The organism is Ruegeria sp. P10 (assembly GCF_056534925.1).
Genome location: NZ_JBQERJ010000006.1, coordinates 56,276 through 113,946, shown reverse-complemented (window position 1 = coordinate 113,946; position 57,671 = coordinate 56,276). Strand labels below are relative to the sequence as shown.

The following is a 57,671-nucleotide window of genomic DNA, read 5'->3' as shown; positions in this document are numbered from 1 at the left end:
TCGAAGGCAGCCGCCAGATCGGCGTTTTCCCGCGATGCGGCAATGTCATCCTTGTCGTGACCTTCCCTGTCATCCAACTGGGCATCTTTCAAAAACGCATCGTAATGCGCCTGCGCCGTTGCAAGCTCTTGCGCTTCAAGCGACATCAACCGGTCGATAATGGCCTTCTTGCGGGCTGCACGGTCTTGTTCAGTGGTCATGCAATGCGGTCCTTCAAATTCAGCAATGGTTACAAGTTGTGTCTGCAAAAAGCGGATTGCAACCGAATTTCGACGCTCAGATCAAAAGACCTGCCGCCCGCTCATGCCGCAACAGGGCAACTTTCGTCTCAACACCACCGTCGCCCGAAAAACCGCCCAGGCCATTTGCGGCCAGTACCCGGTGACAGGGAATGATCACGGGAATGGGGTTTGCTCCGCAGGCTTGGCCAACCGGCTGGGCGGGTTGCCCCAGTTCTTTGGCGATATCGCCATAGGTGCGCGTTTCTCCAAGCGGGATGGCATACATCAGGTCACAGACCCGCTTTTGAAACTCTGAACCGTCAATGTGATACGGCAGATCGAAACGGTCAAGCCGCCCTTGATCATAGGCCCTCAACTGGGCGGCGGCTTCGCGCAGCAGCGCAGTCGGCTCACCCTCGTCCCTGCCGTTCCAGACAAGCCGTGCAAGGGCCCCGTCCGTTTCTTCAACACCAAGTCGTCCGAACTGAGTTTCAACGGAAATCATCGCCATAAACCGACGGTTTCAGATCAAAGCGCCAAGCACAAGCGCGGGAATGTGCAAGACCACGCAAAACGTCATTTTTGGGCATTGGCGCCATTCGTGATACGCTCCTGCCGTTACTTAAAGAGATTTTGGAGAACGCAATGGGTCGACATTTGATCCTCACAGTACATGGAATCGGTGAACAAAAACCCGGCGAAACCGTCGATCAGGTCGTTGGCGCAGCAACAACTTGGCTGGATGGAAACCCCAGACCACCGATCGAAGTCGAACGCGGCATGATCGAACTGGCCGAATCCACCTTCGACGGAAATCCACGAAATGCAGAGCTGTTCGAAGTCAATCTGCGCACGGTGACTGACCCGGCTGTTCCTCAGGACAAGGCCCTGTTTGCCGAAGTTTATTGGGCTGATCGCTCTCCGGCCCCGAAAGGAGCGATCAAAACCGTGCTGGACCTGATTTGGGTCGTTCTGGCGTTGGGATATCTGGCGATGGACAATGTCGAGCAAACCCACATCCGAAAAGGCGTTGCTTCGGACCAACCCAATGGCAGGAATACACTGGCGGCACAGCTGGTACATCTTTTTACATGGGTCTTCTTCGGTGCAGTTGCGACGCTGAACGTCTTTTTGTTGATCGGTGCCGCAGCGGTCATGACCGACCGGATACCTGTCTCAGTTTTCCAGAACCCTACCCTGTTGTTCTGGCTTCTGTTCGTGCTGTACGCCGGCGGAGCCATTGTCGGGCTGGGGCAAAGCCGATCCGCACCGACCTATCTCAGGCGGGTCTTCTGGCGAGGAATGCTCGCAATGGGAGCAGCACTGACCCTGTGCCTGGTCATTGGGCCGCTGGGCCTGAAATTGTGGGCATGCGCCCCTTCCGAAACCGGAAATTGCCCGCCGGCCCTGGAGCAATTCGTGGCGTTTCAGGTTTTTCTGCTCTCCATCTTCTGGGCCACTCTTATCTTCCTGACAATCATTCTTTACGCGTTGTCCGCCTGGACGTTGCGGATCAATGACACACTTTCAGAGCACAGGCGGCTGTACCCCAGCATCTGTGCAGGCATGCTGGTTTTCTGGATGTTCTTCATTTCCGGCCTCTGGTTGACCATAGAGCAATTACTGGAAACTGTTTCGGGCCTGTCCGGCGGTCAGCTGCAACGTCTTTTTGAAAGCAATTTGAACGAGTCCATCGAAACTCTCAGCGTGGCCTTTGTGGCCATCGTTCTGTTGGGGTTCGTTGGCGTCGGGCTTTTTGCAGGTCGCAAAACGTACAAGGCCAACCTTCACACCCGCAGCGGTCTGATTAGCCGGGCGATTGTAAACCGGCTGGCGCAGTGGGTCTTTCTGTTTGGTACAATCGTGCTGGTTCTGGTCACGATCCGAGAGATCGCAGCCAACCAGAGTTTTGAGGCCGCATGCAACGTGGGCATAGGTGAAACCAACCCGATCTCTTGGGCTTTGGACAGGTTGGCCTGTTCGCAGGGCGAGATCGGCCTGATCGTTCTTGGCGCAACTGCGTTGATGTACCGGTTTTCTGATTTTGTTTCCGCCGGGCTGGGCGTTGCACGGGATATCGTTACCTACGCCATTCGCGACAAATGCTATCTGGAAAAAGATCTGGAAACGCGGCAACGCAACTATCCGGATCGTAAGGCGATAGACGAGCGTTTCTATCGCACGTTGTACTATGTTCTCGATATCTTTCCAGCGGATCATATCACGGTGATATCCCATTCGCAGGGCACCGTGATCGCCACACAGATGCTTGCTGACCCACGTGTCCAAAGACGCATCGGCGGGCGGGCTCTGACACTCATCACGATGGGCTCTCCGGTCACCCATATCTATCAGCGCTATTTTCCCGAGATGTTCACCATCACCGCCAGTCAGTTGAACGCCGCGTGGTTCAACATCTTCCGGCAGGACGATTTTGTCGGAACCGAGATCGAGGGTGGGCTCATTTTTGCAAATCGAAACATCCCGGTCGATCCCGGCGGGCACACCGGTTACTTTACGGACTATCAGGTTTGGAAAGCCCTGTCAGATCCTGCCATTGGCTTTGATCTGTTCAATCCAACACGGCAATCTGTGCAGACATAGCCCAAAATGCCCCCCGACTGAATTCGGGGGGCGCGTTGATTTATCCCAGCGCCTCATTGCAGCGCCCGCAGACGCCCGCGTGGGTGTGGCGGCCCACATCAGGCAGGATTTTCCAGCAACGCTGACATTTCTCGCCTTCTGCTTTTTCGAACACGACGGCAACGCCTTCGATTTCCGGCACACGGAACGCCTCGGCCGGGGCGGGATCGCCGGTCACGGTCAGGCCCGAGGTGATGCACATGTCGTCCACGTCGAACGTGGCCAGCAGATCGCGGGTATCACCATCCTCGACATGCACGATCGGTGCCGCCTCGAGGCTGGAGCCGATCACCTTGTCCTGACGCTGAACCTCGAGCGCGGCAGTCACGGCCCGGCGCACACGGCGCACCTTGGCCATATTGGCCTCAAGCTCGGCATCGCGCCAATCGGCGGGTGTGTCCGGGAAATCCACCAGATGGACCGAACTGTCATCGCCCGGGAACCGCTCCAGCCAGACCTCTTCCATGGTGAAGACCAGAACCGGGGCCAGCCAGGTGGTCAGGCGGTGGAACAGAATATCCAGAACAGTGCGCGCGGCGCGGCGACGTGTGCTGTCCCCGTCGCAGTACAGAACATCCTTGCGAACGTCGAAATAGAAGGACGACAGATCAACCGTCGCAAAGTTGAACACGGCGCTGAAAACACCCTGGAAATCAAACGCGGCATAACCCTTGCGCACCTGCTCATCCAATTCCGCCAGACGGCTGAGAACCCAGCGTTCCAGACGCGGCATATCCTCGGGCACGACGCGGTCGGCCTCGGTGAAGTCGGCCAATGAGCCCAGCATGAACCGCATGGTGTTGCGCAGACGGCGATAGCTGTCGGCAGTGCCCTTCAGAATCTCCGGCCCGATCCGCTGGTCGGCGGTATAGTCGGTCTGAGCCACCCATAGGCGCAGAATATCGGCGCCGTATTGCTTGACGACCTCTTCCGGCACGATGGTGTTGCCCAGCGACTTGGACATCTTGTTGCCCTTGGCGTCCAGCGTGAAACCGTGGGTCACTACGTTGCGATAGGGCGCGCGGCCCTTTGTGCCGCAGGCTTGCAGCATGGACGAATGGAACCAGCCGCGGTGCTGGTCGGTGCCTTCCATGTAGACATCGGCAATGCCATCCTCGGTCCCGTCCTCGCGATCGCGCAGAACAAACGCGTGGGTGGACCCAGAATCGAACCAAACGTCCAGCACGTCAAAGACCTGTTTGTAGTCGTCCGGGTTGGCGATTCCGTCGAGGATCTTTTCCTTGAAACCGTCGGTGTACCAGACGTCGGCGCCGTCCTTCTCGAACGCTGCCTTGATGCGGGCGTTGAGTTCGGCGTTGCGCAACAGGTAATCCGCGTCGGTGGGCAGAGCGCCCTTCTTGGTGAAGCAGGTCAGCGGCACACCCCATGCACGCTGGCGCGACAGAACCCAGTCCGGGCGCGCCTCGATCATCGAATACAGGCGGTTACGACCCGTCTGCGGGGTCCATTTCACCAGCTCGTCGATGGAGCGCAGAGCACGTTCGCGGATGGTGTCGCCCATCTCGCCCATACCGTCATCCAGCTTGCGGTCGACGGATGCAAACCACTGCGGCGTGTTGCGGTAGATGATTGGAGCTTTCGAGCGCCACGAATGCGGATAGCTGTGCTTGATCTTGCCGCGCGCCAGCAGCCCGCCGACTTCGGCCAGCTTGTCGATGACGGCCTTGTTTGCGTCACCCTCGCCGCCCTTGCGGGACAGGATGTATTTGCCGCCAAAGAACGGCAGATCAGCGCGGAACGAGCCATCGTCCATCACGTTATAGGTGATGACCTGCTCCAGCATGCCCAGATCACGGTACAGCTCGAATTCCTCCATCCCGTGGGACGGCGCGCAGTGGACGAATCCAGTACCTTCGGTATCGGTCACGAAGTCAGCGGCGCGGAAATCGCGGATGTCGTCCCATTCGCCATTGCCGCCATCGGCGCCGGCCAGCGGGTGAAGCAGCTGAACGCTCTCCAACTCGTCGGCAGTAACGTCACGCACACGGGTCCACTGATCGTCGTTCAGACGGGCACGGCCCAATACATCGGCGGCCAAGTTGTCGGCCAACAGGAACTTGTCGCCTACCTTGGCCCAGCATTCTTCCGGCGCGCCGGTGACTTCGTAGAGTCCATAGGAGATGTCTTTACCGTATACGACGGCCTTGTTCGACGGCATGGTCCACGGCGTGGTCGTCCAGATCACCACACAGGCGTCATCCAGATCACCCGCGTTGACGATCTTGAACTTCACCCAGATGGTGAAGCTTTCCTTGTCGTGATACTCGACCTCGGCCTCGGCCAGGGCCGTCTTTTCGATGGGCGACCACATGACTGGCTTTGAACCCTGATAGAGCGTGCCGTTCATCAGGAACTTCATGAATTCGTCCGCAATCACCGCCTCGGCGTGATAATCCATGGTGATGTAGGGATCGGGCCAGTTGCCAGTGATGCCCAGACGCTTGAACTCTTCGCGCTGCACGTCGATCCAGCCTTCGGCGAACTTGCGGCATTCCTGACGGAAATCGACGATGTTCACCTCGTCCTTGTTCTTGCCCTTCTTGCGGTACTGTTCCTCGATCTTCCATTCGATCGGCAGGCCGTGGCAGTCCCAGCCGGGGACGTATCGCGCATCAAAGCCCATCATCTGATGGGATCGCACGATCATGTCCTTGATGGTCTTGTTCAGGGCGTGGCCGATATGCAGGTGACCATTCGCGTAAGGGGGGCCATCGTGCAGGGTAAAGGGCGTGCGGCCCTTTTTCTCGCGCAGGCGGTCATAGACACCGATGGTCTCCCACCGTTCCAGCCATGCGGGTTCGCGCTTGGGCAGGCCGGCGCGCATGGGGAAATCGGTATTGGGCAGGTTCAGCGTGTCTTTGTAATCAGGTGTCTGGATCGTGTCGGCGCACATTTGGGGCGTCCTTTGGATGATCTGGTCGTCTATTGGATCGAAGCGGTCGGTGCGAAGTCTCAAACACCTTTGCCCGGCGTCTCAGGAGGTCAGAGCGCCGGGGATATAATTCGAATAATGATGGCCATCCGGTCATACATGGCGCGCTTATATGACGCCGGCACCTAATGGTCCAGAGGTTCTGCCCGCTGCGGCGAATGGCGCAGTTTCGCCCACCGGTTCAGCCACGCAAGACCGGCCAGCGCAAGGCCCAGCGCCAACAGCGAAAACACCCGGATCAGGCCGCCCAGACCGGCGATGTCGATCAGGAAGACCTTGGCCACCGCCAGCCCGATCACCGCCAGCCCGGCCTTGCGCATCAGGTCGGATCGGCGGGCAAGAGATTGATAGAACAAAGCGGCCCCGATCAGCAGCAGCACCAATGTGTAGGTATACAGTTCCGGCTGGGTGACGCCGTTGCCTTCATACATACCCGCCGCGCCCTGCCAGACGTGACGGATGGTCAAACCCAACCAAACTGCCGCCAACGTCCCTGCAACGGCAAAGCTTGCTTGCATGATAGGTTTCGGCATTTCCCGGATCCTCCAGACCGATCCGCCGATGGCCAATGCGGGCAACAGATAAGCAACGGCCAGCGTATTCAAAACCGGCGGCCCAAGCACCGGATCCGCATTCAGATCAAACAAGGGGTTCTGGTCCGCCAATGCCTGCAACAGATAGAAAAGGCCATGCCCCGCAAAGAACAGAGCAAGCAGGTATCGCAGATAGTTCAGTTTGCCACCCAGCCCGAACCTCTGCACCTGCGCGAACGCAAGCAAAAGCCAGATGACGGCCAGCAGACCCAGGCCCCAATGGCTGTTGTCAGCGCCGCCCTCGCCGAAGCCTTCAAGCCAACGCAGCAGCAGCAATGAAAGCAGGATACCCGCTGTCGCCCAGGCCGCGCTTTCCAGCAGCAGCGCCGCCAGTGGGCGCTTCAACGGACGCAAAAGCCTCCAGCCCACGACAAATCCCAATGTGGCCGCGCCATAGACCATCGACATCTCAAGCACCGGAGCGGAATTGGCCCAGTCCAGCCCGGGATCAAGCACCAAACGCACCGTGACGGAAAAGACACCGGCCCAGATGAACCAGCTCATCGGCTGCAGGATGAACCTGCGGTCCAACGCGGCCGCAACCACAACGCTGGCGACCAGTGCAACCGTCAGCGCCGCCGAGCTGAGCACGATGACGCAGGCAAAGACCAGACACGACAGCATGGACAGGGTGGCCAGCGCCGCTCGCATCCGGTCATCGCCGTCAACGCGGGCAAAGCGTTCAGCCAGAACCACCATCAACACAGCCAGCGCAATCGCGTGGAGCGCCCAGGGGTAAGCCCCGATCACCGAAGCCGGATGCCAGCCTATTTCCAGCGCGATGGCCAGAACGGGTGCAAAAAGCGCGGCTCCTCCGGCCCAAACGGCGCGATACTGGCTTGCCTTAAATGACCGCCACGCCATCAGGGCCGACATCAAACCTCCCAAAGCGACGAGAACAGTCACCACCATCGGATAGTCGGCCTCGGGCGTTTCCGCGTAAGTGGCCGCGAACCTGCCCAGAACCGCGCCATTCTCAAGCCCGTGAGAGGCGACAAAGACCACCAAACCGGCCGCAGGCAGGACAGTCAGGTCACGAAGGGCCGGTGCATCCTTGGCCCAGAGGAGCAGCGCCAGAACAAGGGCAGTCAACAGGCTGACGCCCAACCAGAATTCGGGTTCCGTGTCCGCCCAATGCCAGGACAGGATCACCGTACTTGCCGCGATGGCCCCGGCGGCCAGTCGAGTTGGGAATTCTGGCCAGGGGCGGGCCTTTGGGCGGCGGATCATCTCAGTCAGCATGGGGCCCGCGTGATTTGGCCAAATGCGCCGCACCGGAACGGCGGTTGCCAAAAGCGCCAGCACCGTTGCCGCGATCAGGTATCCCGATTCCCTACTCGGCGCGCCCATCACCAGAAGCAGATTCGCCGCATAGGCCCCGAACAGAGTCAGGACCGAGATCCACGCCCAGCGCCGTACCGTGTCGATACCCAGACCCAAGACGGCGACCAGCAGGAAATACGCGTAAAGCCACGACGGATCATCGGACGTGCCCCCGACCAGGAAAGGCGCCGCGAAGGCACCGATCAAACCGACCGCAGCCAGCAGCGGACCATGGAACCACCCCAGAACGAGCCCCACCAGCGCGACAACGACCATCCCTGCCAGTGCCGTTTCGGCACCGATCAGGTTGTACAGCTGGCGCGCGGACAGGATGGCCCCGAACAAAGTGACAAGCCCGGCACCGGAAAAGACCGAGGGCAGATAGGCGGTTGCCACCGCTTCGTCATCACCGAACTTGCGGCGCAGGACTTCTCCTCCGATGATCAGAACCGTGCCGAAACCCAGGGCTGCGACGACACGGGCCGCCGGCGGCAGCAAACCGTTTTCGACGCCGTATTGCACAAGGAAAATACCGGCCAGCGCCAGAGACAGGGCCGAAACCACATAAAACCAGTTCTCGCGCAGCCACGCTCCCAATGCCGCAAACCTGTCATGGCGAAACACGACAGCCGGAGAAGAAACCTCTGCATCCTGAGCGTCGCCACTGTTGTCTTCCTGCCGCTTTGGAGCCGACCAGGGTGCCGGCCTGCGCGGCTTTTCTTCAGCAGCAGGATGCGGTGCAGGCGTTTCCTGTTCCGGTTGCGGCAGGACCGTCGCATCGCCTGAGGCCAAGGCGTCGATTTGCGCTTCCAGCTGCTCTACCCGGCGACGCAAACGGGAATGCCGGACCAAAAGAGCGATCAATGTCACAGGGATGGCCAGAACAATCAGGCCAACAAGAACAAGCAGCGATTCCAACCGAGTCTCCGATCCTTTTGGAGGTCAGGCTATCTTGAGCCGTCCGAAAGTGACAGTCAGGAAAGCTGTGAACCGATCTAAAGCACCGAAATCGCCGGGCGCGCGATCGTCGGCCTGAAAAGGTCCGGGGTCTGCGGTAAGGCCCACTGCAACAACCGTCATCCAAGCGCCGCAATTTTCATGGGTGGAACAGGGACCCGACGAGATACGCGATCAGCGCGGCCAGCCCGCCGATCAAAAGCGTCTCGATCCCCGACCGCCACCAGGGGGCCAGTGACCACCGGCTTTTGAGCGCGCCAATCGCAAAGAAGACAGCCATGGTCATCCAGGCCGAGATCGCAAACGCGTTCGGCACGGACACCAGAAACGGCAGCAATGGGATCATCCCCGCCACCAGAAACGCAAAGAAGGTGGCCAATGCGGCTTTCATCGGATGCGGGTCGACACTGCCCAGACCATATTCACCTTCGATCATCAGGTTGATCCAGTTTTCGGTGCTCGAGGTGATCTCTGCCGTGGCCTCGATCAGAATGTCGCCAGACAGCCCTTTTTGCGCAAGGATCTCTCGCACTTCTTCGCGCTCACCATCCGGGTACAACGCAATGTGGCGTTCCTCGACCGCGCGGATGCGGCGAATGTTGTCCAGCTCGGCCTTGGTGCCTGAATAATTGCCCGCAGCCATCGAAAACCCGTCAGCCAGAACATTCGCCAGGCCAAGCGCCACGATAACGAAAGGGGAAAGACCTGCCCCTGCAACGCCTGCCACAATGGCAAATGTGGTGACGGACCCGTCGATGCCGCCATAGACGACATCGCGCAACACGCCGCGTCCGGGCGGTGCGTTGATCCGTTCGGCGATTTCCTGCGGGCTGTGACCGTGATCCGTCATGGCTGGCTCCTTTGACACATTCAGTGTGCCGAAGCGCAGGCCGGGGCGCCTTGCTTTGGATCAACCCTTGGAAAACAGGCCCTGCAAGGCGCGTTTGATGATGCCCCGCGTCGAAGGTTTGTGCCTGTCCGAGAAGGGCAGCGGGCGGCACACCTCCATCGCGGCCACACCCACACGAGCGCTGAGTGCCCCGTTGACCAGACCCTCGCCGAACCGGCGTGACAGTTTGCTCAGAACGGAACCGCCCAGGACAGGCTCCAGCAGATCATCGCCGACTGCAACCGCCCCTGTCGCCACCAGATGCACAAATACACTGCGGGTCAGACGCCAGCCGCCCAGCGTACCCGCGCGCCCGCCATAGATTTCGGCAACCCGGCGGATCATCCGCAATGACGCGGCCAGCGCGGTTATCACATCCGCAAGCGCCAGCGGCACCAATGCGGTCACGGTTGCAACTTGCCGGGCCGCGGCCTCGACCTCGCGGCTGGCGGCTTGGTCCAGAGGCGCCAACAGCTCAACTTCGGCAAGTTCCAGCAGAGCTGACGCATCGAACTGATCCGCCATCCGCTCGGCCAATCGTTCGCGGCCCCAGCGTGTGTCTTCCCGGCCCTTGTAGAATGCGATGATACGATTGGTGACTGCGCGGGCCTGAGCCAGATCTTCCTCTGCCAACGCGGTATCTGCGGCCCGACGCAGGCCATCCACACGGGACAATCGCCCCAATGCGGCCAGTTCACGGATTGCGATCATAAGCGCCACAAGAACCAGCGCGGCGATCAACCCGGTTACGATCCACCCCAAAACAGGCGTTCGCGCCACCAGCGAAGTTGCAAAATCCCACGCGGCCACCGATACGGCCGCCCCGACCACTGCCAGGGCCAGCCCCCAGAACCAGCGCGCCAGAGCCGATGGCTTGCGCGCCGCCAGCCGTGCCGCGCCTTGCATCGCCTGCCCTTGTGGTTGCGCGATGTCCGGCACCGGCGGGGCCTTGGCGACATCGGCAGGGGGCTCATCCGCTTCAAGATCGATCAAAACCGGGCCTTTAGCCATTGATCACATCCTCGCTGCGCCAGACAAACCGTATGTCCGGCAGGTTTTCGTCGTTGTCCGCCCCATCGCTGCGGGCCACCTCGGCAAAGCCGTTACGTTCATAAAACCGGCAGGCTCGGGCATTGTTCTGAAACGCGTACAAGCTCAGCTCTGAGCGGGCCGATTTGGCGTGATCCAGCAATTGCCGACCAATCCCGCGGCCCCGAACCGAAGCATCCAGATAAAGCGAATGGATTTCACGACCGTCGAGCGCCAAAAAACCAACAACGCCGGCCTCGGTTTCGGCCACGGTCACCCATTCCAGATCAATCATTCGACCACAGAAAGCAATTGTCTCGACGCAGCTGTGCAATTCAGGCATCCAGTCGTTTTCCAAGGCGAAACCGTGCAGGATCGACCCGATGGTGCCCGCATCCGTCGGGCGCGCGCGGCGCAGAATTGTCGTCACAACCGATCTCCGATCAAGAACTGTGCCGCCCTGTCCAGCCGGATATGCGGCGGGCCATCACCAGGTTTTAGCGACAGCTTTGCCGGGGCAAAGGCCATGAAGCCGTAATCTTCGCCCAACCACGCATCAGCCCCGTTTCGGGCCGGACCCAACAGATGCGCTGGATCCTCGGGCAATTCTCCCGGGTAGAAGGCGGCCTGTTTGCCGTTCTCCAACAGGGTACCCCGAACGCATGGCAAGTCTGTCCCGTCGTGGTGGCGCAGTTCTTCGGTCGTAGCACGCAGCGAAGCCAGGGACAGGGCCTCGGTCCGGGCCCCTGCGAAACTCGCCCGATCGCGCGCCTCGCGCGTCAATGCTTCGATGATCGCGGTCAGGCGGGGATGCTGGGTGTGGTGCAAATGGTCGGCTTTTGTCGCCGCAAACAAAATGCGTTCGACCCGCTTGCCCAACAGCAATTGGCTGAGCCATGCATTTCGGCCGGGGCGAAAGGCCGACAGGATATCGGCCATGGCGCGGCGCATATCCTCGACCGCCTGTGGACCTTTGTGAATAGCGCCCAGCGCATCGACGAGAACCACCTGCCGGTCGATGCGCGAGAAATGATCGCGAAAAAACGGTTTCACGACCTGGGCTTTATAGGCTTCGTATCGCCGTTCCATCTCGCGTTGAAGCGTTCTGCGCCGCGACGGGCCAGACACCACCAACGGCGCAAAGGTCAGAACCGGAGATCCGGCCAGATCCCCCGGCAGCAGGAACCGCCCGGGGGTACAGTCGTAATACCCCGCTTCACGCGCCTGATTGAGATAGGTTGTGAACGACGATGCCAGCGCCTGCGCGGTCGGCTCGTCATGTGCGCCGGACGGGTCTGCGGCATTGACCTGCCCCAGATACTCGACCGCCTCCGAGCGGGCCTCGATACGTTCCAGTGTTTCCCGAGACCAGTCTGCATAAGACTTGTCCAGCAGGGCCAGATCCAGAAGCCATTCGCCGGGGTAATCGACGATATCCAGATGGACGGTGCGCGGCCCCTGCAAGCCAGCAAGCAAGCCGGCTGGGCGGGCTTTGAAGGACAGGCGCAGCTCTGACACCGCGCGTGTGCTGTCCGGCCAGTGCGGTGACGGACCCGTCAGGGCGGACAGGTGCGCTTCATAATCGAACCGGGGCACGGTGTCATCCGGTTGGGGTTGCAGATAGGCGGCATTGATCCGACCTTCCTGCTGCGCAACCAACCCGGTCATGCGCCCCCGATCCAGCAGGTTCGCCACCAACGAGGTGATGAAAACCGTCTTGCCCGATCGCGCCAACCCGGTGACACCCAGGCGGATGACAGGCTCAAAAAACGTCTCGGATACGCTGTCGCCGATGGTTTCGACGCCGCGCACAAGACTGTCTGCCAGAGATGAGATGACCAATCTGTCGCCCCGCAATTATCGTTTCACCCAAGATAGGTAGAGGGTACCGCACATACCAGCGCTTTCGCCCCCTTGCCCGTTCCCGCGCCGCGCTGTACCAGCGGCACATGCCCAGATACGCGTTGAAAGTCGAATACCAGGGGGAACCGTTTGCCGGATGGCAGCGGCAGAAGGATCAGCCGTCCGTGCAGGGCGCAATCGAACAGGCCCTGTCCCGTATCCAGCCGGGTGCGCATACGATTGCTGCCGCAGGGCGTACCGACGCCGGGGTTCATGCGTTGGGTCAGGTCGCCCATTGCGACATGGCCAAGGAGTGGGACCCGTTCCGCCTGTCCGAGGCGCTAAACTATCACCTCAAACCGCAGCCGGTGGCGATCGTGGACGCCGCACGCGTGACCGACGATTGGCACGCGCGGTTTTCGGCGGTCGAACGGCAATACCTGTTCCGCGTCCTGATGCGACGCGCGCCTGCAACCCATGATAAAGGGCAGGTTTGGCAGATCAATCATCCGCTGGATGTCGAGGCCATGCAGGAAGCGGCGAACATGCTGCTGGGTCGCCATGATTTCACGACCTTCAGGTCGTCGATTTGCCAGGCGGCCAGCCCGGTCAAAACTCTGGATGAGTTGCGGGTTGAACAGGTTCAGGGCTTTTCCGGCCCCGAAGTTCATTTTCACGTAAGGGCTCGGTCATTCCTGCACAATCAGGTGCGCAGTTTCGTCGGAACGCTGGAACGTGTGGGCGCCGGAGCGTGGACCCCGGAGGAGGTGCGTGAGGCGCTGGAAGCTGCCGACCGTGCAGCCTGCGGGCCGGTGTGCCCGCCGCAGGGGCTGTATCTGGCGCGGGTCGGATATCCGGAACCGGTGTTCGACTGACCTAAATCGCACGCAGCAGCAAACCACTTGCGATCACGGCAATGATCAGCCCGGCGACCAGTTCGATGGTTGGGGCCAACACCGATGCGAACCGTGTGGCTGAGGCTGAGGCCAGCAGACCTCCGCGAAGGCCAAAGGACGTCCATCCCACCAAGGTCGTCACCAACGCCGTGCCCAATGCCATGGCAAAGGCCCCGGCGATACCGATCATCGCGATGCCCATCTGCCACGTCAGGATCAGCACGAACAAAGCCCCTGTGCACGGTCGCGCCGCGATGCCCGCAATCAGGATCAGGGCCTCGCGCAGTGAACCCACATTTGCAATTTCCTGCGCGGTGGGGCCATGGCGGTGACCGCAATCTGAACAGACCTCTCCCTCGTGGTGGTGATGATGCGTGTGATCGTTTTCACGATGATGGTGATCATGGGATGACGCGGTTTTCCGTCTCCTTGCGAAACTGCGCAAGGACCGGACCACCAGCCAAAGACCGATAAGGGCAATTGCACCGTAGCTGATCGGAGCCATGACCTGTTCCGTCGTTCCAACAAGGCTTTCGCGGGACATCTGGAACACCAGCACCCCGGCATAGACCAGTACAACGGCCGTCACCGCCTGCCCGAGGCTGGACAATACGCTGATCGCCGATAGCCTCCAGAAAGCAACACGCCGACCCAAACCGTAGCCCCCGATCAGGACCTTTCCGTGGCCGGGGCCGATGGCGTGAAAGAACCCGTAGGCGAAACAGACCGTCAACAGCGTTGCCACCGCCTCGGGTTGCTCGGCACGCGCGGCACGCAAGGACCGGGCGATCTGGTTCTGGAATTCTCGTTGCTCCCCCGCAGCCCAAGCCGCAAGGCTGTCAAAGCCTCCGCTGCCCCAAAACCAGAGCAGCAGTACAATCGCCAGGCCGACAGGCAGGATCAGGTAGCGGGACATGATACGCGGATCTCGGTGGCAAAACGTTCACCGACCAGAGGGATGTCATTTTCCTCGAGGTCATAGTCGGCGTCCAGGGTCAGCAGAAAGGCCTGCATCTGGGCCAGTTCGCCGTCGATATCCGGGTCAAACCGGTCAATCTGGCACGCGGCGGGGCCCGTCACGGTCACGGGTCGCGTCACCTCGTAGGCGGTATAAAACGTCTCATCAAACGCTTTCGCAGACAGCGCCTTGGCCGCGACGGAACCGGCCTCCACCGCCCTGAGATGCGTGGTGACAACGCGCCCGTCTTCAACTGTCGCCTGCGCCTCCATCGGGCCCGACAGCGCGACGGGGGTTCCGTCTGTGGTAACGACAAGATCGCCGTTATATCCTTCCACCCACTGCGTATCGAACCCGGTCAGGAACCGTTCTTCGCTTTCCGTCAGAACGCCGTCAGCATCCTGATCCAGCTTCATGTCTTCCAGAACCAACAACGAGTAGAATTCGTCATACGCCCAGGTCACGCGAACATGGGTCAGTTGACCAGCGTCATCCACGATGAACTCCAGCCCGGTATCAATGAAGACATGTGGGTGGGCGTTGGCCTGCATCGGCAAACAAAGGATCATAGTGGTTATAAGATAACGCATAGGCGCAAGATAGGTCTCCGTCCGCGTGGCGGCAACGACATTTTCACTCCCGATGCGAAATCCGGCCCACCATCAGGTCGGCGGGAACAGAACCAGTGTTTGCAGCGCTGTGCCCACCGGACCTCGCGTATCAAAGAGGACGGACTGAGACATGCCGATGCCGGAAGGCTGCCAATGCGAAATCGATTTTGAGGCCAGCCAATCCGAAACCGGTTCACGGTGGATATGCACGGTCAGGTCCGTATTCATGAACCCCATTTCAGTGGTCGGCGCATTCCATGAGATACCGTTTCCACAATCCGCCAACGGGCACAGGGCCTGTATGGGCGATTGATCCTCGCCCTGCAAAAGCTGCGGAGTACGCATCCAAATCGTTTTGGGCCCGGCACCCTGTTTTCCCCCTGCGGGATAGCGAATATCGCTGTAATGGGCAAAGCCTGGCAGGTCGTGGCGAATTTCACCTATCGGAAAAGGGCCCTCGACAACGTCCTCTATCCTCGGCGCATCTATCTCGACATTCGGCACCTGCCCTAGATCGCGCCGCAACAGGTGCATGGTTGTGGCCGTGGCGCACAACGTATCGTCGAGATCGTGCACCGTGACCCGCGTGGTCCCAAGCGTCTTTGTGTGGCGCGTGGTTTCTGCCGCAACGCGAAGCCCGGCCAGCGGGAGCGGCCTCAGCAAATCGACAGTCAGTCGGGTCAGCATCTTCTCGGGGCCGATTTCGGTTTCTGCGGCCCGTACGATCAAGCCGCTGACCGGCCCCGCGTGGCAATGTGCGGCAGACCAAGGCCCGCGCGCGGCATCGTTACCAACAAACGCCCCGTCCTCGCGCTGATGAAAATAAGTCGTGTTGGTAAAGTCGAGCGCTTCCGCCATGTGATCCTCAGGTTTGTTCTTGCGCAAATCGTTTCCGTTTGTCTGAACCCAGGCGTTCAAACACTTTCCCCATTCCGACTTTGGCGGCGAAAATGTAGGACACGCCGGCCTTGCGATCAGTTTCGCCATTACCGCCAGGGACACATGCGTCATCCATCCGAGTGACCTCGACCCCAGTCATATCAGCAACGTCTTGCAGATGATCATGAATTTGCACGGCCAGGCTGATTGTCATGTTTTCGGAAATGTCCCTCTGAAGCACCGGGTCCGGGCTATACTTTTGCCTCAAGGATGGCTTAACTGCCCGGGCCCTGTCCACCGCAGTGACGGGACGTCACCACATCAAACACATGCAGGAGCCGCACATGGCGTTGTTGATCGAAACCGGGCTGTCCAACTGGATAAGTGATGACGAAATTGCCCGCAGTTTACAGGCCGTGTTACCGGATGCGGATATCCGCACCGCCGAAACGTTGGGCAATCCTGATGACATAACCATGCTGGCCGTGGTTGACATGCAACGTGACCACCCGACGCGATTGCCGAACCTGAAACTGGTACAAAAGCTGGGCGCAGGGGTCGAGACCATTGTCAGCCATCCCGGTCTGCCCGGTCACGTTCGCATCACCCGCCTGAAGCCTGACGCACCGGCACAGGGCATTGCCGAGTGGTTTCTGGCCTATATCCTGCGCGCTCAGCGACACATGGCGTTTCACGAAGCGGCTCAAACCCGCGCCGAGTGGTCCCCGCGAGCACCGGTTTTTACCCCGGACACCGTGGTCGGTGTTCTGGGTCTTGGCCACATCGGCGCCCGCACCGCGCGGATGCTGCACGCCGTGGGTTTTCAGGTGATGGGCTGGAGCCGTACGCCCAAAGCCATTGAAGGCGTAACTTGCATGCATGGGCAGGACGCGTTGCCCGCGCTTCTTGGCCAATGTGACCACGTTTGCGCAATTCTGCCCTCGACCCCTCAGACCGCTGGCCTGTTTGATGCCCGGATGCTGGCGGCGATGAAACCCGGCAGTCAGCTGCTGAACGCCGGGCGCGGAAATCTGATTGATGAGGACGCCCTCATCGCGGCACTGGACGCAGGGGTTCCGGGGCATGCCGTTTTGGACGTCACCTCGCAGGAACCTTTGCCACAAGACAGCCCGCTATGGCGCCACCCCGGTGTGACGATCACACCACATGTTTCAGGCTGGCATCTGGGCGACGCCTTGTCGGATGTGGCTGAAAACTTCCGGCGCCTCAGCTCCGGCGCGGCCTTGCTGCATGAAGTCAATCGTGATCAGGGTTACTGAAATCTGAGCTGATGATCAGGGCGTAAGGATCCAATTGCCCTTGCCGTCGTTGCACCGGCGGGTTCGGATTTCCCTGCTCTGATCACCGCCGTCCGGCTGAATCACATGCTGAAGACCAACGCAGTTTCCCTGTACCGATCGCACCCGGATTGTCCCTTTGGAACCCGTGTCGTCATTCTTCCATGACCGTTCCTGGCCCACGGAAGGCGTACCGCTGGTCAAAAGCGCGTTCGAGGCTGCGTTGACCACTTCGAAATCTGCCGGAGACAACCCCATCTCGGCTATGATTCGGGACAGCGGCTTGGCCTCGACCACGGTGTTCATCAATAGAATGCCGCATGCGGCGATGGCGGTAAAACTTGGGGCATTCATGGCGGCCTCGCAGAGCTGAAATCATTTGTGGTCAAGGTTATACCCCTAACCCGGCAGGGCCAAGCCCCCGACACGTACCTTCGAAGCATACCAAAAAATCTGTCTGCGTGCCCCCTGTTCGCAAGCCCGCAACACAGGCGATCCGGGGTGGGTCAGGCATTGGCGGCACAGGTGCTGCAACCGGCATTTGCCATTGCCCACAGATCGTCGGTAACACCTGCCCGACGGGGTGGCGTCGCAAATTTCTGACCTTGGGGCTTCACAGGCGGGCCGGAATTTGCTGAAATCCAAGTAAATTCTGATTTTGAGCACTGGAGATTGTTCCATGAAACTACGCCCTGCCCTGCTGGCCGTCGCAGCACTCGCTTCATCCGCGGCCCTTTTTGCATCCCCCATCTCGGCCAACGAAGAAACCAAATCCGTGTTCGTCATGAGCCGCACCTGGGCGGTGACACAGGTTTCCGATGCGCCGGTTGTCTATCGCGCCACGCGTGACAACAACAACCTCAACCCATTCGGTCCGCCACCGCGCCTGCGCACCGTTCAGGCCATTGCCGCGATTCAGCAGGCAACCGGGTGCAAGCCGATCGTGGCCAGCATGTATCAGAACATCTCGGGCCAGTTTTTCTCGCAGGTCAGCTGCAACTGACACAGCGTCAGATCAGGCATTGAGGTCGCCGGACCGGCCTGCCATAGCTTGCGCATGAAACTCGCAATAAACGGATTCGGCCGTATTGGCCGTACGATCCTGCGGCAGGTTCTGGCCCTGCCGGCAGGGTCAGATATAGAGCTGGTGCTGATCAATGACATCGCGCCGCTGGACACCTGTGCATACCTGTTCAAATACGACAGCACGTTTGGCCCCTATTCCGGCGATGTGTCCACAGGGAACGCCGCGCTGATCGTGGATGGTCACTCAATTCCCATGACACACAGCGCTGATCTGACCCGCGTTGATCTGTCGGGCGTTGACGTCATGCTGGATTGTACGGGTATCGCCCGCAGTTCGGACGTTGCGCGTCGCGGTTTGTCTGCGGGCGCAGGCAAAGTGCTGATCTCAGGCCCCTCCCCTGCTGCTGATGTCACCGTCGTTCTTGGTGCGAACGAAGACCAGTTGGGCAGCGCCCGGATTGTGTCAAACGCATCCTGCACCACAAATGGGCTGGTGCCACTGGTCAAGGTCATCGACGATATCGGCGGTATCGTGTCGGGGCACATGACCACCATCCACTGCTATACCAACAGCCAACCGATGGTGGATGCGCCGCGCGGCGACCTTGCCCGTTCCCGGGCGGGGGCGCTGTCGATGGTTCCGACCACATCGAGCGCGATGCACCTGATCGATGTCGTCCTTCCGCATCTGGCCGGGCGTATCTCGGGCGCGGCTGTCCGCGTTCCGACGGCAAGTGTGTCAGCCGTGGACCTCGTGGTCACATTGCAGCGCGGCATGAGCGCCGAAACCTTCGATCAAGCCCTGAAACAATCCGTTGCTGCATCCCCGGTGCTTGGCTGGACTGATTTGCCGCTGGTCTCGTCCGACTTGCGGTCCCGCCCTGAATCGCTGGTTGTTGCCGGGCCCGAGACCCGTATGGTGGGTGAAAATCAGGTCAGGGTCTTTGGCTGGTACGACAACGAATGGGGCTTCTCGGCGCGAATGCTGGACGTGGCCCGCCTGATGGCAGCCGAATAGCCGGGCGGCAACCTCAACACAATTTGGCCGAAAAAATTCTCGTCTCATGTATAATTCCTTTCCCCATCCGCTTTCAGATGCTCTAACCTGAATTCAAAGGACCGTGCACGACACGGACAAGAGAACTGGAATTGGGACAGTTGGGGCAATTCATGCAAAGGAGCAAGCGGCAATGCCGCCTGGGGCGCTGGCTGATGGCCACAGTTGTGACTTTGGCCCCAACCACGCTGGCGGCGCTGGAAACGTCTCTCACCGCCCCTGGTGCATCGAAAGAACTGGTTGAACGTCTCAAGCAGACATCCTCAGTAACCACGGCTGAAGAACGCGGCCTCGACACCCCGCTTGAAATCCTCTCGGCGGCCTTGTCGGATTACCGTACGATCGTGCAAATCCTTTACGACGAGGGCTATTTCAGCCCGGTCGTCAGCATCAAGCTTGATGGACAGGAAGCGGCCGAGCTGAGCTCTCTCACGGTGCCTGCACAAATAAACCGTGCTGCGATTGCCGTTGAAACCGGGCCAAGCTTCAAATTCGGCACCGCCACTGTTCAGCCCCTGGCCCCTGAAACCAAACTCCCCGAGGATTTTGCCCCCGGGAAACTGGCGACGACCGGTGCCATTCAACAGGCCTCCTCGGCCGGTGTTCAGGGATGGAGGGACGCGGGTCACGCAAAAGCCGGAATTGCGGGTCAGACAATCATCGCGCGCCACGCCCAAGCTCGTCTGGATGCCCAGATCGACCTTGATCCCGGGCGCAGGCTGACATTTGGCAAGATGTTCATCAAGGGCAATTCAGATGTACGCCACAGATCCATCGAAAAGATCGCCGGGTTCCCAAGTGGAGAGGTCTATTCCCCTGAGAAAATCCAGAAGGTGGGAACACGGTTGCGCCGGACCGGCACGTTCAACGTGGTCTCGTTGCAGGAACGAGAGACTCCAAACCCCGATGGCACACTGGATTTCGACGCCACGTTCGAAGACCTGCCCAAACGTCGGTTGACCTTTGGTGTCGAACTGGCCTCTCGCGATGGTGTGGATGTGACGGCGACGTGGACCCATCGCAATATGTTCAGGCGCGCAGAACGTCTGCGCTTCGAAGCGGCGGTTCGAAATATTGGCGGTGCAGAGGATATTGATGGCCGGATCGGACTGCGTCTGGATCAACCTGACCGGCTTGGACCTGATGACAACACCTTCTGGAGCGCCCTGCTGGAACGCCGCAACACGGAAAACTACAATGTGACGGTGGCTTCGCTGGCCTATGGTGCGCGCCGGACGTTCTCGGACAATCTTTACGCCGAGGCATCGGCCGGGTTCCAGTGGTCGGACGCGGATGACGCATATGGCAGCGGGCGCAAGTTCAGGTATTTCATCGTTCCGTTCCGATCCGAATGGGATGAGCGTGACAGCAAAGTCAGTGCAACGCGCGGTTTCTATCTGGATTCCCAGATCATGCCCTTTGTCGGCTTTTCCGGCAGCGACACGGGAATTCGTCTGTTTTTCGACGGTCGTGCCTACACCAGCCTTGGTACCGGAGGACGGGTTGTACTGGCGGGGCGGGCGCAACTGGGATCGGTAATCGGTCCTCCCGCAAATGGCGTCACGCCCGACTTTCTGTTCTTCTCGGGCGGTGCGGGAACCGTTCGCGGGCAGCCGTATGAAAGCCTCGGCATTCCGGTCGGAAGCGGCGTCGCGGGCGGCAAGTCATTTATTGGCTTGTCCGGCGAGATCCGAGGCAAGGTGACCGACAGCCTGTCGCTTGTCGGGTTTTACGACTACGGTGTCGTCGATACATCTTCGTTTGTCGGCAGCGGCGCGGAAGACCACTCGGGCGCCGGTATCGGCGTAAGATACGATCTGGGCGGGTTTGGCCCCTTGCGTCTTGATCTGGCCTATCCTGTCAGCGGTCCCACCGGGGACGGGCTACAGTTCTATATCGGGATCGGACAGGCATTTTGAGACGGCACCTTTCATATCCTCTGCTGATCGCCGCGCTGGCAATCGTGCCTGTGGCCGGACATCCGCAGGAGGACGAAGGCGGCAGCATGATTGAGCGGTTCCTGCAGGATACCCTGTCGGGCGACGATCAGAACGTCACCGTCAAGGGCCTGCAAGGTGCACTGAGTTCACGTGCCACGATTGCCGAGATCACGGTTGCCGATGACGAAGGGGTCTGGCTGACTATAAAGGACGCCGAACTTGACTGGAACCGGCTGGCTTTGATCCGTGGGCGGTTCTCGGTCAATGCCTTGACTGCACAAGAAATCGACGTTGCCCGTGCGCCGGGCACCACCACCAAAGACACGCCGCCGCCAACCGCAGAAACAAAAGGCTTCCAACTGCCTGAACTGCCCGTAGCCATTGAAATCGGTGAAATTCGCATCGACGAGCTGGCTTTGGGCCAGCCCCTGATCGGAGTGGCCGCAGAACTGGCGGTTAGTGGCAACCTGTCACTGGCCGACGGAACGCTGGACACCAACCTTGATATCACGCGGCTGGACCGAGCGGGCGATGAGATCAAGTTGGCCGCGGGCTTTCAGAATTCAAACAGCCAGATCAATCTTGATCTTCAGGTGACAGAGGCAGCGGGCGGCCTGATCTCGACCGCTCTTGAAATGCCGGATACCCCGCCTATCGCGCTGACAGCGAAAGGGTCCGGACCCGTGACCGATTTTACGGCCGATATCGGTCTCAGCAGCGATGGTCAGCCTCGGGTGACAGGGCAGGTTCGGTTACGCTCGGCCCCGACTGCCGCGGCTAGCGCGGAAGAGGGCATTGCGTTTACTGCCGATCTCGGCGGTGATTTGACACCTTTTGTCGCCGAAGAAATGGATACGTTTTTCGGTGCCAAAACACAGCTCTATGTGGATGGGCGAACCCAACCTGAAGGTGCGCTGGAAATTGACGAACTTGAGATCTCGTCACAAGCACTGAACCTGAAAGGCCAGTTACAGTTGGCGGCAGGTGGGCGATTGCAACTCGCGGCCCTGCAAGGACGCATAACGCCACCGGAGGGTGAAAGGGTAACTCTTCCAGCCTCGGGCGGTGACACGTCCGTTGGAGCGGCACAGATTTCGGCGCTGTACGACGAAAAAAACGGCAATCATTGGGACCTGAGCCTGACTGCGAACGCCGTGCAGGCCGAGCAAGTTAATTTGGAGCGCGCGCAAATTACTGCTCACGGGACCTTGGAACAGGGCGCAGCGCTAAAAATCAATGGCAATCTGCAGGCCGCGTTGGACGGAATTGATCTGGCGGACGAGGCCCTGAATGCAGCAATAGGCGACCTCATCACTCTGGATGGCACCTTTGACTATGGCAGTGACCAATCCCTGAACCTGACCGGTCTCGAACTGGTTGGTTCGGATTACGAATTGGGTGTCGACGCATTGGTCAGCGGCCTGTCCACCGGTTTGGCCATCGACGGCACCGCCACTTTGGAAGCCACGGATTTGTCCCGGTTTTCGGAACTGGCCCAACTGGAGCTGGGAGGCCAGGTCTCGGCCCGTCTAAACGGTAAAGGCTCACCACTGGAAGGCAGTTTCGACGGCAAACTGGAGGTCGAAGGAACCGACCTCTCGACCGGGCGTGATGACATCGATCCGGTGATCAAGGGCAACACAGCAATAACGCTCGACGCCAAGCGTGGCGCAGATGGCATAACCATCCAAGATTTCACCCTGATCGGTGATACCTTGCGCGCCCAGGCCGACGGCACCGTAACGACCCCTGATGGCAACGTGACGATCGATGGTCAGGCGACGGTCAATTCCCGGGACCTGTCCGTGTTTTCGGGCCTTGCCAAACGCGAGCTTGGGGGAGCAGTGCAAGCGAAACTGAACGGAAAAGGAACTGTTCAGACGCTGGAGTTTGACGGCACGGCCAGCGTATCGGGCCGGGATATCAAAACCGGTCTGGCCGAGATCGACCCGCTGTTGGTCGGTCGAAACGAGATCACGTTCGACGGTGCGCTGAGCCAGGAACAGATTGTGATCCGCGACGCATCGGTGAACGGTTCAGCGCTGACCGTCAAGGCCTCTGCCACCATAGACGACCCAAGGAAAGCCCTTGCCATTGACGGGCAGGTCAATCTGAACATCCCGGACCTGTCACCGTTTTCAAGCCTTGCAAAACGCGATCTGGCAGGGGCAATCCGTGCGGATATTGTCGGCAAGGGCGCAGTCGGCAGCAAAGCGTTCGACGTAAAAGGCAATCTGGCGGCGGACGACATAAAAACCGGGATCGACGCTGTTGACGACCTGATCCAGGGGCGAACGAACCTGACCGTGGACGCGATGAACGACGATGAAGGCCTGGATATCCGTACGTTCCAACTGATTGGAACGGCCCTTTCGGCGAATGCATCGGGCAAGCTGAACCGAGACGCCGGCGGTTTGGACTTTTCCGCCAAACTGGATGACCTTGCCCGTCTGTCGCAAACCTTGTCCGGCCCGCTGAACCTGAGCGGGAACGTCGCTCCGACCGGCTCTGGGTTGGAAGGCACTGCCCGCCTGGACGGGCCTGACAGCTCTTACGCCAGCCTTCAAGGAACGGTCGGCCAGAATGGCTCGGCTGATGTGGATTTTGACGCCAAACTGAACCGGATCGAGCGGTTCGTTCCCGAATTTCCTGGCACTGTGGCAGCAAAGGGAACGGCCAAACGCGATAACGGTGTCTGGACGATTGACGCCAAGGCGCAAGGGCCTGCCGACATAGACACCACGTTGGCTGGCACCTTTGATGAAACCAGCGGTCAGGCGGATCTGAAGGCACAGGGCGGCATCAACCTTGGGATCGCGAATGTCTTCATCACACCCAACAAGATCGACGGGTCGGCGCGCTTCGATCTGGCACTCAAGGGTGCTCCGGCGCTGGCGTCGCTGAGCGGTTCAGTCACCACTTCGGGCACATCCCTTGCCATTCCGGGTGCTGGTCAGACCATTACCGGGATCAGTGGTCAGGTGGATCTGGCGCAAAGTCGCGCAAACATTACACTGAATGGCGGAGTTCGGGCGGGAGGCAACTTTACCGTCAACGGGCCTGTTGACCTGACCCCTCCGTTCAACGCCCAGATTACCACCACCCTGAACAACCTGGTGCTGACAGACCGGTTGCTGTATGAAACCACCCTGAACGGTCAGATTGCCATGACCGGGGCGTTGGCCGGAAACAGTTCGCTTGCCGGTCAGATCACGTTTGACGAAACCAACATCAACCTTGCCGCCGCGTCCGGCGCGGTAGGCGCGGCACCTATCCCGGACATCCAGCACATCAACGAAAGTCGCGCCGGTTTCATCACGCGAGAGCGGGCCGGATTGGTCGTGACCGAAGGATCGGAGAAAAGCGCATCCCGTATTGCGCTGGATATCAGCCTGCTTGCACCCAAGGCGGTTTTCGTCAGAGGACGCGGGGTGAACGCAGAACTGGGGGGTCGAATTTTCATCGGCGGCACTACCGCCTCTGTTGTTCCGTCCGGTCAGATCGAACTGATCCGAGGGAATTTCGACATTCTGGGCCGCAGATTGGCACTGACCAAGGGGATCGTCACGTTGCAGGGCGACCTGACCCCGTATATCGAGTTCGAGTCTTCAGCCAGCACGTCTGACGGCACCGCGACGATCGAAATTGCCGGCCCGCTGGATTCACCTGAGGTCAATGTGTTTTCCGACCCTGAACGTCCGGCTGAAGAAGCGCTGGCAATGTTGCTGTTCGGGAACCGGTTTTCAGAAATCTCGCCTTTCCTGATCGCGCAAATGGCAGCATCACTGGCGCAGCTTAGCGGTGCGGGTGGTGATGCAACCAAAGGTCTCCGCGACTCCACCGGAGTCGACACGGTCGACATAGGAGCTTCGGAAAGCGGCGCGGGCCGTTTAGGCGCGGGCGCGTACCTGGGTGAAAACCTCTATACGGATTTCACCGTGAACACCGAAGGTGACACCGAAGTGAACCTAAACCTCGATGTCACGGACAATTTCACGGTGCGCGGTACGGTCGATGGCCGAGGGGAAACCGGCCTGGGTCTGTTCTTCGAGCGTGACTATTGACCAGCTGCCAATAAAAGCCGCGTTGAGCCATCCGTTTGTTTCGCACCAGCAGGTGACGGGTGTTCACATTGCCTTATGGACGCCTGGTTCCGATTTCGTTGGTGGTCGCGATGCCATCGCCAGTGCGGAAATTTGCGTGGTGCCGCGACCAAATGAAAACGCGACGAATTGCCGGGGCAAGTCAGATGAGGCAATCGTTTGAACGACGGCGCGGCAAAGAAAAAAGCGGCCCCTTCCAGAGGCCGCCCTTGTTCAGTCTGGCCGCGATCTTACTCCGCTGCCATCGCATCCTCGATCTTTTCGACACGAATGGCCGAGAACTTGAACTCGGGGATCTTGCCGTAGGGGTCGATGGCCGAGTTCGTCAGGATGTTCGCCGCCGCTTCGACATAGGCAAACGGGATGAACACCATGTCTTCGGCAATGGCCCGGTCGGCGCGCACCATGATTTCAATCGAACCGCGACGCGTGGTCAGGCGGATCATTTCGCCCGGTTCAATCCCCATCAGCTTCAGCGTGCGCGGGTTCATCGAGCAGTTGGCTTCTGGCTCGACCGCGTCAAGAACCTTTGCCCGGCGGGTCATTGAACCGGTATGCCAATGTTCCAGCTGACGGCCGGTGGTGGCAATCATCGGGTATTCATCATCGGGCGCTTCATCAGGCGGGATGACATTGGCCGGAGTGAACCTTGCTTTGCCCCCCGCGCGGGGGAAGCCATCGCCGAACACAATAGGCTGGCCGGGATCGGTTTCGCTGAGCGACGGATAGGTGATCGTCTCGTTTTCCAGCCGTTCCCACGTGATATTGTCAAGCGACTGCATGGTCAGTTTCATCTCGGCAAAGACCTCGGACACATCTGTGTAATCCCAGTTCAGCCCGATACGCTGCGCCAGTTCGACCGTGATCTTCCAATCCTCGCGCGCCTCACCCGGAGGCGCCACGGCCGGACGGACACGTTGCACCTGACGGTTGGTGTTCGAAACCGTGCCGTTCTTTTCATACAGCGCCGAGGCCGGCAGGATGATGTCGGCATAGTTCGCGGTTTCGGTCAGGAAGATGTCCTGCACGATCATCAGGTCCAGCTTGGCCAGGGCCTCACGTGCGTGGCCAACATCCGGATCGGACATGGCCGGGTTTTCACCCTGAATATACATGCCCTTGATGTTGCCTGCATAGGCTTGGTCAATGATCTCGGTGACGGTCAAACCCTTCTCGTTTGAGAAATCGTCCGATTTCCAGACCTCGGTGAACTGCGCGCGAATGCCGTCATCCGTCACCGTCTTGTAGTCCGGCAGGAACATCGGGATCAGCCCGGCGTCTGATGCGCCCTGCACGTTGTTCTGGCCCCGCAGAGGGTGCAGACCCGCGCCGGGTTTGCCGACATTCCCGGTCATCAGGGCCAGCGAGATCAGGCAGCGCGAATTGTCGGTGCCGTGGATATGCTGGCTGACGCCCATGCCCCAAAAGATCAGACCCGCCTTGGCATTGGCAAAGGTGCGCGCAACGCGACGCAGCTGATCCGGATCGATGCCGCAGATCGGTGCCATCGCCTCGGGCGTGAACTGGCGCAGGTGCTCTTTCTCGGCCTCCCAGTTCTCGGTCCAGCGGTGGATGTACTGGCTGTCATAAAGCTCTTCTTCGACGATCACGTTCATGATCGCGTTCAGCATCGAGACATCGGCACCGGGCCGGAACTGCAGCATTTCGTCCGCGAATTTGCGCATGCCGACGCCGCGCGGGTCCATCACGATCAGCTTGCCGCCGCGCTTGGCGAACTGCTTGAAATAGGTGGCCGCGACAGGGTGGTTTTCAATCGGGTTCGACCCGATGATGATGGCCACATCGGCATTCTCGATCTCGTTGAAGGTCGCCGTCACCGCGCCCGAGCCCACGTTCTCGATCAGAGCGGCAACGGACGACGCATGGCACAGACGGGTGCAGTGGTCGACATTGTTGTGTTTGAAACCCTGACGGATGAACTTCTGGAACAGATAGGCTTCCTCGTTGGTGCATTTGGCCGATCCAAAGCCCGCAACGCTGCGCGGGTCTTGGTCGCGCAGGGCGATCAGTCTGGTGGCCGCCAGATCCATCGCCTCTTCCCAGGTCGCTTCGCGGAAATGGGTCGACAGGTTGCCGGGATCAACGTTCAGACCTTTTGCCGGTGCATCCTCGCGCCGGATCAGCGGTTTGGTCAGGCGGTGCGGGTGGTGGATATAGTCGAACCCGAACCGGCCCTTGACGCACAGACGGCCTTCGTTGGCGGGGCCGTTGATGCCCTCGACATATTTGACCTTGCCGTCCTTGACCTTGAGGCTGACCTTGCAACCCACCCCGCAGAAGGGGCAGACGCTTTCGGTTTCGGAATCGTAATCCTTGCTGTCGCCATGCTGCTGGTCGTCCAGGACGGTGGCGGGCATCAGCGCGCCGGTCGGGCAGGCCTGAACGCATTCGCCGCAGGCCACGCAGGTCGACTCGCCCATCGGGTCGTTCTGGTCGAACACCACCTGCGCGGTATGCCCGCGCCCGGCCATGCCGATCACGTCATTCACCTGAACGTCGCGGCAGGCGCGGACGCAGAGGTTGCAGTTGATGCAGGCATCCAGATTGACCCGCATCGCCACATGGCTGTCATCCAGCAACGGGATCTTCTCGGGCTCTTTCGCCGGAAAGCGGCTGTCGCTGACATCATTCAGCTTGGCCATATCCCAGAAATGGCTCGATTTGTCATGCGGCTGCTCGGGCTGGTCGGCCACCAACAGTTCCATGACCATGGCGCGCGATTTCTCGGCGCGGTCGGTGTCGGTTTTCACCACCATCCCGTCAGCCGCCGGACGGATGCACGAGGCGACCAGCGTACGCTCGCCTTCCACCTCGACCATGCAGGCGCGGCAGTTGCCATCGGGTTTGTAGCCCGGCGCCGGTTTGTGACACAGATGCGGGATCACCAGTCCACGGCCGTTGGCCGCTTCCCAGATGGTGGTGCCTTCGGGCACGGTGACGTCATCGCCGTTCAGGTTGAAGGTGACGGTCTTGTTTGGGCTTGCATCAAGCATGGCTCTGTCTCCCTCAGATTTCTTCAGCGAAGTGTTTCATGACCAGGCGGATCGGGTTCGGGGCCGCCTGCCCCAGCCCGCAGATCGAGGCGTCGCCCATCACCTGGCACAGATCTTCCAGCAGGTCGGTATCCCACTTCTCGGCCTGCATCAGCTTGACCGCTTTTTCGCAGCCCGCCCGGCAGGGCGTGCACTGGCCACAGCTTTCGTCCTCGAAGAACCGCAGCATGTTCAGCGCCGCATCGCGGGCCGTGTCCTGATCGGACAGAACCACAACCGCAGCGGATCCGATGAAGGTGCCCAGCGGCTGCAGGGTGTCAAAGTCGAGCGGGACGTCGTCGATGCTGGAGGGGAGAAGACCTGACGACGGCCCGCCCGGTTGATACGCCTTGAACACATGACCTTCGGCCATGCCCCCGGCGGCATCAATCACGTCAAGAATGGTCGACCCTGCCGGCAGCAGGTAGACGCCGGGTTTCGCTACCCGGCCCGAGACCGAATAGCTGCGCAGCCCCTTACGGCCATTCTTTTCAACTGAATTGAGGATCTCCGGACCTTCCCGGCAGATTTTGGACACCCAGAAGAGCGTTTCCACGTTGTGCACCAGCGTCGGTCGTCCAAAGACGCCGACCTGCGCCACGAAGGGCGGGCGATGACGCGGCAGGCCCTTTTTGCCCTCGATCGATTCGATCATTGCGGATTCTTCGCCGCAGATGTAAGCGCCCGCGCCGCGACGTAGGTCAATATAGCCCGGCTCGACGATTCCGGCATCTTCCAGCGCGGCAATCTCGCGCCGCAGAATCTCCAGCACAGCTGGGTATTCGTCGCGCATGTAGATGAAGCAGGTCTCTGCCTGAACCGCCCAGGCGGCGATCAGCATACCTTCGAGGAAAACATGCGGCGTGCGTTCCAGATAGTAGCGATCCTTGAAGGTGCCGGGTTCGCCCTCGTCCCCGTTCACGGCCAGATAGCGCGAGCCGTCATTCATGCGGACAAAGCCCCATTTCTTGCCCGACGGAAAACCGGCGCCGCCCAAACCGCGCAGGCCCGAGGCCAGAACCTGTTCCTGAACCGCTTCCCAGTCACCGCCCTCGCGCAGCTCTTTCAGCTTGGTATAGCCGCCATTGGCCTCGTAGGGCGCGAAGGTTTCGTAATCGGGTAGATGAGCATGGGTGTCATCGGCAGCAATAGCGGCCTGCACCTTTTCAGGGGTCGCGTGGTCGATATGGTTGTGACCAATCTCGAGCACCGGTGCCGTGTCGCAGCGTCCCATGCAGGGCGCGCGCAGAACGCGCACTTCGAACGGGTCCAGCCCATCCTCCAACGCTTTTTTCAACTGCTGCGCACCAGCCATTTCGCAGGACAGGGAATCACAGACACGAATGGTCAGCGCGGGGGGCGGTGTTTCACCTTCTTTCACCACGTCGAAATGGGCATAGAAGGTCGCGGTCTCGTAAATCTCGGCCTGCCCGATCCGCATCTCGACGGCCAGCGCGGCAATATGGTCGGCGCTGATATGGCCGTGCGTGTCCTGAATCAGATGCAAATACTCGATCAACAGGTCGCGGCGGCGTGGGCGATCGCCCAGCAGGCGCGCAATTTCGGCCTGTGCTTCATCCGTAAACTGTCGGCCTTTGGGCGTGTGCCGCCCCTTGCCTTTACCTGACTTCCAGACGCCCTTGGGTGCGCCTGATGGCTTGGTGTCTAATGGTGCCATAATGCCCTCCGATTCAGGCCCCGTGTCTCATCAGGCTAGCATATCGTCAAATCGCTTTTTGCAATCGCACGATAACGACATCTTATCACCGTAAAGACGTCACCACAGCGCGCAGTGCCTGCACCGTTGGCAGTTCAGGATCTCGGCTCAGGGTGGCCAGACAGATCGGTTTGCTGACAATCGGATCGACCAGCGGCAGCACCTTTGTCCCCTGCAACTCGCCCAATGCCCGAATAAGGACACGTGGCACAACCGTGGCAGCCAGCCCCTCGCGTGCCATCACCATCGACGCGGTAAATCCACTGGTTTCGGCAACCACGTCCGGGTGCAGCCCCTGTTCGGCAAAGATACGATCCAGAATACGCCGGTTTTGCATCTGCGGCTCGAGCAGGCTCAGCGGAAATTCAGCCACGCGCGCCCAAGGCAAGGGGCCGTTTTCGTCCGTCATGTGTGACGGAACCAGCAGAACATAGGTTTCCTCGTACAAAGGTTGCACCTGTCGCAGATCGGTCCCGATGCTGTCGCCATATGTTATCCCGGCGTCCAGGCTTCCTTCGTCCAGCCGGTGTTGAATGGCGGTGGCAGACATGGTTTCGATGCGCGTAACGATGCGCGGATGCGCTTGCCGAAAGCGTTTGGTGAGGCGCCCGGTAAAGGCGATGGCCGTCGGAATCACGCCAAGGATCAGCGTACCGGTGATCTCGCCCTTGGTGGCCAGCACCTGCTGTTCCAGTGCTTTGGTGTCATCGAGAATACGACGCGCCCGCTGGACGATCATCTCGCCCTCTTCGGTCAGACCCTGAAACCGGTTGGCGCGGCGGACGATAGAGACGCCCAATCGGTCTTCGAGGTTACGGATACGCATCGAGAACGCGGGTTGAGATATCCCGCATTCCTCTGCCGCCTTGGCAAAATGCCGATGCCGTGCCAAGGCACTGAGCAATTGCAGGTCGCGAATTTCGATCATCTCAGGGCATTCCTGTTGGCGGGTCGTTCGTCAGAGTATCGGATATTCGACGGCAGAGAAAAGAGCGCTTAAATTGCGCGGGCTGCGACTTGTGATTCCCGAACTCAAGGCATTTACCATGCAGGAACAGTGAATCGTATGACGTCTTCAACCAAGCGAAACAAAGCTGACAAAACCCGGAAATTACCTTAGTTTCCAGAGGCGGAGGTTTCAGGATGACGGAACGAATAACAGGTGGGTGCAAATGTGGCCTGGTTCGCTATGCAGGCACCCGACTTGATGTACCAATGTTTCGCTGTCACTGTCGCGACTGCCAGCACCTCACAGGTTCCGGGCATTCAGAGATGATGCCTTTGGTCCGTGACTCTTTTGAAATAAGTAGTGCTTGCAAAACGTACGAAATGCTGGGCGGGTCGGGCAACCCAACGTTCAGCGGCTTCTGCCCGAACTGTGGAGCGCAACTTACAAGGCGCAGCAGTCTTATGGATGATCGTATCTATGTTCACGCATCATCGCTAGATGATCCGCGAAAATACAACCCGGAAAAATCAATCTATCAAGAGTCTGCGCAATCTTGGGATGCAACCTCAGTCGTCGGACAGACTTAAAAGCACAGGACAGTTCATTTCCCGATTTGAGTTGGCGGGCCTCGATACGCCAATACGATTGCGGATTGTGGCGCAATTTCAGGTGTTGAACAAAAAGTGCATCACGTCGCCATCCTTGACGACATAGCTTTTCCCCTCTGCCCGCATCTTGCCTGCCTCTTTTGCCCCTTGCTCGCCGTTGCAGGCGACAAAGTCTTCATAGGCGATGGTCTCGGCGCGGATGAATCCCTTTTCGAAATCACCATGAATGACACCAGCCGCCTGCGGTGCAGCGGTGCCGGTGCGGATGGTCCAGGCGCGAGCTTCTTTCGGGCCGACCGTAAAATAGGTTTCCAGTTTCAGCAGGTCGTAACCGGCACGGATCAGACGGTCGAGACCGGGCTCTTCCAGACCCATTTCCTCAAGGAACATCTGTGCCTCGTCCGCTTCAAGCAGGCTGATCTCTTCTTCGATCTTGGCGCTGATAATGACGTGAGAGTTGCCCTGGGCGGCAGCCATCTCGGCAACTTTCGCCGAGTATTCGTTGCCTTCAGCGGCTTCTTCCTCGGACACGTTGCAAACATAAAGAACCGGCTTGGTGGTCAGCAGTTGCAACATCTTCCAGGCCTTGGAGTCCTCGTCCGAAACCTCGACCAACCGTGCAGGTTTGCCGCCTTCCAGCATCTTTTGCGCTTCGGCAAGCAGGCGGTCCTGCTGTTGGGCCTCTTTGTCATTGCCTTTCAGCTTGCGCACCAGATTGGCGCGGCGCTTTTCGATGCTTTCCAGATCGGCGAGCATCAGCTCAGTCTCGATGGTGTCAGCATCGGCCACGGGGTCGATGCGGCCTTCTACATGGGTCACGTCGCCATCTTCGAAACAGCGCAAGACATGGGCGATGGCATCGACCTCGCGAATATTTGCCAGAAACTGGTTCCCGAGCCCCTCGCCTTTCGAGGCCCCCTTCACCAGTCCGGCGATATCAACGAATGTCATGCGCGTCGGGATGATCTGTTTTGACGATGCGATTGCGGCCAACTTGTCGAGCCGCTCATCCGGCACGGCCACATCGCCGACATTGGGCTCAATCGTGCAGAACGGGAAATTCGCGGCTTGCGCGGCAGCGGTTTTGGTCAACGCATTGAACAGGGTCGACTTGCCCACGTTCGGCAGACCCACGATTCCCATCTTAAAGCCCATAACGGCCTCCTGCATAGAATACGAACGCAGCTTCTATGCAGGTCCGCATCAATGCGCAAGTGATTGCCGGGCCACTTTGTTTGAGTCCCTTCGGCCACATCACGAAATTGTTCTCAAATCGTGTTCTTGTCGGCCCTGAAAACCGAAGGGTAGGATGAACAATTAACATAGCGCGATCAAATTAAATGGCAGAATATAATGGAAAAACTACTTCTTGCAGCCGTACTGACGGTCTCTACATTTGCTACAGCCCATGCTCAGACGGTTGTTCTTGGTGCCGGGTATTCAGATTTTTCCGAGGCGACGTCCGAAGATCAGGCACTGATCGCTCTCGAGTACCATCACACTCCTTTTCACCAGGCAACTCGGTTCAGTGCTGGCTGGGGTGCTGCGTTTTCTGTGAACGAAGACGGGGATACGCATATCGGTGTTGGGCTGGTCGGGCTGTATTCTCTGGGTGAGCGCTGGTTCGTCGAAGGCAGTGTCATGCCGGGATACTTCAATGCCAGCAACGACCAGAACGACCTGGGCGGAGACTTTCAGATCCGCAGCCTTTTGGGTCTTGGATATAACCTGAACAACGGCAACAGAATGTCAGTTGCGATCACGCACAAGTCGAACGCCAGCACCAACGATGAGAACCCTGGTGTAAACGCGGTTCTGCTGCGGTACCATCTGGGCTTCTGAGCTATTCCTGCGTTGGCGGGATTGATTTTCGGTCAAAGTTTCTGCACACGGGTCCAAACCCGATTGCAAGGACATCCGATGACCCGTATCGACGCTAAGTTTACCGCCCTGAAAGCCGAAGGAAAGAAGGCTTTTGTTGCCTATGTGATGGCAGGGGACCCGGACTATGACACCTCGCTCGACGTGGTCAAAGGCCTGCCCGGCGCGGGTGTGGACATCATCGAACTTGGTTTGCCCTTCACTGATCCGATGGCGGATGGCCCCACAATTCAGGCAGCGGGTCAACGCGCGTTGGACGGCGGGATGACGTTGCAGCGCACATTGGATCTGGCGCGCGCGTTCAGGGAAACAGATGACACAACGCCAATTGTCCTGATGGGGTACTACAACCCGATTTACAGCCGGGGTGTAGAGGCTTTTCTGGCCGATGCCAAAGATGCCGGTATTGACGGGCTGATCGTTGTCGATCTGCCGCCCGAGGAAGACGAAGAGCTTTGCCTGCCTGCGCAGGCGGCCGGCCTGAACTTCATTCGTCTTGCAACACCTACCACGGATGACCAGCGCCTGCCGCGCGTTTTGCAAAACACCTCGGGCTTCGTGTATTACGTCTCAATCACTGGCATCACCGGCGCGGCCGAGGCGCAGGCAACGGATGTGGCCCCCGAGGTTGCCCGTATCCAGGCCGCAACCGAGCTGCCGGTGATCGTGGGCTTTGGCATCAATACGCCCGAGAAATCCCGCAATATCGCGTCCGTGGCAGATGGTGCCGTAGTCGGATCGGCGATCGTCAGCCAGATCGGTGCAGGCAAACCGGTCAATGAAGTGCTGGATTTTGTAAAGTCCCTGTCGGATGGCGCTCATAGCGCCTGATCCCGCAGATAACACAAGACTAAAAAGCCTGCCGCAGACTGTTCTGGGGCAGGCTTTTTTGACTGCCCGACGCCGGGCCAGATCATTGCAGGCGTTGACATGCATTGGTAAGGAAAACGAACCAGTAAGTTCGGAGGTCTGAGTCATGCCTGTGATAACCAATATCGAAAACCTCAGGCGCATATACGAGCGTCGCGTGCCGCGGATGTTCTACGATTACGCTGAAAGCGGCAGCTGGACGGAACAGACTTTCCGCGAAAACAGTTCCGATTTTAAAAAGATCCGCCTGCGTCAGCGGGTTGCCGTTGATATGTCCGGGCGTTCGACGGCCTCGGAAATGATCGGCCAGAAGGTGTCAATGCCGGTCGCGTTGGCCCCGGTCGGGTTGACGGGGATGCAGCATGCGGACGGAGAGATGAAGGCCGCCAAAGCCGCCGAGGATTTTGGTGTGCCCTTTACCCTTTCCACAATGTCGATCAACTCGATCGAAGACGTGGCCGAGCACACCGACAAGCCGTTCTGGTTTCAGCTCTACACGATGAAGGACGATGACTATGTCAGCCGTCTGATCCAGCGGGCCAAGGACGCCAAGTGTTCGGCGCTGGTGATTACGTTGGATCTGCAGATTCTGGGCCAACGGCACAAAGACCTGAAGAACGGCCTGTCCGCACCACCCAAGCTGACCGCAAAGACCATAGCGAACCTGATGACCAAATGGGCCTGGGGCATTGAAATGCTGGGTGCCAAACGGCGCGAGTTCGGCAATATAGTGGGACATGTGCAAGGTATCTCGGACGCGTCTTCACTGGGGGCCTGGACCGCTGAACAGTTCGACCCCACCCTCGACTGGAGCAAAGTCGAAAAACTGATGGAAAAGTGGGGCGGAAAAGTGATCCTGAAAGGGATACTCGACGCGGAAGATGCCAAAATGGCTGCCAAGCTGGGAGCGGATGCCATTGTCGTGTCGAACCATGGTGGGCGTCAGCTGGATGGTGCGCTCAGCTCGATCCGGGTATTGCCCGAGATCATGGACGCTGTCGGCAACGATGTCGAAGTGCATCTGGACAGTGGTATCCGCTCGGGTCAGGACGTGCTTAAGGCATTGGCACTGGGGGCCAGGGGGACGTATATCGGCCGCGCATTTGTTTATGGGCTGGGCGCCATGGGCCAGAAAGGCGTCACCACCGCGCTGGAAGTGATTCAGAAGGAACTTGATACAACAATGGCGCTGTGCGGTGAAAAAACCGTTAGCGCGCTGGGGGCGCACAATCTTCTGGTACCAGAAGATTTTGGTGGTCGCTGGCAAGCCTGAGACTGCGGGAGATTTGGGGCTCTGCCCCCGCCGCCCGTTCCGGGCGTCTCCCCCGGGATATTTGTGGCCAGATGAAGCAGCGGACCCTTCACTCATTTGACGAAGAACACTCCGAAGCGCGCGGTTGGGCCATAGAGAACGACAAGCTGTGATTTCCCCCCTTTCCAAACCGGATGAATCGAGATAAGGACGCGGCTTCACGCGGGTATACAGCCTTGGAGGATACCCGCCCTAACATTGGAGAATTATCATGGCTGGAGAGATTCCTGATCTCGTAGCTCTGGAACGGACGGGGACAGGCAAGGGCGCCGCTCGCAAAACGCGCCGCGAAGGCATGGTTCCGGGCGTAGTGTTTGGCGGCGACAAAGATCCGCTGCCGATTCAGATTCCGTTCAACGAACTGTTCAAGCGCCTGAAGGCCGGTCGCTTCAAGTCGACCCTGTGGAACCTGAAAGTCGAAGGCCATGAAGACGTTCGCGTCATCTGCCGCGACGTTCAGCGTGATGTCGTCAAAGACCTGCCGACCCACCTGGACCTGATGCGCCTGCGCCGGACCACCAAGATCGCACTGTACATTCCGGTTGAGTTCATCAACGAAGATGAAGCCCCCGGCATCAAGAAGGGCGGCGTGCTGACCGTTGTCCGCCCGGAAGTCGAGCTGTTGTGCACCGCAGGTGACATTCCTGAGAAGATCACCGTTGATGTGGCCGGAATGAACATCAACGACGTCGTCACCATTTCGTCGGTTGAACTGCCCGAAGGCACCAAGCCGACCATCGACCGCGACTTCGTGATCGCAAACGTCTCGGCACCGACCGGTCTGTCGACAAGTGACGACGAAGAAGGTGAAGAAGCAGAAGTTGCAGTCGATGAAGTCGAAGTCGTCGGCAAAGAAGAAGAATAAATTCGGATCAAACGTCTGATTTTTGAAACGGGGTTCTGACGAGCCCCGTTTTTTTGTGGTCATGACGCGCGGCGCCGGCTGGATTTCCATGGCAATTCCGGGCATCACATAGCCTCGAGGCTACAGAGGCGGAGCATGGTCATGAAACTCTTTGTCGGATTGGGAAACCCGGGGCAGAAATACGCCCGAAACCGGCACAACATCGGGTTCATGGCTGTGGAACGGATTGCGGAAGATCATGGGTTTGGCCCATGGAAGTCCAAGTTTCAGGGCGAAATCTCGGAAGGGCGGTTAGGGTCTGAAAAAATCCTTTTGCTGAAACCACAGACCTTCATGAACCGGTCCGGTCAATCCGTGGGTGAAGCGATGCGTTTCTACAAACTCGAGTCCACAGATGTTGTCGTGTTCCATGACGAGCTGGACCTCGCCCCGGGCAAAGTGCGGGTAAAGGCGGGCGGCGGACACGCTGGGCATAATGGTCTGCGTTCGATCCACGACCATATAGGCGCAGCCTATGACCGTGTCCGGCTTGGGATCGGACATCCGGGCCGCAAGGAAATGGTCTCGGCTTATGTCCTGAGCGACTTTGCGAAATCCGAGAGTGACTGGCTGGACGACGTTCTGCGGGGTGTTTCGGACGGCGCGCCCCATCTGGCCCAGAATGATGGTGGAAAATTCATGAACGCGGTGGCCCTGCGTACTGCTCCGCCCCGGTCGTCCAAGACGGCGGCTCCGAAAGCTGAAACCGCATCTAAGGCACCTCCGAAGCCACCAGCCGACGAACGGTCGGCCATGCAGAAACTGTTGGACAAGTTCAAATAGCGCCCCGCCCTCTTTCCGTTACGTCGGCGTTGCGAAAGCGGGATGTCCACGTTCCAATACACGCAAACAAGGGAGGCTATGCGATGCGGTCCATACTGAAGTGGGTTCTGCGCATTGTGCTGGCGCTGGCTTTGGCCGCCGCTGCCGTTGGGCTTTGGAAACGCGAAGAGTTACAGCGCCTGATGGCGGTGAACTCTCTGTTTTCCGAGGACAAGATCGTTCACAACTTTTCGCATATGGATGAAGCCTTTCTGACCGTGGATCTGCCGCGTGGAAACGCCCCAACATGGGAACTGCCCTACGGCGAAGGTTTCGATCTTCCGGAAGGCACCGACACTTGGATCAATGAACGCTCGGTCACTTCTTTGCTTATTATGCACAACGGCAAGATCCGGTTCGAGGAATACTATCTGGGCACCGGTCCCGATGATCGCCGGATTTCGTGGTCAGTGGCAAAAAGTTATCTGTCGGCGCTTTTCGGCATTCTCCTGCAAGAGGGCGCAATCGATTCATTGGATGATCCCGTCGTCAAATACGCCCCCAAACTTGCAGGCAGCGCATATGACAGGGCGACAATTCGGAACGTTCTGAACATGGCCAGCGGCGTCACGTTTGACGAAGATTATCTGGACCCGAAATCTGACATCAACAGGATGGGCCGTGTGATTGCCCTGGGCGGTGAACTGGACGATTTCGCGGCCTCATTGCAGGACAGTTTCGCGCCCCCCGGTGAAACCTGGCAATATGTTTCCATAGACACGCATGTATTGGGCATGGTGATACGCGGGGCGACCGGTCGCAGTGTCGCGGATCTATTGACGGAAAAAATCCTTCAGCCCCTGGGCCTTGAGCGGGACGGGTATTATGTCACTGACGGCGCTGGTGTCGCCTTCGTTTTGGGCGGATTGAACTTCACGACACGTGACTTTGCACGGTTCGGGCAAATGATCCTGCAAGATGGGTCATTGAACGGCCGGCAAGTGGTGCCCTCCGACTGGATTTTCGAGGCAACTCAACCCAGCGCCCCGACCGCTCAGGGGAAGATTGGATATGGGTACCAGTGGTGGATCCCGCGCGGCGCCCATGAGGGAGAGTTTCTGGCCCGGGGCGTGTATGGGCAATACATCTATTTCAACCAACCTCGCGGCGTTCTGATTGTGTCTACCGGCGCTGATCGGAAATTTCGCGACACTGGCGTAAACGACCAGAATATCGAAATGTTCCGCAAGATCGCAGAAAGCCTGTAAGGTGTGTTCATGCAGAAGCAAGACAGTATCAATGTACTCGGCGGCGTTCTGGCGCCCTGCTCACGCGATCCTCTGACCGGGTTCTTCCGCGACGGTGCGTGCAATACCTGCCCCGAGGATCAGGGAAGCCATACGGTTTGTGCCGTGATGACGGCCGAGTTTCTGGCATTCTCGAAATACGTCGGCAATGATCTGAGCACGGCTCGGCCCGAGTTCGATTTCCCGGGCCTCAAGCCCGGTGACAGCTGGTGTCTGTGTGCCGGCCGGTTCCTACAAGCCCATGACGAAGGATGCGCCCCAAAGGTTCACCTGGAGGCGACCCATCAACGCGCGCTCGAGATTGTGCCGCTTGATATCTTGCTTCAGAACAAGGCGAATGCCTAGACAGCCATTGCGCCTGGGGCGAGACCTGATCCGCGATCCAGTTTCGCCCCAAGGTCAGAACGCCATTTGCCAGATCAGGCTGATGCTGTAGTTTTCAAAACCGCTTTCACCAATGCCATCGTAGAACACGTTTGCTGCAAGCAAGCTGTTGTTTTCCAACCGATAGTCCAGACCCAGATCCGCACGGGCTCGGGCGGTGTCGCCAATCGGAGTCACGCCCGGGGCGGTGCCAGTACCCGAAGTCGTGCTCCAAATCCCCGAAAGCCCGCCCGTCAGCATCATCTCTCCTCGTGACACTTGAAGCGGGTGGCTGAAATCCACACCCAGCCGTGCCGTCGTCAAACTGAAATCCTGCTGTGGAATCAGATTACCCAAGCTGTCGGTATAAGCTTTCTGATCGTCACTGGCATAACTTACGTCCAGCAAGGGCATCAATGTCAGGGCGCCACGCTTTATCTCACCTGTTACGCGCGACTGGACCAGCCAACGGTCACTGTCGAAACTGTCTTCGTAGGTGCCAAACGGAGAGATGTTGTTGTCGGCCTGGCCATAAAGTACCCGCCCTTCAAGAAACACCGAATGATTGGGCAATTTTGCCACCACATAAGGACCAACCAGCCAGCCCGTACCGTCCACGCTGGCCGGGCCGTTTTCCGTTTCGGCATAGTCGAACTGAAGCATGGCGCCGATCAACAGGTTCGAATTGATCTGGCGATGAGCCCCGACAACAGCCAGTGCATAGGAGTTGTCATAATCATCCTGAGAACTCCAGTTGCCGGTCACACTGAACCAGACGGGGCGCGCCGGATCACTGGCGAAATTCAGATAGCCCGAGCCCTGCGTGACCGAAGCGTCCAGTACACCCGACCCCGAACCTTGCAGAAACTGGGTCAGTTTCGGCTGGTTCGACACAAGGCTGCTGGCCCGGGCGTTCTGGAACGCCTGAATCTGACGTTGAGCATTTGTCACGGCCTGAAGCGTGCTAACCCTGTTCGACTCAAGGTTCAGATTTCCAGCCGCGTCCGAGAACACCCCTGCCGGAATGAAAAGCTCGATGGTACCGTTGTTCTGGGGCGTCAAAGTGGCGACATAGCTGGTGCCGGACCCGGTCAGAGTGGTCGTTGCATTGGTGACGGACAGGTCGCCCACGGTGAAATCGGTGCTTGGTTCGCTCAGCGTAATGGTTGCTTGAAACGTTCCGCTGCCGGTCGGCGTCAGGGCCCCAATCGTTGCAGTTGGCTGTGTCGTATCCACCAGAACGCGCGTGTTGACGATTTGGGTGTTCGTTACACCGGACAACGCGATCTCATAGCGATAAAGCGGCCCTCCGACGGTTTCGCGCGCATTGAACGTAATCCCCATATACCCGTCTGCCGCATATGTGGAATCCGCGCCATCCTGACTGAGAATGGTTGCGCCGATATAGCCCAGGGAAGCAAGGCCGGCAGGCGTGATCGCACTCAGGTTCAGAATGCCGTTGTTGAAATAGAAACTACCGCCGGGAACCTGCCCCGACCCACCCAGCGAAACAAAGGCCGATCCGGTAAGTGGGATATTGTTGAAAAAGATGCTTCCCCCGTTCGGCGTCGGAACTGAGGTTATGAAGAAGCCGCCACCAAGGGCCGCACCCTCTTTCGCGCTTCCGATCATGAGTGCTGAAATCAGAAAACAGAGGCACAACAGCCTCGAAATAACGGACCTGACCATTTTACCTCCTACAACACCGCGAGGGCGCTAAACACCAGGGCGCCCGGGCAAAGACACTGTGCCCCGAGCCACGTCATCCATTGTCCCATCCATTGCAGAGACGTCCCCTGAACCGGCCGCAACTACGCCAGTTACCCAATAGTTAATTCAAATTGGAGACACTGTATAGAATTGGAAGCAACTCAACTTTGGCGTGCGGGCCACATGGCTGTGCACAAACCAAAAGACAAAGGCAAAAAATGTCGGAAAGCACTTCGAACCCCGGTGTTTTCAAGGAGTCTTCTCGGCAAGACGTCACAACAAGCCGTGACTTTGCAAGTCACGTGCTCAAAATATGCCGGTTACAGATTCTCGACCTTGACGGGATATTCGAAACAATCCCAGGCAGAGATCGCAACTGGCAGTTGTCGGGAAACAAATGCAGGCACAATGATCGAGGTTTCCCAGCAGCCGGCGATTCCTCGGGCCTCTGTGTTGTCCTTACATGCGCCTTGGCGGCGGCCCTTTTTTGCAGGGCAACCTGATTTGGGCGGACATGTCACATGTTTGACTATCCCGCCTGTCCTGCCCTGGAACGTCAGGACGTTTCGCCTTGAAAATATTGCTTTCAGGACCGCTTGAGCAAAGGACGCCATAACAGAGCAACCGGGACATGCCGCCCCGGTTCACACTCAACCCGCCGTACGGCCTTCGGTGTCTGACATATCGAAGTTTAGATATTTGGCCACGGTCTGAACGTCCTTGTCTCCACGGCCGCACATGTTCATGCAGATCAGGTGATCCTTGGGCAATTCCGGTGCGATCTTCATCACATGGGCCAATGCGTGGCTTGGTTCCAGCGCCGGGATGATCCCCTCGGTTGCGCAGCACAGCTGGAACGCCTCGAGCGCTTCCTTGTCAGTGATCGAGACGTAATTCGCGCGTCCAATTTCGTGCAACCAGGAATGCTCGGGCCCGATGCCCGGATAGTCCAGCCCGGCCGAGATTGAATAGCCTTCAAGAATCTGGCCATCGTCATCCTGCAACAGATAGGTCCGGTTGCCGTGCAGCACGCCCGGCCGTCCGCCGGTCAGCGAAGCGCAATGCTCCATTTTCTCGTTCACACCTTTTCCGCCCGCCTCGACGCCTATGATGTTGACGTCCTTGTCGTCGAGGAAAGGATAGAACAGACCCATCGCGTTCGAACCGCCGCCGATGGCCGCAATGATCGTGTCGGGCAAACGGCCTTCGGCCTTCATCATCTGCTCTTTCGCTTCCTTGCCGATGATCGACTGGAAATCGCGGACCATTGCCGGATAGGGGTGCGGCCCAGCCACGGTGCCGATGCAGTAGAACGTGTCGCGCACATTAGTCACCCAGTCGCGCAGCGCGTCATTCATCGCATCCTTGAGCGTCCCACGACCCGAGGTCACAGGGATCACCTCGGCCCCCAGAAGACGCATGCGGAATACGTTCGGGGCCTGACGCTGCACGTCGTGCGCCCCCATATAGACAATGCATTTCAAGCCAAACTTGGCACATACGGTGGCGGTGGCCACGCCGTGTTGCCCTGCCCCGGTTTCAGCAATGATCCGGGTCTTGCCCATACGCCGCGCCAGAATTATCTGCCCCAGCACGTTGTTGATCTTGTGCGCGCCGGTGTGGTTCAGCTCGTCACGCTTCAGATAGATCTTGGCACCCCCCAGATGCTCGGTCAGGCGTTCCGCAAAATACAGCGGCGAAGGACGACCCACATAGTTTGCCCACAGGTCATCCATTTCGGCCCAGAACGTCGGATCATCTTTGGCCTTGTTGTATTCCTCTTCCAGTGACAGGATCAGCGGCATCAGAGTTTCACTGACAAAACGCCCGCCGAAGATGCCGAAACGTCCCTGTTCGTCAGGGCCGGACATGAAGGAATTGAAAAGATCGTTGGCCATGGGTGTCTCCCTCGTCGTATCTGTTGTTCATAGGTGGTGGCAGCGGGATTTGCCATGGGCAAAACGCATCATTCCACAACCTGCGTGTTTTGACGCCAGACCTGAACCGCCTGCGCCGAGCTGGGCACACCAATGCACGGAAAATGATGAAACCTGTTCACATCCGCCAAACGATCGGCCGCCAACAAGGCACGCCTGTGTGGGCCGGATTGGGAAAATGTCAGCATTGCTTCGATGTCTTGCCAGACACTGAATGAAAAATAGATGCCATCCTGCCTGAACAAGTCAGCGTGCAGGCACAATGGGTCGCCTTGCGCCTGCCGACAGGCCTGTCCCGCGCGCCAGAAAAACTCCGGCGCATGGTACCAGTGTTTCAAGGAAACGCCCCCGATTGCTGCGAGCATGCTCAACCCCTCTGTTTCGAGGGATACGCAGCAAGAACTTTATCAGATCACCTGAGAGCCGATGCAAAGTCGCGGATCAGGGCAGCATCTTTCACACCCGGCGCGCTTTCGACACCGGATGACACATCCACCTGCCGGGCACCTGTCATCCGGACTGCTTCGGCAACGTTCTGGGGTGTCAGGCCACCGGCCAGCATCCAAGGCCGGCGCCAGTATTTCCGTCCGGCCAACAGCCGCCAGTCAAAAGCCAACCCGTTGCCGCCCGGCAATTCGGCCTCTCTGGGCGGTTTCGCATCGATCAGCAGTTGATCGGCCACCTCCGAGTAAAGATCGACGGCCGCCAGATCCTCGGCCTCGGCCACTCCTATGGCTTTCATCACCGGCAAACCAAATCGCTCGCGAATTTCGGAAACCCGTTCGGGCGATTCCTTGCCATGCAGTTGAAGCATATCAAGCGGTACAGTCGAAACGATTCCGTCCAATTCTTCGTCAGTGGCATTCACCACCAAAGCCACCTTGGCAACGCCAACTGGGACCAGATGCGCCAGTTCTGCGGCCCGCAAAATATCCAGATTGCGTGGCGATTTCGGAAAGAAAACAAACCCAACATAGCCCGCCCCGGCTTCGGCCGCAGCGCGCACGTGATCCGGTGCGGTCAGACCGCAGATTTTGAACCGAACATCAGACATGACGATCAGGCTCAGCTCGCCTCATCCAGAATGGCAAGTACATCGTCCTTGCCTTGGTTTTGCTTTTTCTTGAGCTTCTTGACTTCGCGCTCAAGCTTGCGCACTTCGGTTTTCTTCACGGTCGCGTCGCGGCGGTGCTTGTGTTCCCGCAGCCATTCCCACAGGAAACCAATAACCAATCCTGCCGCAACACCCCCCAAAACCACCAGAAACAGCGGCAGTGACGCGCTGAGGTTAAAACCCAGAAGCTCGGCCAGAGCATCCGGCATCAGTTTCAGTTCTACGGACTGAACATTGGCAAGAGACACGGAAATCAGGATGATCCCGAGGGCCGCCAGAAAAGCATATCGAAGGTAACGCATCATGGTGTCAGGCTTTACCGTTCAATCGATCCCTGAGCAACTTGCCAGTTTTGAAAAACGGTACACATTTTTCTTCGACCTGCACCGTTTCGCCCGTGCGCGGGTTGCGCCCAACACGTGCGTCGCGTTTTTTCACGGAAAAGGCACCAAAGCCCCGCAGTTCGACACGGTCACCGCGCGCCATGGCGTCTGTGACTTCTTCGAATACGGTGTTCACGATCCGCTCGACATCACGCTGATAGAGATGCGGGTTTTCGTCAGCGATTTTCTGAATCAATTCTGAACGGATCATGCGTGATACCCTCCCAGGCAGCCGGTGTGACAGGTCTACTGTTTTGACAGTATAGGAAAAAACCCGGAAGGGGGGAACGGATACTCTGAGTTTTGAGGCTTTATTTTGCCACATTCTCGCGCGAAATTTTATCTGTCAGGCCAATTTCCACACTTAATGCGCGATCAATCCCCTAATTAACCCCGCGGTTCGGAACATATTGATTCGCAACAAAAACGGCCCCGCACTGTCGTGCGGGGCCGAAATTCATGCTTGGGATACTGCCTTGGCTCAGTCGCCCGACTTCAGCGCTGCACCCAGGATGTCGCCCAGCGACGCGCCCGAGTCGGAAGAACCGTACTGTTCCACGGCCTCTTTTTCTTCGGCGATCTCGCGCGCCTTGATCGACAGGCCCAGACGACGGGTCTTGCTGTCGACGTTGGTGACGCGGACGTCGACCTTGTCACCGACCGAGAAACGCTCGGGGCGCTGTTCGGCACGGTCACGCGACAGATCCGAACGACGGATGAAGGACTTCATGCCTTCGTATTCGACCTCGATGCCGCCATCTTCGATCGCGGTGACTTCGACGGTGATGACCGAGCCACGCTTCACGCCGCCCACGGCTTCGGCGAACTTGTCACCGCCCAGGGCTTTGATCGACAGCGAGATACGCTCTTTTTCGACGTCAACTTCCGAGACAACCGCCTGAACGACATCGCCCTTGCGGTAGTTCTGGATCGCATCCTCGCCACGCTCGTCCCAGGACAGGTCGGACAGGTGAACCATGCCGTCGATGTCGCCTTCGAGGCCAATGAACAGACCGAATTCGGTGATGTTCTTGACTTCGCCTTCGACCTCGGTGCCCTCGGGGTGTGTTTCTGCGAACACTTCCCATGGGTTGCGCTGAGTTTGCTTCAGGCCCAGAGACACGCGACGCTTGGCGCCGTCGATTTCCAGAACCATGACGTCGACTTCCTGGCTGGTCGAAACGATCTTGCCGGGGTGGACGTTTTTCTTGGTCCAGGACATCTCGGATACGTGCACCAGACCTTCGACACCGGCTTCCAGCTCGACGAACGCGCCGTAGTCGGTGATGTTGGTGACGCGACCCTGATGGACCGAGCCCAGCGGGTACTTCGCAGCAACCAGATCCCATGGATCTTCTTGCAGCTGCTTCATGCCCAGGCTGATGCGGTGGGTCTCTTTGTTGATCTTGATGACCTGAACCTTGATGGTTTCACCGATCGTCAGGATCTCGGACGGGTGGTTCACACGACGCCATGCCATGTCGGTGACGTGCAGCAGGCCGTCAACGCCGCCCAGGTCAACAAATGCACCGTATTCGGTGATGTTCTTGACAACACCCTCGACGGTCTGACCTTCGGACAGGTTGCCGATGACTTCGGCACGCTGCTCGGCACGCGATTCTTCCAGGATTGCGCGGCGCGATACAACGATGTTGCCACGGCGGCGGTCCATTTTCAGAATCTGGAACGGCTGCTTCAGCCCCATCAGCGGGCCAGCGTCGCGTACGGGGCGTACGTCAACCTGCGAACCGGGCAGGAACGCAACTGCGCCACCCAGATCGACGGTGAAACCACCTTTGACCCGACCAAAGATTGCACCTTCGACGCGCTGGTCGTCGGCATATGCTTTTTCCAGACGGTCCCATGCCTCTTCACGGCGGGCCATCTCGCGCGAGATGACGGCTTCGCCACGGGCGTTTTCTGCGGCACGCAGGTAAACTTCGACCTCGTCACCTACAGCGATTTCAGGGGCTTCGCCGGGATTTGCGAATTCTTTCAGATCAACGCGGCCTTCCATTTTGTAGCCGACGTCGATGATGGCCTGGCCGGCTTCGATCGCCAGAACCTTGCCTTTGACAACAGAACCCTCTTCGGGCGTGTCCATTTCGAAGCTTTCATTCAGGAGGGCTTCGAATTCCTCCATGGATGCGTTAGCCATGTGGCGTTGTTTTCCTTTACAATACGTTTTTGCTGGCCGAGCGGTTGTCTCCGCCGGTCTTGATTCATGGTGCCATCGGACGTGACCCGGTGCGCCCCTGAGCAAACAAACACAAAGGGCCGAGGTAACCCGGCCCTGCTCAGAAACGTCATCCGGACGTTGACCGCCCTTGTATCGACAGCGCGCGTATAGGCGGATTCCCCGGTATGTGCAAGGGCAAAGCCCATATTTTCAAGGTTTGGCGGCTCTGTACCCAGGCGCGTTGCCGGTTTTGAAGGTCCAAACCCCGGCATCGCGCCGCAGCATGGCCTGTTCAATTGCGTCCAGTCGCATCAACGCTGCGGAAGGGTTGCGCGCGCCTCCGGCCCGGGTCCAAATTTTTTGCGCAGAAACGGGGCTCCACGGCAAACTTGCCGAGGCCAACCACTGGCGCAGCCCTGACGGCAGAGAGTCGTAAACCTGCATAGGCGCCGCCTGTCGTCTCCGACGTTTGAGGGTGCTCCGCAAGTTCCGACCCTTTGTTTGCCCTTGTTTCTTCTGTTGTCGCAATGCGGTCGCCTTTCACTATATATGTGATTACATTACATATTGATATAACAGTTGGAAGTAAAAAAGACGGGGAGTTTGCACCCCGCCTTTCCTGCAAACATTCCCTGCGCGACGGGCAGGAAGCAGTCAGAACAGTTGCAAATCCTTTTTACCGCTTTGGATTTCAGCAAAGTTCGGCATGTTCTCGATGACCACAGGGGCTGGCGCCGTGCCCGGCATCGCCACTGTCGGCTTCATTGCTGCCGCCATTCCAAAGGCAGGTTGATCAAGTTCCCCCCGGATATCGCGCAACAGTGTTTTGTGATCCGGCATGGATTTAACGATCTTCGCCAGATCCATTTTCGCGTTCTTCATACCCTGGAACCAAATCGGTTTCTTCAACGGTCGAAGACGATCACGGATGCCTGAACCATAGCCCGTATCATAAACCTGTTTGCCCAAAAGAACGGTTTGATAAACGCGGCTGTCAAACAAAGTGGCGAACTCGATATCGTGATCCATCGGCAGGCGATACTGCCACAGTTCAAGATTTTCGGCCAACCGATCCGGTATCTTCATCTCGGTGCGCGCATCGATCCAGTATTGGTCATCGGTACGGTTGCCCAACCGATAGTGTAAACAGATGAATTCCAGTACCTCGTTATAAAGCTTGTCCATCTGCCGATTGTATCTGTCCCTCAGCGAAGGCTCGATGTCTCGCGTGGGCAAATGCTCGGCGAACCAGCGTATCGCATGATCAATCATGTGGATCGCCGTGCTTTCCAGCGGTTCAATGAACCCGCCGGACAGGCCTATGGCCACGCAATTCTTGACCCAGGCATTGCGCACGCGACCGACGCGCATCGGGATCACGCGCGGTGTCAAACCTTTGCCGCTGTCACCCAGCCACTCAAGGTACTCGTCCGCCGCCTGGTCATCCGTTCGGTGTGCCGACGAATAGACATATCCTGTGCCCACACGGTTAAAAAGCGGCACGCGCCACGTCCAACCTGCGCCCAAGGCAGTGGATCTGGTGGCGCTTTCGATCTTGTCAGGATCCGGATGCTCGATCTGCAACGCCATGGCCCGATCATTGGGCAGGTAGTCAGAGTAATCCAAAAATGGCTCACCGAGTGCCTTGTTGATGATCAGCCCACGAAACCCGGTGCAATCCACGACCATCTCAATATCATGGCGGCCTTTTGCCTCGAGCATGAGATGACTGACATTGCCCTGTTCATCCAGCTCGACCGTTTGCACCTCATCCCGGATATGTTCCACTCCGCGCTTCGTGCAGACCCTGGTCAGCATGCCTGCAAACTTTACGGCATCCAGATGATAGGCATAACCAAACCGTTGTTCGAATTCCGGCTGCCCCAACTGACGCGCGCCCTTGCACAAACGGGCCAGATCATCATGCGGCGAGATGGACTGCGTGAAATCCCTGTCGCCATTGCCGAAGCGCAGGAAATACTCGGCAGCCTCCAGTCCCTCAAGCATCTGGCCGTGCGCAAAGGGGTTCATGTAGTCGATGCGATTGCCCTTGGCGTCATTGTTCCAATTGCAGAACTTCACACCCAGCTTGAACGATGCGTTTGTCTCGCGGAAGAAACTCCGCTCTGAAATGCCCGCCTGACGCAGCGTGACAGGCATCCGCGGAACCGTGGCTTCACCCACCCCCACGGTCGAGATGTTCGGGCTTTCGATCAGACAGATTTGCGGTCGATCCTTGGGCGCTGACGTGCGGGAAAACACCATGTCCAGGATCAGCGCGGTCATCCATCCAGCCGTACCGCCACCCACGATAGTGATTTTGTTCAAACGATTGTTCATGTAGTTTTGTCCCTGTTGGCTCGGGAATTTTTTACTGCGCCCCTGCTTTTTGCGGGTTGTGTCGCAGCTTTCCCTTTTCGCTGGGAAGAAACTATAACAGCTTTCCTCAATCCATCTAGGGTCTATGAAGGCCCGGCCGCGCAACGTCGGCCAACCAGCAGGCGTCACGCCATTCCCATATTCACTGTGCAGGTCAGATCTCTTCGCCTTTCTTCAGCAGTTCTTCAATCAACTCACGTTGCAGATCGGTGCTGTCGCCGCCTCCGAACTCTGCCGCGCCACCGGAATACAGGGTGCCATATGTCCTGGCGATGTTCACAGTCTGGGCCAGCCCCGAGATCAGCTGATCTTTTTCCAACAGGGACAACGGGTGGATAAACGCAGCCCACAAGGTGCCATTGGCGATCGCGTAACGGGCATCCAGAGTGCTGTCGAAATTGGCCTGCATCATTCGAATCAAGTCTTCCTCCGACAGCGCCTCGGCGCTGCGGATCGGGACCATGGCCCGCATCCGATCCGCATTGGTGTCGGTGATGACCAAGACCTGTACCCCTGCAATCGCCAATTGAAACCCAGGGCCGCTCGGCTCTGCTTCGGGGTCAAGCGCGAAAAGAATGTTGCCCAGCCGTTCGTACGTCATGGGCGGCTCGGCTTCGGGTGGGCTTTGCACGGGCTCTTGCGCGGCAAGGCTTCGGGCAATGAAAACAAGAATGAGGGCTAATCGGATCATGATGGCACTCCTGCAGGCATTCTTTCAGCATAGGTACGCAAAACCACACTGACCAAACAAAGCTTGGTGAACGCGCCTTCTGGCCATTCAGATACTTGTACGATCTGCAATATCTGATGGCCTATCTGCGATTACACGTCCAACTTTCACCCCCTAACTATGTTTCACCGGTCGACGATCCGATCGACCCGAACCCAGAACCAAGAGGAATCGTGTAATGAAAACTATCGCCTTCACCGCCCTGGCGGCCGCCATCGCCCTGTCCACTCCGGCTTTTGCCGCGGACGAAATCAACGTGTCGAACGGCATCTCGGCCGCAGGTGCCCCGCTTGCCGCACATGGGGTCGATCTGGTTGCTTTGGTCAATGATGGCAACCCGGTCGAAGGCTTCGCCACCCACTCGGCGACATATGATGGCGCGTCCTACTACTTCACCACCGCCGCCAACCTAGAGGCGTTCGTGGCGAACCCGGCGGCCTATCTGCCGCAGCATGGTGGATTCTGTTCATTCGGCGTGTCGGTCGGCAAGAAGTTCGACGGAGACCCGGATCAGTACCTGGTCGCAGATGGAAAACTGTACCTGTTCCTGAACGCCGAAACCCGCGCGGCCTTCCTGAAGGACGTTCCCGCCACCACAAAAACGGCGGACGAACAGTGGGCAAATATCAAGAGCATCGCCGTAGGCGAGCTGTAAATGTCGCCCCTGCCTGCGACGTCAGCGCGTCGCGGGCAGTTTTGCGCTTATGATTTCAAGCGCTTTGGCCAATGCAGCCTCGATACTGAGGTCTGTTGTGTCCAGTCGCACTGCATCCTCGGCTGGCTTCATCGGCGCAGCGCTGCGCTCTGCGTCGCGCGCATCCCGCTCTTTGACATCTGCCAGAACCTGTTCGCGCGTCACGTCAGCACCTTTTGCGCTAAGCTCCAGAAACCGGCGTTCGGCTCGCACCTCTGGGCTGGCAGTTACAAACAGCTTCACCTCGGCATTGGGACAAATCACCGTCCCGATGTCGCGCCCATCCAAGACGGCACCGCCCGACCTTCGGGCAAAGGCGCGCTGAAAATCCACCAAGGCGGCGCGAACCTCGGGGATCACCGCCACTTTGGATGCGGCCTGCGCGATTTCAGCCGTGCGCAGATCACCCTGCTCAAGCTCTTCGGCGGTCAGGGCCTGCGCTGCTTCAAGCGCGCCAAACCCTTCAAGAGTACGCCGCCCAACGGCGCGATACAGCAAGCCGGTGTCCAGATGCGCGAACCCGAAATGCGCCGCAACGGCCTTGGAGATCGTGCCCTTGCCCGCAGCCGCAGGTCCGTCAATTGCGACAGTGAATCTCACCTGCGCTCTACCTTTGCACCAAGCGACGCCATTAACGGTTCAAAAATCGGGAAGGATGTCGCGATCGGACCACCATCATCCACGCTTACCGGGTTCTGCGCGCCCATGCCCATCACCATGAAGGACATGGCAATGCGGTGATCCAGGAAGCTTTCGCACGTCCCGCCGCCGGGAACCTTGCCGATACCCAACCCTTCGACCGACCACCAGTCGTCACCCTCGTTGACCGTGACGCCGTTGGCGCGCAGACCGCGCGCCATGGCATCGATGCGGTCGCTTTCCTTCACTCGGAGCTCCTTCACTCCGCCCATCATCGTGGTGCCCGTGGCGTTTGCGGCAACCACGGACAAAACAGGATATTCGTCAATCATCGAGGCCGCGCGTTCAGGCGGTACGTTAATACCCTTCATGTCTGGCGAGTATTTTGCGCGCAGATCGGCAACCGGCTCGCCGCCCTCTTCGCGCTCGTTTTCATAGGTCAGGTCGGCGCCCATCTCGCGCAGCGTCGTGAACAGGCCCGCGCGCGTGGGGTTCAGGCCGATACCCGGCACCAGAACGTCCGAACCGGGCGTGATCAGCGCCGCGCAAACCGGGAAGGCCGCGCTGGACGGGTCGCGTGGAACGGCGATGACTTGCGGCTTCAACTCCGGGCGCCCCGTCAAAGTGATGACCCGGCCTTCATCAGTGTCTTCCACCGCAATTTCGGCACCGAAACCGGACAACATCCGCTCGGAATGATCGCGGGTCGCCTCTTTCTCGATAACCACGGTTTTACCGGGGGCATTCAGCCCCGCCAGCAGGACGGCGGATTTCACCTGGGCCGAGGGCACCGGAACTTCGTACCGGACCGGAGTCGGGTCTGCCGCACCGACGATCGTCATGGGCAAACGCCCCCCCGAGCGGCCCACGGCCTGCGCACCAAACAATGCAAGCGGATCCGTTACTCGCGCCATGGGACGCTTGTTCAGGCTGGCATCGCCGGTAAAAGTTGCCGTAATCGGCGAGGTCGCCATGGCACCCATGATCAGCCGGACTCCGGTGCCGGAATTGCCGCAGTTAATCACCTGATCCGGTTCGGCAAACCCGCCAACGCCCACGCCATGCACGGTCCATTCGCCGCCGCCATGATCTGTGACTTCTGCCCCGAAGGCCCGCATTGCCTTTGCGGTGTCCAAGACGTCCTCACCTTCGAGCAACCCCGATATCCTGGTCTCGCCTACAGCCATCGCGCCAAGGATCAGTGACCGGTGCGAAATTGACTTGTCGCCCGGCACCTCTGCCGTGCCGGTCAGCGGGCCGCAGGGATGCGAAGTCATCGGGATGGGCGTTCCGTGTCCGGACATGGGGGCTCCTTTTGCGCTATCAGTGCTCAAGCCGATTAGCGAATTGGCACCGGTTGGTCCAGCGGCAATCAGTCTTTGCGGCGGAAGGTCAGGTAATGGGGCGTGCGTCCTTCACGCAAGGCTTTCTGCTCGTAGCGTGTGGAAATCCAGTCGTCCCACGGCTCGCGCCAATCTGCGGGGCGCTCGGCCAGCCACTCGAACCCGGCGCGGGGGACTTCCTCCAGTGTCTGCCGCACATAGTCGGGGATGTCCGTGGCGACCCGGAAGATCGATCCGGGCTTCAAGACCTTTGCCAATGGTTCAAGATGTTCCGGCGTCACGAAACGGCGACGATGATGCCGGGTTTTCGGCCACGGGTCAGGATACAGAAGGAAGGCGCGCGATATACTGGCCTCTGGCAGCACGTCGAACAGGTCTCGGGCATCGCCGGGATGCACAGCAAGGTTATCAACCCCCGCCTGCCGAATTTTGCCCAGCAGCATGGCAACGCCGTTGATATAGGGCTCGGCCCCGATGATGCCGATGTCGGGGTTGCTTTGCGCCTGATGAACCAGATGCTCGCCGCCGCCAAAGCCGACTTCCAGCCAGACCGGTTTGCCGCTGAACAACGTGTTCAGGTCCAACGGCCTGCGTTCGGGGTTTGTATCCCAATCCACCGCACCGGGCGACAAAGCCGCCAGATCTTCGTTCAGATAGGTCTTTTGGCTGGGCTTCAGGGTCTTGCCCTTGAAGCGGCCATAGAAGTTTCTGCGCGGGCGTTGTGGGGTCTCGGTGCTCATGGCGGTCGCCATACTGCGCGCCAGAGAACGTTGCAAGGGCGCGCGGCACGCACAAGGAAAAAGCGCGCCCTCAAAGGCGCGCTTTGTGTTGTTCAGGTCAGACTGCGGATTTCAACGCATCGACCAGATCGGTGCGCTCCCAGCTGAAACCACCATCATCGCTCGGCTGGCGACCAAAGTGGCCGTATGCAGCTGTGCGCTGATAGATCGGCTTGTTCAGTTGCAGATGCTGGCGAATGCCGCGCGGTGTCAGATCCATGACCTCACCCACAGCTTTTTCGATAACCGCATCCGCCAATTGACCGGTTCCATGTGTGTCGGCATAGATCGACAGCGGCTTGGACACGCCAATCGCATAGCTCAGCTGAATCGTGCAGCGTTCGGCCATGCCGGCCGCCACGACGTTTTTGGCCAGATAGCGTGCTGCGTATGCTGCCGAACGGTCAACCTTGGTCGGGTCCTTGCCCGAGAACGCGCCGCCGCCATGAGGGGCCGCACCGCCATAGGTGTCCACGATGATCTTGCGCCCGGTCAAGCCCGCGTCGCCATCCGGCCCGCCAATAACGAATTTGCCGGTCGGGTTGACGTGCCATTCGGTTTCGGCCGACAGCCAGCCGTCAGGCAGGGTTTCACGGATATAAGGCTCGACGATGGCGCGGATGTCATTCGAAGTCAGCGCTTCATCCAGGTGCTGCGTAGACAAAACGATCGAGCTGACGCCGACCGGCTTGCCGTCGCGATAAACGACTGACAGCTGCGACTTTGCATCGGGGCCCAAAGCAGGTTCGGTGCCATTCTTGCGCACTTCAGCCAGTCGCCGCAGAATAGCGTGTGAATACTGGATCGGTGCAGGCATCAGCGCCGGAGTTTCAGTCGTGGCATAACCGAACATGATGCCCTGGTCGCCGGCACCTTCGTCCTTGTCGTCCGCAGCGTCAACGCCCTGAGCGATATGGGCGGATTGTTCGTGCAGCAGGTTGGTTACTTCGACGGTTTCGTGGTGAAACTTGTCCTGCTCGTAACCGATGTCTTTGACACAGTCGCGGGCGATCTGTTCGATGCGACCCATGTAATCGTGCAACTTGTCTTGATCAGACAGACCTACTTCGCCACCGATCACAACCCGGTTGGTCGTGGCAAAAGTTTCGCAGGCCACACGGGCTTCTGGTTCTTCATTGAGAAATGCATCAAGGACAGCATCCGAGATACGGTCACAGACCTTGTCGGGATGCCCTTCGGAAACGGATTCCGAAGTAAATGTATAGTTCTGTCGGGACATAAATGCGCTCCATTAGGGGTTTCTCCGCCACGCCAGGAAGCCGTTGTGACAGGTCACAGACGCATACGCTCGCTTAAAGATGGGGTCAATCTTAAATTATTTGGTCAGGCGACGGATGTTGAACCACGCCAATGCAGCAAGAAACAATAGCAACCCAAGAACAGGGCTGTCCCCGATGCGGGAATAAACTGTTGGCTGATGTGGCTGCGGCAGGATCGCATCCACGTATCCCGCCTTGCCCAGCGCCAATGAGGCCGTGACCTGACCCAACGGGTCAATCATGGCCGATATGCCGGTATTGGCCGAACGGATCATCGGCAGACCCTGTTCAATTGCCCTCATCCGGGCCTGTGCCAGATGCTGAAACGGTCCCGAACGCGTTCCGAACCACGCGTCATTTGTGATCTGCAACAGAAAGTCCGCCCGACCCGCCGCCCCGTTCACATCTTGCGGGAACACGGCTTCGTAACAGATCAGAGGCAGCGCCCTTCCCAATTTGCCAAGGCCCAAGAGCTCGGGCCCCGGCCCTGCGCTGAATCCATGCCCCGTTGTGGCCGCCATCCCATAAATCCCAAAACGGCCCATCAACTCGCCAAAAGGCACATATTCTCCAAACGGGGCCAGATGGTGTTTGTCATACAGACCGCCCTGCTGCCCGGCTTCATCCAGATAGACCATCGAGTTGAAAATCCTCGGGCCGTCTCCACGCTGGATTCCCAAAACCACGGGCGTCCCCTGAGCGGCATCCGCAATGGCCGTCAAATACGGTTGCGCGCTGCCCAGCCAGGCTGGAACTGCGGTCTCGGGCCAGACGATCAGGTCCGGTCTGGGCAAAGCGGCGGAATATTCAATCTGACGGGCAAAGAACAAGGGCGCATATGCCGGGTCCCACTTTTGGTGTTGCGGCGCGTTGGGCTGAACGACACGAACTGTGTGCCGGCCTTCCTGAACCGTTGGCCGCATCGACGCATAGCCAATCGCCAGCACCGCCGCCGCAGCTGTAAATCCCAGTGGACGGACCAGTGCCCGCAAGCGTCTTTCCTGAATCAGTGCCGCCCCTATCGGAAACGCCACGGCAAATGTCAGCGCATTCAAGCCATACGGCCCCACCAGAGACAGCACTTGCGCCACGGGCGTATTCATCCAGATTTGCGCCACTCCGCCCCAAGGGAACCCGGTCAGCACGTATCCCCGGGCCAGTTCGGCCAGCGACAGCGTTGCGATCAGCAAAACGCCTTGCTGCATGGCGGTCGCGCCAACATGCCGCGCAAGTCGAAACGCAATTGCCCAGAACAGGGCGAGCCCGCCAGCCATGAACACCAGCGCAAACGGTGCCATCCAGGCGTGACGCTCTGCATCTACCTGAAAGGGCTCGATGATCCAGCTGAGCGCATGGGCAAAATAGCCGGTGGCGAAGAACCAGCCGATCCACCCCGCGCGAGCACGGGTTTCACTGGCGAGGAACACCGGAACGATCAAAACCAGTGCAACAACCGTAGCGCCCCAATACCCATGCGGTGCCTGGCCAAAAGCGCCGAAGGCGCCCAGTGCGGCGGCGGCAAACAATCTCAACGATAACGGCCAGCCCCGGACAGGCGTCATGCAGCGACGTCCGGCAGCATGACGCGCAACCGTTTGATGCGTCGCGGGTCGGCTTCGATCACTTCGAATTCCGGCCCTTCCGGATGAATCACGACCTCACCCCGTGCCGGAACACGCCCGGACAGCATGAACACTAGCCCCCCCAGCGTGTCGATGTCTTCTTCATCCACATCCTCGTGGCTGGTCAAGGATCTGCCGATCTCGGCCTCGAAGTCCTCAAGCGGCACACGTGCCTGCACAACGTAACAGCCCGGCTTTTCCTGCACCCAAAGCTGATCTTCGTCTGCATCGTGTTCGTCCGCGATCTCACCCACGACCTGCTCGATCAAGTCTTCGATCGTCAGCAGCCCGTCGACGCCGCCATACTCATCAATCACCAACGCCATATGGCGACGTTCGGTCTGCATCTTGGTCAGCAGGACACCGATCGGCATTGAAGGCGGCACGAACAAAAGCGTGCGCAACATGGATTTCAGGTCAAACTTGTCCGCACCGCCATTGAAACCATGGGTCAGCGCTAAATCCTTGAGGTGAACGAAGCCCAACGGCGTATCCAGCGTTCCTTCATAGACCGGAATTCTGGACAACCCACTGTCCCGGAATACGTCAGCCAGCTCATCCTTGGTGATGGTAGAAGGAACCGCGATGATCTCGGCCGTGGGAATGGCCACGTCTTCGACGCGCATCCTGCGCAGGTTCATCATCCCGTGAGGCCGAGCTGCCGCTGCGCTCTGCCCGTTCATCCCCGGGTTTTGCTGAGTCTCCTGACTCGAAAACGCATCGAAAATTCGGGAAATAAACCCGCTTTTCTCTTCTGTATCATTGCCGCTGTCCTGAGGTTGCGCGCTTTGCGCCGCCCTAGAACTGCCGTCTGTTTCGCCCATTACCTTGTTCCAACTGATCGGGTCACATGACCCACCTTATACCTTATATGGGTCATCTATACCCAACTTGCCAAGTATCTCGACCTCAATCCCTTCCATCAAAGCGGCGTCGGGGTCACGAATGTGATCATATCCCAGCAAATGCAACGTTCCGTGAACAAGCAAATGGATGACGTGATCGTCAATGTCCTTGCCTGCCTCATCCGCTTCACGCGCGCAGGTGTCGAAGGAGATCGCAATATCGCCCAAAGGAATTTCACCGGTGATATCCGGCTTTGGCGGATGGGGCGCTTGCCCGGCTTCCTCCGGGGCCAAATCTTCTGCCGGCCAGCTCAGAACATTGGTGGCGGCTGGTTTGCCGCGAAACTCGGCGTTCAGTTCCGAAATGCGTGCGTCATCGCATCCCAGAACGCTGATCTCGCAAAGTTCAGGGTCCAGTTCCGCATAGGACAGGACAGCGGATATCGCTTGCCGCGACAAAGCTTCAAGCCCTTGCCACCGGTCGTCTTCGACAGTGAGTTCCAGATTCATCTTATCGCACAAAAGCCCTGTGAATGAGCCTTGCAATCAAGTGGATTCCCGGCCCGCATCCGCCTCATACGCCTCGATGATCGCGGCCACAAGCGGGTGGCGAACCACGTCCTTGGACGTGAAATAGTTGAAACTGATGTTGGGGATCGTTTTCAACAGTCTTTCCGCATCCTGCAAACCCGACTGAACGCCGCGCGGCAAATCCACCTGAGACCTGTCGCCGGTGATTACCATGCGGCTGCCTTCGCCCAGACGAGTCAGGAACATCTTCATCTGCATGGTCGTGGCGTTTTGTGCTTCGTCCAGCACCACAAAAGCATTGGCCAACGTGCGTCCACGCATGAACGCCAGCGGCGCTATTTCGATTCGCTTTTCCTCGATCAGCTTCGCCAGCTGCTTGCCGGGCAGAAAATCATTCAGCGCGTCGTACAGCGGCTGCATGTAGGGATCGACCTTGTCTTTCATGTCACCGGGCAGATAGCCCAATTTTTCACCCGCTTCGACCGCCGGGCGGCTGAGGATGATTCGATCCACATGCCCGCCAATGAACATCGACACGCCCACGGCAACAGCCAGATAGGTT

Annotated in this window: 51 protein-coding genes and 1 riboswitch (2 of these 52 running past the window's edge); of the genes, 16 read left to right on the top strand and 35 right to left on the bottom strand. The window is 58.8% G+C overall.

Features of this window, described 5'->3' with window-relative positions:
* On the bottom strand, positions 1-200 hold the 5' portion of the coding sequence (locus ACR0FB_RS11830) for a hypothetical protein (RefSeq protein ID WP_152457211.1). It extends 268 nt beyond the left edge of the window; only the first 200 of its 468 coding nucleotides appear in the window; its start codon is at positions 198-200; the stop codon falls past the left edge of the window.
* 76 nt (positions 201-276) lie between these two features.
* Positions 277-732, bottom strand: a complete 456-nt coding sequence (locus ACR0FB_RS11825) for a methylated-DNA--[protein]-cysteine S-methyltransferase (RefSeq protein ID WP_171636810.1) — start codon at positions 730-732, stop codon at positions 277-279.
* Positions 733-866: 134 nt separating this feature from the next.
* On the opposite strand from ACR0FB_RS11825, the gene ACR0FB_RS11820 reads away from it, so the two are divergent.
* Complete coding sequence (locus ACR0FB_RS11820; RefSeq protein WP_480620765.1) at positions 867-2,825, top strand: lipase family protein; 1,959 nt, start codon at positions 867-869, stop codon at positions 2,823-2,825.
* A gap of 40 nt (positions 2,826-2,865) precedes the next feature.
* Here the strand turns inward: ACR0FB_RS11820 and ileS are convergent, their stop codons facing one another.
* From ileS to ACR0FB_RS11790, 6 genes are all read right to left on the bottom strand, one after another.
* Positions 2,866-5,778, bottom strand: a complete 2,913-nt coding sequence (ileS, locus tag ACR0FB_RS11815) for an isoleucine--tRNA ligase (RefSeq protein ID WP_480620763.1) — start codon at positions 5,776-5,778, stop codon at positions 2,866-2,868.
* Between the two features lie 164 nt (positions 5,779-5,942).
* Positions 5,943-8,651 (bottom strand): DUF2339 domain-containing protein, encoded by a 2,709-nt coding sequence (locus tag ACR0FB_RS11810; RefSeq protein ID WP_480620762.1) that lies wholly within the window; start codon positions 8,649-8,651, stop codon positions 5,943-5,945.
* Positions 8,652-8,829: 178 nt separating this feature from the next.
* Complete coding sequence (locus ACR0FB_RS11805) at positions 8,830-9,540, bottom strand: VIT1/CCC1 transporter family protein (RefSeq protein ID WP_171636806.1); 711 nt, start codon at positions 9,538-9,540, stop codon at positions 8,830-8,832.
* Positions 9,541-9,600: 60 nt separating this feature from the next.
* Positions 9,601-10,590 carry a YcjF family protein gene (locus ACR0FB_RS11800; protein ID WP_480486866.1) on the bottom strand — a complete coding sequence of 330 codons (990 nt, stop codon included), beginning with the start codon at positions 10,588-10,590 and terminating at the stop codon, positions 9,601-9,603.
* Positions 10,583-11,038 (bottom strand): GNAT family N-acetyltransferase, encoded by a 456-nt coding sequence (locus ACR0FB_RS11795; RefSeq protein WP_171636804.1) that lies wholly within the window; start codon positions 11,036-11,038, stop codon positions 10,583-10,585. The genes ACR0FB_RS11800 and ACR0FB_RS11795 overlap by 8 nt, the downstream gene beginning before the upstream one ends.
* On the bottom strand, positions 11,035-12,450 hold the full coding sequence (locus ACR0FB_RS11790) for a YcjX family GTP-binding protein (protein WP_171636803.1): 1,416 nt from the start codon (positions 12,448-12,450) through the stop codon (positions 11,035-11,037). The genes ACR0FB_RS11795 and ACR0FB_RS11790 overlap by 4 nt, the downstream gene beginning before the upstream one ends.
* Positions 12,451-12,557: 107 nt before the next feature.
* Here ACR0FB_RS11790 and truA point away from each other — a divergent pair, with 107 nt between their 5' ends.
* Positions 12,558-13,325: a tRNA pseudouridine(38-40) synthase TruA gene (gene truA, locus ACR0FB_RS11785; RefSeq protein WP_480486862.1), complete on the top strand. Its 768-nt coding sequence runs from the start codon at positions 12,558-12,560 to the stop codon at positions 13,323-13,325.
* Between the two features lies 1 nt (position 13,326).
* On the opposite strand, the gene ACR0FB_RS11780 is transcribed toward truA, so the two are convergent.
* From ACR0FB_RS11780 to ACR0FB_RS11765, 4 genes are all read right to left on the bottom strand, one after another.
* On the bottom strand, positions 13,327-14,262 hold the full coding sequence (locus ACR0FB_RS11780) for a nickel/cobalt transporter (RefSeq protein ID WP_480620759.1): 936 nt from the start codon (positions 14,260-14,262) through the stop codon (positions 13,327-13,329).
* Positions 14,247-14,894 (bottom strand): DUF1007 family protein, encoded by a 648-nt coding sequence (locus ACR0FB_RS11775; protein WP_209834915.1) that lies wholly within the window; start codon positions 14,892-14,894, stop codon positions 14,247-14,249. The genes ACR0FB_RS11780 and ACR0FB_RS11775 overlap by 16 nt, the downstream gene beginning before the upstream one ends.
* Before the next feature lie 72 nt (positions 14,895-14,966).
* Positions 14,967-15,773, bottom strand: coding sequence for a thioesterase family protein (locus ACR0FB_RS11770; protein WP_480620756.1), 807 nt, complete (start codon positions 15,771-15,773; stop codon positions 14,967-14,969).
* A 7-nt stretch (positions 15,774-15,780) separates the two neighbouring features.
* The gene (locus tag ACR0FB_RS11765; RefSeq protein WP_171636793.1) at positions 15,781-16,008 is read right to left on the bottom strand and encodes a hypothetical protein; all 228 of its coding nucleotides are present in this window, start codon (positions 16,006-16,008) and stop codon (positions 15,781-15,783) included.
* 130 nt (positions 16,009-16,138) lie between these two features.
* Between ACR0FB_RS11765 and ACR0FB_RS11760 the strand changes: the two genes are divergently transcribed.
* A complete protein-coding gene (locus tag ACR0FB_RS11760) occupies positions 16,139-17,074 on the top strand; it encodes a 2-hydroxyacid dehydrogenase (protein ID WP_209834913.1) in 936 nt (311 codons plus the stop codon).
* A gap of 15 nt (positions 17,075-17,089) precedes the next feature.
* Here the strand turns inward: ACR0FB_RS11760 and ACR0FB_RS11755 are convergent, their stop codons facing one another.
* Positions 17,090-17,446: a hypothetical protein gene (locus ACR0FB_RS11755; RefSeq protein ID WP_480620753.1), complete on the bottom strand. Its 357-nt coding sequence runs from the start codon at positions 17,444-17,446 to the stop codon at positions 17,090-17,092.
* 325 nt (positions 17,447-17,771) lie between these two features.
* Between ACR0FB_RS11755 and ACR0FB_RS11750 the strand changes: the two genes are divergently transcribed.
* The 4 genes from ACR0FB_RS11750 to ACR0FB_RS11735 all read left to right on the top strand — a co-directional run bounded on the left by ACR0FB_RS11750 (position 17,772) and on the right by ACR0FB_RS11735 (position 25,179).
* Positions 17,772-18,095 (top strand): hypothetical protein, encoded by a 324-nt coding sequence (locus ACR0FB_RS11750; RefSeq protein ID WP_480620752.1) that lies wholly within the window; start codon positions 17,772-17,774, stop codon positions 18,093-18,095.
* A gap of 54 nt (positions 18,096-18,149) precedes the next feature.
* A complete protein-coding gene (locus ACR0FB_RS11745; protein ID WP_209834909.1) occupies positions 18,150-19,136 on the top strand; it encodes a type I glyceraldehyde-3-phosphate dehydrogenase in 987 nt (328 codons plus the stop codon).
* A gap of 152 nt (positions 19,137-19,288) precedes the next feature.
* Positions 19,289-21,094, top strand: coding sequence for an autotransporter assembly complex protein TamA (locus tag ACR0FB_RS11740; RefSeq protein ID WP_171636786.1), 1,806 nt, complete (start codon positions 19,289-19,291; stop codon positions 21,092-21,094).
* Complete coding sequence (locus ACR0FB_RS11735) at positions 21,091-25,179, top strand: translocation/assembly module TamB domain-containing protein (protein ID WP_480491431.1); 4,089 nt, start codon at positions 21,091-21,093, stop codon at positions 25,177-25,179. The genes ACR0FB_RS11740 and ACR0FB_RS11735 overlap by 4 nt, the downstream gene beginning before the upstream one ends.
* 269 nt (positions 25,180-25,448) lie before the next feature.
* Here ACR0FB_RS11735 and fdhF read toward each other — a convergent pair whose 3' ends face one another.
* From fdhF to ACR0FB_RS11720, 3 genes are all read right to left on the bottom strand, one after another.
* Complete coding sequence (gene fdhF, locus ACR0FB_RS11730; protein ID WP_480620750.1) at positions 25,449-28,232, bottom strand: formate dehydrogenase subunit alpha; 2,784 nt, start codon at positions 28,230-28,232, stop codon at positions 25,449-25,451.
* Between the two features lie 13 nt (positions 28,233-28,245).
* Positions 28,246-29,949 carry an NAD(P)H-dependent oxidoreductase subunit E gene (locus tag ACR0FB_RS11725; RefSeq protein WP_480620748.1) on the bottom strand — a complete coding sequence of 568 codons (1,704 nt, stop codon included), beginning with the start codon at positions 29,947-29,949 and terminating at the stop codon, positions 28,246-28,248.
* A gap of 85 nt (positions 29,950-30,034) precedes the next feature.
* Positions 30,035-30,916: a LysR family transcriptional regulator gene (locus tag ACR0FB_RS11720; protein ID WP_171636780.1), complete on the bottom strand. Its 882-nt coding sequence runs from the start codon at positions 30,914-30,916 to the stop codon at positions 30,035-30,037.
* Positions 30,917-31,131: 215 nt separating this feature from the next.
* On the opposite strand from ACR0FB_RS11720, the gene ACR0FB_RS11715 reads away from it, so the two are divergent.
* On the top strand, positions 31,132-31,524 hold the full coding sequence (locus ACR0FB_RS11715) for a GFA family protein (protein WP_171636778.1): 393 nt from the start codon (positions 31,132-31,134) through the stop codon (positions 31,522-31,524).
* A gap of 78 nt (positions 31,525-31,602) precedes the next feature.
* Here the strand turns inward: ACR0FB_RS11715 and ychF are convergent, their stop codons facing one another.
* The gene (gene ychF, locus ACR0FB_RS11710) at positions 31,603-32,700 is read right to left on the bottom strand and encodes a redox-regulated ATPase YchF (protein ID WP_480620746.1); all 1,098 of its coding nucleotides are present in this window, start codon (positions 32,698-32,700) and stop codon (positions 31,603-31,605) included.
* Positions 32,701-32,898: 198 nt separating this feature from the next.
* On the opposite strand from ychF, the gene ACR0FB_RS11705 reads away from it, so the two are divergent.
* From ACR0FB_RS11705 to ACR0FB_RS11675, 7 genes are all read left to right on the top strand, one after another.
* Complete coding sequence (locus ACR0FB_RS11705) at positions 32,899-33,387, top strand: acyloxyacyl hydrolase (protein ID WP_171636774.1); 489 nt, start codon at positions 32,899-32,901, stop codon at positions 33,385-33,387.
* Positions 33,388-33,465: 78 nt separating this feature from the next.
* Positions 33,466-34,257, top strand: coding sequence for a tryptophan synthase subunit alpha (gene trpA / locus ACR0FB_RS11700; protein WP_480620744.1), 792 nt, complete (start codon positions 33,466-33,468; stop codon positions 34,255-34,257).
* A gap of 145 nt (positions 34,258-34,402) precedes the next feature.
* Positions 34,403-35,569: an alpha-hydroxy acid oxidase gene (locus ACR0FB_RS11695; RefSeq protein ID WP_480620743.1), complete on the top strand. Its 1,167-nt coding sequence runs from the start codon at positions 34,403-34,405 to the stop codon at positions 35,567-35,569.
* Positions 35,570-35,819: 250 nt separating this feature from the next.
* Positions 35,820-36,473: a 50S ribosomal protein L25/general stress protein Ctc gene (locus ACR0FB_RS11690; RefSeq protein WP_171636768.1), complete on the top strand. Its 654-nt coding sequence runs from the start codon at positions 35,820-35,822 to the stop codon at positions 36,471-36,473.
* 141 nt (positions 36,474-36,614) lie between these two features.
* The gene (gene pth, locus ACR0FB_RS11685) at positions 36,615-37,295 is read left to right on the top strand and encodes an aminoacyl-tRNA hydrolase (protein ID WP_480620741.1); all 681 of its coding nucleotides are present in this window, start codon (positions 36,615-36,617) and stop codon (positions 37,293-37,295) included.
* Positions 37,296-37,378: 83 nt separating this feature from the next.
* Positions 37,379-38,542: a serine hydrolase domain-containing protein gene (locus tag ACR0FB_RS11680; protein ID WP_171636764.1), complete on the top strand. Its 1,164-nt coding sequence runs from the start codon at positions 37,379-37,381 to the stop codon at positions 38,540-38,542.
* Between the two features lie 9 nt (positions 38,543-38,551).
* Positions 38,552-38,926, top strand: coding sequence for a DUF2237 family protein (locus ACR0FB_RS11675; protein ID WP_171117420.1), 375 nt, complete (start codon positions 38,552-38,554; stop codon positions 38,924-38,926).
* A 54-nt stretch (positions 38,927-38,980) separates the two neighbouring features.
* Here ACR0FB_RS11675 and ACR0FB_RS11670 read toward each other — a convergent pair whose 3' ends face one another.
* From ACR0FB_RS11670 to ACR0FB_RS11625, 10 genes are all read right to left on the bottom strand, one after another.
* Positions 38,981-40,633 (bottom strand): Ig-like domain-containing protein, encoded by a 1,653-nt coding sequence (locus ACR0FB_RS11670; RefSeq protein ID WP_171724468.1) that lies wholly within the window; start codon positions 40,631-40,633, stop codon positions 38,981-38,983.
* Positions 40,634-41,304: 671 nt separating this feature from the next.
* Positions 41,305-42,552 carry a tryptophan synthase subunit beta gene (trpB, locus tag ACR0FB_RS11665; RefSeq protein ID WP_171229554.1) on the bottom strand — a complete coding sequence of 416 codons (1,248 nt, stop codon included), beginning with the start codon at positions 42,550-42,552 and terminating at the stop codon, positions 41,305-41,307.
* Positions 42,553-42,620: 68 nt separating this feature from the next.
* A complete protein-coding gene (locus ACR0FB_RS11660; RefSeq protein WP_171636762.1) occupies positions 42,621-42,956 on the bottom strand; it encodes a hypothetical protein in 336 nt (111 codons plus the stop codon).
* A gap of 47 nt (positions 42,957-43,003) precedes the next feature.
* Positions 43,004-43,645: a phosphoribosylanthranilate isomerase gene (locus ACR0FB_RS11655; protein WP_480491416.1), complete on the bottom strand. Its 642-nt coding sequence runs from the start codon at positions 43,643-43,645 to the stop codon at positions 43,004-43,006.
* 11 nt (positions 43,646-43,656) lie between these two features.
* Complete coding sequence (locus ACR0FB_RS11650; RefSeq protein ID WP_171724471.1) at positions 43,657-44,007, bottom strand: lipopolysaccharide assembly protein LapA domain-containing protein; 351 nt, start codon at positions 44,005-44,007, stop codon at positions 43,657-43,659.
* 7 nt (positions 44,008-44,014) lie between these two features.
* Positions 44,015-44,299 (bottom strand): integration host factor subunit beta, encoded by a 285-nt coding sequence (ihfB, locus tag ACR0FB_RS11645; protein WP_050603110.1) that lies wholly within the window; start codon positions 44,297-44,299, stop codon positions 44,015-44,017.
* Between the two features lie 270 nt (positions 44,300-44,569).
* The gene (rpsA, locus tag ACR0FB_RS11640; RefSeq protein ID WP_068337749.1) at positions 44,570-46,246 is read right to left on the bottom strand and encodes a 30S ribosomal protein S1; all 1,677 of its coding nucleotides are present in this window, start codon (positions 46,244-46,246) and stop codon (positions 44,570-44,572) included.
* 231 nt (positions 46,247-46,477) lie between these two features.
* Positions 46,478-46,753: a DUF6525 family protein gene (locus ACR0FB_RS11635; protein ID WP_256369019.1), complete on the bottom strand. Its 276-nt coding sequence runs from the start codon at positions 46,751-46,753 to the stop codon at positions 46,478-46,480.
* Between the two features lie 168 nt (positions 46,754-46,921).
* Positions 46,922-48,607, bottom strand: coding sequence for a tryptophan halogenase family protein (locus ACR0FB_RS11630; protein WP_171636759.1), 1,686 nt, complete (start codon positions 48,605-48,607; stop codon positions 46,922-46,924).
* A 193-nt stretch (positions 48,608-48,800) separates the two neighbouring features.
* The gene (locus ACR0FB_RS11625; protein WP_480620739.1) at positions 48,801-49,337 is read right to left on the bottom strand and encodes a hypothetical protein; all 537 of its coding nucleotides are present in this window, start codon (positions 49,335-49,337) and stop codon (positions 48,801-48,803) included.
* 217 nt (positions 49,338-49,554) lie between these two features.
* Here ACR0FB_RS11625 and ACR0FB_RS11620 point away from each other — a divergent pair, with 217 nt between their 5' ends.
* The gene (locus tag ACR0FB_RS11620; protein ID WP_480620738.1) at positions 49,555-50,031 is read left to right on the top strand and encodes a YHS domain-containing (seleno)protein; all 477 of its coding nucleotides are present in this window, start codon (positions 49,555-49,557) and stop codon (positions 50,029-50,031) included.
* 21 nt (positions 50,032-50,052) lie between these two features.
* Here the strand turns inward: ACR0FB_RS11620 and cmk are convergent, their stop codons facing one another.
* The 8 genes from cmk to ACR0FB_RS11580 all read right to left on the bottom strand — a co-directional run.
* The gene (gene cmk / locus ACR0FB_RS11615; RefSeq protein ID WP_480620736.1) at positions 50,053-50,670 is read right to left on the bottom strand and encodes a (d)CMP kinase; all 618 of its coding nucleotides are present in this window, start codon (positions 50,668-50,670) and stop codon (positions 50,053-50,055) included.
* Positions 50,667-52,013, bottom strand: a complete 1,347-nt coding sequence (aroA, locus tag ACR0FB_RS11610) for a 3-phosphoshikimate 1-carboxyvinyltransferase (protein WP_480620734.1) — start codon at positions 52,011-52,013, stop codon at positions 50,667-50,669. The genes cmk and aroA overlap by 4 nt, the downstream gene beginning before the upstream one ends.
* A gap of 68 nt (positions 52,014-52,081) precedes the next feature.
* Positions 52,082-52,792 carry a tRNA (guanosine(46)-N7)-methyltransferase TrmB gene (gene trmB, locus ACR0FB_RS11605; protein WP_480620732.1) on the bottom strand — a complete coding sequence of 237 codons (711 nt, stop codon included), beginning with the start codon at positions 52,790-52,792 and terminating at the stop codon, positions 52,082-52,084.
* A gap of 97 nt (positions 52,793-52,889) precedes the next feature.
* The gene (metK, locus tag ACR0FB_RS11600; RefSeq protein ID WP_480486831.1) at positions 52,890-54,071 is read right to left on the bottom strand and encodes a methionine adenosyltransferase; all 1,182 of its coding nucleotides are present in this window, start codon (positions 54,069-54,071) and stop codon (positions 52,890-52,892) included.
* Positions 54,072-54,076: 5 nt separating this feature from the next.
* Positions 54,077-54,126: riboswitch (SAM-SAH riboswitch) on the bottom strand.
* 41 nt (positions 54,127-54,167) lie between these two features.
* Entirely contained in the window at positions 54,168-55,673 is a 1,506-nt protein-coding gene (gene lnt / locus ACR0FB_RS11595; protein WP_480620731.1) for an apolipoprotein N-acyltransferase, read from the bottom strand.
* Complete coding sequence (locus ACR0FB_RS11590; RefSeq protein ID WP_171636747.1) at positions 55,670-56,557, bottom strand: hemolysin family protein; 888 nt, start codon at positions 56,555-56,557, stop codon at positions 55,670-55,672. Before ACR0FB_RS11590 ends, lnt begins: the two co-directional genes overlap by 4 nt.
* A gap of 36 nt (positions 56,558-56,593) precedes the next feature.
* A complete protein-coding gene (gene ybeY, locus ACR0FB_RS11585) occupies positions 56,594-57,088 on the bottom strand; it encodes an rRNA maturation RNase YbeY (RefSeq protein ID WP_480620730.1) in 495 nt (164 codons plus the stop codon).
* 36 nt (positions 57,089-57,124) lie between these two features.
* Positions 57,125-57,671, bottom strand: partial view of a PhoH family protein gene (locus ACR0FB_RS11580; RefSeq protein ID WP_171636743.1) — the 3' portion only. It continues 476 nt past the right edge of the window; 547 of the gene's 1,023 nt are visible here — the last part of the coding sequence; the start codon falls outside the window, past its right edge — the gene reads right to left on this strand; it ends in the stop codon at positions 57,125-57,127.

Coding starts and splice junctions, on each gene's coding strand:
- ACR0FB_RS11825 (WP_171636810.1), bottom strand. CDS start 732: ATGGCGATGATTTCCGTTGAAACTCAGTTCGGACGACTTGGTGTTGAA.
- ACR0FB_RS11820 (WP_480620765.1), top strand. CDS start 867: ATGGGTCGACATTTGATCCTCACAGTACATGGAATCGGTGAACAAAAA.
- ileS (WP_480620763.1), bottom strand. CDS start 5,778: ATGTGCGCCGACACGATCCAGACACCTGATTACAAAGACACGCTGAAC.
- ACR0FB_RS11805 (WP_171636806.1), bottom strand. CDS start 9,540: ATGACGGATCACGGTCACAGCCCGCAGGAAATCGCCGAACGGATCAAC.
- ACR0FB_RS11800 (WP_480486866.1), bottom strand. CDS start 10,590: ATGGCTAAAGGCCCGGTTTTGATCGATCTTGAAGCGGATGAGCCCCCT.
- truA (WP_480486862.1), top strand. CDS start 12,558: ATGCCCAGATACGCGTTGAAAGTCGAATACCAGGGGGAACCGTTTGCC.
- ACR0FB_RS11780 (WP_480620759.1), bottom strand. CDS start 14,262: ATGTCCCGCTACCTGATCCTGCCTGTCGGCCTGGCGATTGTACTGCTG.
- ACR0FB_RS11775 (WP_209834915.1), bottom strand. CDS start 14,894: ATGCGTTATCTTATAACCACTATGATCCTTTGTTTGCCGATGCAGGCC.
- ACR0FB_RS11770 (WP_480620756.1), bottom strand. CDS start 15,773: ATGGCGGAAGCGCTCGACTTTACCAACACGACTTATTTTCATCAGCGC.
- ACR0FB_RS11765 (WP_171636793.1), bottom strand. CDS start 16,008: ATGACAATCAGCCTGGCCGTGCAAATTCATGATCATCTGCAAGACGTT.
- ACR0FB_RS11760 (WP_209834913.1), top strand. CDS start 16,139: ATGGCGTTGTTGATCGAAACCGGGCTGTCCAACTGGATAAGTGATGAC.
- ACR0FB_RS11755 (WP_480620753.1), bottom strand. CDS start 17,446: ATGAATGCCCCAAGTTTTACCGCCATCGCCGCATGCGGCATTCTATTG.
- ACR0FB_RS11750 (WP_480620752.1), top strand. CDS start 17,772: ATGAAACTACGCCCTGCCCTGCTGGCCGTCGCAGCACTCGCTTCATCC.
- ACR0FB_RS11745 (WP_209834909.1), top strand. CDS start 18,150: ATGAAACTCGCAATAAACGGATTCGGCCGTATTGGCCGTACGATCCTG.
- ACR0FB_RS11740 (WP_171636786.1), top strand. CDS start 19,289: ATGCAAAGGAGCAAGCGGCAATGCCGCCTGGGGCGCTGGCTGATGGCC.
- fdhF (WP_480620750.1), bottom strand. CDS start 28,232: ATGCTTGATGCAAGCCCAAACAAGACCGTCACCTTCAACCTGAACGGC.
- ACR0FB_RS11725 (WP_480620748.1), bottom strand. CDS start 29,949: ATGGCACCATTAGACACCAAGCCATCAGGCGCACCCAAGGGCGTCTGG.
- ACR0FB_RS11720 (WP_171636780.1), bottom strand. CDS start 30,916: ATGATCGAAATTCGCGACCTGCAATTGCTCAGTGCCTTGGCACGGCAT.
- ACR0FB_RS11715 (WP_171636778.1), top strand. CDS start 31,132: ATGACGGAACGAATAACAGGTGGGTGCAAATGTGGCCTGGTTCGCTAT.
- ychF (WP_480620746.1), bottom strand. CDS start 32,700: ATGGGCTTTAAGATGGGAATCGTGGGTCTGCCGAACGTGGGCAAGTCG.
- ACR0FB_RS11705 (WP_171636774.1), top strand. CDS start 32,899: ATGGAAAAACTACTTCTTGCAGCCGTACTGACGGTCTCTACATTTGCT.
- trpA (WP_480620744.1), top strand. CDS start 33,466: ATGACCCGTATCGACGCTAAGTTTACCGCCCTGAAAGCCGAAGGAAAG.
- ACR0FB_RS11695 (WP_480620743.1), top strand. CDS start 34,403: ATGCCTGTGATAACCAATATCGAAAACCTCAGGCGCATATACGAGCGT.
- ACR0FB_RS11690 (WP_171636768.1), top strand. CDS start 35,820: ATGGCTGGAGAGATTCCTGATCTCGTAGCTCTGGAACGGACGGGGACA.
- pth (WP_480620741.1), top strand. CDS start 36,615: ATGAAACTCTTTGTCGGATTGGGAAACCCGGGGCAGAAATACGCCCGA.
- ACR0FB_RS11680 (WP_171636764.1), top strand. CDS start 37,379: ATGCGGTCCATACTGAAGTGGGTTCTGCGCATTGTGCTGGCGCTGGCT.
- ACR0FB_RS11675 (WP_171117420.1), top strand. CDS start 38,552: ATGCAGAAGCAAGACAGTATCAATGTACTCGGCGGCGTTCTGGCGCCC.
- ACR0FB_RS11670 (WP_171724468.1), bottom strand. CDS start 40,633: ATGGTCAGGTCCGTTATTTCGAGGCTGTTGTGCCTCTGTTTTCTGATT.
- trpB (WP_171229554.1), bottom strand. CDS start 42,552: ATGGCCAACGATCTTTTCAATTCCTTCATGTCCGGCCCTGACGAACAG.
- ACR0FB_RS11660 (WP_171636762.1), bottom strand. CDS start 42,956: ATGCTCGCAGCAATCGGGGGCGTTTCCTTGAAACACTGGTACCATGCG.
- ACR0FB_RS11655 (WP_480491416.1), bottom strand. CDS start 43,645: ATGTCTGATGTTCGGTTCAAAATCTGCGGTCTGACCGCACCGGATCAC.
- ACR0FB_RS11650 (WP_171724471.1), bottom strand. CDS start 44,007: ATGCGTTACCTTCGATATGCTTTTCTGGCGGCCCTCGGGATCATCCTG.
- ihfB (WP_050603110.1), bottom strand. CDS start 44,299: ATGATCCGTTCAGAATTGATTCAGAAAATCGCTGACGAAAACCCGCAT.
- rpsA (WP_068337749.1), bottom strand. CDS start 46,246: ATGGCTAACGCATCCATGGAGGAATTCGAAGCCCTCCTGAATGAAAGC.
- ACR0FB_RS11630 (WP_171636759.1), bottom strand. CDS start 48,607: ATGAACAATCGTTTGAACAAAATCACTATCGTGGGTGGCGGTACGGCT.
- ACR0FB_RS11625 (WP_480620739.1), bottom strand. CDS start 49,337: ATGATCCGATTAGCCCTCATTCTTGTTTTCATTGCCCGAAGCCTTGCC.
- ACR0FB_RS11620 (WP_480620738.1), top strand. CDS start 49,555: ATGAAAACTATCGCCTTCACCGCCCTGGCGGCCGCCATCGCCCTGTCC.
- aroA (WP_480620734.1), bottom strand. CDS start 52,013: ATGTCCGGACACGGAACGCCCATCCCGATGACTTCGCATCCCTGCGGC.
- trmB (WP_480620732.1), bottom strand. CDS start 52,792: ATGAGCACCGAGACCCCACAACGCCCGCGCAGAAACTTCTATGGCCGC.
- metK (WP_480486831.1), bottom strand. CDS start 54,071: ATGTCCCGACAGAACTATACATTTACTTCGGAATCCGTTTCCGAAGGG.
- lnt (WP_480620731.1), bottom strand. CDS start 55,673: ATGACGCCTGTCCGGGGCTGGCCGTTATCGTTGAGATTGTTTGCCGCC.
- ACR0FB_RS11590 (WP_171636747.1), bottom strand. CDS start 56,557: ATGGGCGAAACAGACGGCAGTTCTAGGGCGGCGCAAAGCGCGCAACCT.
- ybeY (WP_480620730.1), bottom strand. CDS start 57,088: ATGAATCTGGAACTCACTGTCGAAGACGACCGGTGGCAAGGGCTTGAA.